Here is a 53,719-nt window from a genome sequence, read left to right on the forward strand (position 1 = left end):
GCAGGTCTCCTGGTTTTCGTTGTCGCCCCTCCCCCCCCCCCCCCCCCCCCCCCCCCCCCCCCCCCCCCCCCCCCCCCCCCCCCCCCCCCCCCGCCGCCGAAGCTACGATCCTTACGCCCAGTCGTCGCAGGCGTACCAGTCGCCGTTTGAGTAGCCGATACAGGCTTGCGCCTGTAGGTTCCGGGTGGGATACCGTGATCGTTGAATATTGTCGTAGACGCCGCCGTTGCCGTCGGTGCAGTCGACGGTGTTCACACGCTCGTGCCAATGGCCGGCCCATCCACCACCGCTGTTGATCTCGTAGCGGATCCGTGTGATTGCGCACCAACCGTCGCGGGCAATGTCCCGTGCGTACCCGCGGACCTCGACGCTGCCGCTGTTGTTCCAGGAGATGACCACCTGCGAGTCCACATGACCCGGATAAACGGGATAGGCTATCCGGCTGCTCGGATAGTTCGACCAGCCGCTGACGACGTACCAGTCGTCGGTGCTGTGCGCCTGCGCCGGCACGCCGAGGCCCAATACCAGGGCGAAGCCCGCGACGATCGCGAGCACCACCCGTCCCGTGCACTGGATCGGCCGATCGGGCCGCCTGCGTGGCCTCCCCGCCGGAATACCTGCTCGAACTCCCATTGATTCACGCCTTTCTTTGAAGGCCTTCCGAGGCAATTCGCCGCGCTTCGATCTATTGACGTAGACCAACCTATTCCGCCACCGTGCACGTTCCGTTGAGGATGCGTGCAGGCCGGGTTGAGGTCGACGCGGGCGGGCCCGGCGATCAGGTGTGCCGGAGCCGGTCGCGGATCTGTTCCGCCGCCGGGTGGTCCAGCGCGTCGAGGATCTCCAGGGCGTGCTTCCAGGCGTCGCGGGCCGCCTCGCGGTTGTCCGCGCGCTGATGGAGTTCGCCGAGTGCGATCCAGATCCGGGCCTGGTAGTAGCGGTCGCCGAGGCTCTGGTAAAGCTCGATTGCGTGTCGGTAGCACCGCACGGCCTGCTGCTGCCGCCCGAGGTGCTGGTGGGCTGCGCCGAGGCTTCCCCAGGTGCTGGCCTGGCCCCGCCGGTCCCCGATGCGCCGCTGGATCGCCAGGGCCCGCTCGCAGTCGTCAACCGCCTCGCGATGCTGCCCGAGGTGGTCGCGGTACCAGCCGATCGCGGCGATCGCCATCGCCGCCGCGCTCGGATCGCCGACCACCTCGATTAGTTCCAGCCCCCGCTGGGCGACGTCCAGCGCCGCCTGGTAACGGCCCTGCAGTTCGAGCACCGCCCCGAGGCTGTGACAGGTGTACGCCTGCTGCCGCAGGTCACCGGCCTGCTCGTAACGATCCAGCGCGGTCCGGAGCTGCGTCTCGGCGTCGGCGGTACGACGCAGTTGGGCGTAGGCGCGGCCGAGGTCACGGTGGGTGTGCGCCTGGGCAATCGGATCGGGCAGCTGGCTCGCGGCCCGGAGCGCGACGCGCTGTACGCGGGCCCAGTCGTGCCAGTGCCCCTGCCGGTCGAAGAACTCGGTAAGGGTCCAGGCCAATTGCCAAGCGTGGGCGTGGGCTCCCGTACTGGCGGCCAACTCCACCATCGCGATCAGCCCGGCGTGTTCGGCGCGGAACCACAACAGGGCCCGTTCCTCGTTGACGGCCTGCTCCCGGACGGCACCCGGCTCGGCTGGCGGGAGCGCGATCGGTTCCTGCAGCGGTCGTAACAGCCGCGCGGCGGCGTACGCGGTGTGCAGGTAGTGGTCGAATAACCGGTGCAGCGAGGCAGCTCGGTCGTCGTCGGTTTCCGACCCGAGAAGTTCGACGGCGTACGCGCGAAGCAGGTCGTGGCAGGTGTATCGGCCCGGGACGTGCTCGAACACCAGGTGCGCCCGGGACAGTTCGGCCAACAGCGGTCGTACCTCCCGTACCGGTACGCCGAGCAGGCTGGCTGCCGCCGGCGCCGCGAAGTCAGGGCCCAGGTGGAGCCCGAGTAGCCGGAACAGCCGTCCGGCCCTGCGGCCGATCGAGGCGTACGACCAGGAGAACAGGGCGCGTAGGTCGTGTCCTTCGTCGCAGGCGAAGGCGTCGAGTGGGCCGTCGGCGCTACGCAGCTCGTCGGTGACGGCCGCTAGGGCTACCTGGGGGTGGGCCGCCGCGCGGGCGGCCACCAGGGCGAGCGCCATCGGCAGCCCGACGCATCGCCGGACGATGTCGTCCACGGCGTCCGGCTCGGCGGCCACCCGGCTTGCTCCGAGGCGACCGGCGAGCAGCTCGCGGGCGTCCCGGTCGGCCAACAGGCCGAGTGGCAGCGCGTGCGCGCCCTCGGCGGTGATCAGGCCCGACAGCCGGTTGCGGCTGGTCACCAGCACCAGGCACCCCGCCGCGCCCGGCAGCAGTGGCCGGACCTGCTCTGTGTCGCGGGCGTTGTCCAGCAGAACCAGCACCCGCCGTCCAGCGAGCGCACTGCGATACAGGGCGGACTGACCCGCCAGGTCGGCCGGTATCCGGTCCGGCGGCACGGCGAGGGCGTGCAGGATTCCCCGGAGGGCGTCGGCGGGATCTAGCTTCGCCTCGGCGTCGAAGCCCCGCAGATTCAGGTAGAGCTGCCCGTCGGGGAACCGGTCGGCGACCCGGCGGGCCCAATGCACGGCGAGGCTCGTCTTGCCGATCCCGGCGGTGCCGGACAGGACGCAGACGGTGACCGCCTGGGGCGGAGTGCCGGCCGCCGACAGTGCGGCGTCCAGTTGAGCGAGTTCCTCGCCACGCCCGCTGAAGCCGCGTACCCCGAGCGGCAGTTGGGCCGGCACCCTGACCGGTGGTGGCGGGGGTGGCGGGTCCGTGTCCCCGCTGGGTGCCGAGGGCCGCCCGCCGGGCTGTTCGGTGCTGACCGGCAGCGCCCGACGCAGAATCGTCCGGTGCAGGTCCTGTAGGGCAGGTGAGTCGAGTCCACGCTGCCGGAGCAGGCCGATGCCGTCCCGGCAGACCGTGGCTGCCTCGTTGACCCGCTGCTCCCGGTAGAGCGCCGTTGCGAGCAGCCGGCGTACGGCCTCGTCGTACGGGTCCGCCGTGATCGCGCTAGTCAACTCGCCGATCACCTCCGCATGCCGGCCCAGCGCGGTGAGCGCCTCCGCATAGGTGCGGCGGGCGGCCCGCCGCAATCCGTCGAGCCGGGCCACCTCGGCGAGCGCGAACGGCCGGTCGGACACGTCGGCGTAGGCGGGGCCTTGCCACAGAGCCAGGGCCGTATCGATCGTCGCAACGGCAGCTGCCGCCTCGCCAGCGAGGACCAACTCGCGGGCGGTCCGGTAACTGTCCTCGAAGCGATGTGCGTCGACGCACTCCGGCGGCATCCGAAGCTGATAACCGGCTCCGCCGCCGGTACCTGTGGTAACCAGCACCGAGCTGCCGCTTTCGTCCGGCGGTGCCAGCGCGCGACGGAGGTTCGAGATGTGGCTGCGCAGCGTCGCCGGGGCCCCAGCAGGGGCGGACGGGCCCCAGAGCCGATCCACCAACCGGTCCGCCGACACCGCGCGGCCCTGCTCGATCAGCAGGATCGACATCAGCACGGTCTGCCGTGGACTGAGCCGGATCGGGCAGTCGGCCCGCTCGGCCCGCAGCGGTCCGAGTACGCGGACATCCAGCTCTCCCGTCACCCGCGCCCTCCATTACACGAACGGCCCCGCCGCGTGATGAAGCTTTCCACCATCCCGGGCCACTCCAATAAGAATAGATGGCCGTTGATGCCCATGCCTGCTCCCGCAGCTTCGCGACCAACGCCCGGACGTGTCGTGATCAGACTCCCGCCGAGGGGACGGTGCCAAGACGTAAGGCAGGTCCACCGAACCCGCCATCAGCGCGGCAACGACCGGCCGTGGCCTCTACATTCAGATCGGGGCCTACCCCAGGGCCCCGGTAAAGTCGTCCGGCGATTCCGACACCTGCACGGTCGCCGACTGACAGCCCACTAGTACTCCAGCCGCGTTTGGTGAATTGAGCGATCTCGCAGCTCAGTACCGGTTCTAGCTCAGCGGGCGAAGATGAAGCTACCAGATGAGCGTCAATGTTCCCGGCGGGGAGGTTGGGTGCTGTCGCACGGCGTGTCTGCTGCCTCTGTTCGGTGATCAGTCATCTTCTCTGCTTGTGTTGAGCGACGAGAAAGCCGGTTGGCCGTCGGGTCTGGATGACCTGGTGGGACGGTTCGCGCACCGGTTCGGGCGGGCTGAGCCTCGGCGGCAGGCCCGCAATTACCTGCTCGGACTGCTGTCGCCCCCTGGCGGACAAGAACGGCTGGACCCTCGCGGAGGCCGCTGGGGACAAGACCCCGGACCGGATGCAACGGTTGCTGAACAAGGCCGAGTGGGATGCGGACGCAGTCCGCGACGACCTGCGTGGCTATGTCAGCGACCGGTTGGGTGCCTCGGACGGTGTGCTGATCATCGATGAGACGGGGTTTCTGAAGAAGGGTGTGAAGTCGGCCGGGGTGCAACGCCAGTACTCGGGCACCGCCGGACGGACCGAGAACTGCCAGCTCGGGGTGTTCCTGGCCTACGCCACCACCCATGGCCGCACGCTGGTCGGCCGAGAGCTGTACCTGCCACGCGGCTGGTGCGACGACGAGGCCCGCCGCGAAGAGGCAGCGATCGGCACGTCGGTCGGGTTCGCCACGAAACCCGCCCTCGGGCTGCGGATGATCGGCCGCGCCCTCGACGCGGGCATGCCCGCCCGGTGGGTGACCGCCGACGAGGCGTACGGGCAGGACTCGAAGTTCCGCCGCTGGCTGCAGGAACGCAGGGTCGGTTACGTCCTGGCCGTGCCGCGCAGCCAGAGGGTTCCCACCGACACGGGCAGTGCCCGCGCGGACTTCCTCGCCGCCCAGGCCCTGGCCCTGACGTGGAAGCGACGCAGCTGCGGCGACGGCGTCAAAGGCCCACGCCTGTACGACTGGGCGGTCGCGTCCCTGCCCGACACCGGCACCGCCGATCACGGGTTCACCCGATGGCTACTGATCCGCCGCAGCATCACCAGACCAGACGACCTGGCGTACTACCTGTGCCACGGCCCGGCCGGCACCGGGGACGAGGAACTGATCCGGTCGCGGGAACCCGATGGGCGATCGAGGAATGCTTCCAGACCGCGAAGAACGAAGTCGGACTCGACCACCACCAGGTCCGTCGTTACGACGCCTGGTACCGGCACATAACGTTGGTTATGGTGGCGCACGCCTACCTCGCCGTCACCACCGCCCGCGCCGAAAAGGGGGCTCCGAAGCCATGCGGGACGGCCTTATCCCACTCACCCTCGACGAGGTCCGCCGACTCCTGGCACACCTGATCACCCGGACCCGACCACTCGACCACATCCATCGATGGTCACGATGGCGTCGCCGCCACCAATACCGGGCCAAAGTGAGCCACTACCAGCGAAGACTCCAAATCCAACAGGTACGGCTGGAGTACTAAGAGGGTGTGTGAGATCGCTGTCGGACGGTGTGTCCGTCGGGACGGCGGGGCTGAGTCGGTGATCAGGCTGGAACGCACCCCTCGTTACCCATCAGACCTGACCGACGCGCAGTGGACCATCATCGAGCCGATGTTGCCGCTGCCCAAGTGGCTCGGCCGGCCGGTCCAGGCGTTGAACACCCGCCGAAGACAAGACCAGCCGGCTGCGGACAACGAGGTGAGACACGACACGATGCGACACCGCCCAGGACGAGGCGACACGTACGTTTCCACGGTCAAACGACGGTCAAACGCTCAAGAGCCGGTCCCCTGGAATCCAGGAAACCGGCTCTGACCTGCTGAAATACTGTCGGGACGGCCGGATTCGAACCGACGACCCCTTGACCCCCAGGACCTTTCGCTACACGTTCCCGCACGTCAGGCACGCTATACCCACGATCAAGCCGTGCACCTAACAGCGCTTTGTTCACCATCGGGTACTACGTGCGGTCCCTATGTGGTCCCCAGAGTTGGACACGCTTCAGGAACTTTTTTGCCAGACTGGCTTAGCAACTCGCCCATCTGGCCTCGTCCGTACATCTACAGCGGGGAGCCACAATCCGGGCAGTTTCCGCGGACTTGCTGAGAGAACGGTATGCCGTTCTGGCGAGTCCGGGCCATGGCGCTCTTCACTTCAAGGACATGGGGTGGAAATTCTTCTTCCCGAAGGATTCGCGACGTACCGTCCTCTTCAATAACCGCATAGTCGAAATCGACTCCATCAGCCCAAGTTATTTCCATAAAGCGAGCTTCCGTTGTGTGGTGGACACACCGACACAGATCTCTAACTGCCGCCGCGACACCTAGGATTCTGGCACTACGCGAGCGCGCCGTGAGAACAACATCTTCCCGCTCGATTACAATCTTGAACACTTCTCCAGGCTCAATCCGCGCCGAACTATTAATCCTACCGGCACCGACGACGTACTCATCTAAGTGCTCTGAGATATTGCGTAGATCTGTTACGTGAGAGGTGTTTTGCCGAAATGTTTGCAGAGCCGCCATCATATGGGGATTATTACCTAGTCGCCTCTGTAGATCCCGAGCAATTCTCTCCATTCTTCGTGCGCAATTTATTATCGCGAGCGCGTCAATTCGCGCCACAAACTGAACTTGTTGACGCTTGTTCCACGCTTTCGGTCCGGTGGCCTTATTAAAGTCCTTCAAATCTGTCAATAGCCGACGCTCATGCACCGAGAGTTCCGTCAGTAGGGCCTCCATCGAGGCTTCGCCTCTTATCCGCTGAGACCCCTCACGTGATGCTCGGGTCGGAAGGAAGACGATCTCGCCGGGCTCACTTACAATTTTCTGATCGCGAAGCTGATTGCCCGCATCGACAGCAATCGCCATCAAATCCGAGTCCCGAGGTGCGATATCCATCACGATTTGGATGGCAATCTTGGCGAGATCATCCGTCAATGCAGTCAGAAAGCCGCTATTGCCATCAATGGTGATGTCGCAGAAGAATCTGCCGTCCTCAGCCCGGCGCTCGACCGAGGTGGCAGCCTCGCACCACCTTGCGTAGGCAGTGAACTCGCGGATCCATGACAATACTGTGCGACTCGGCGGAGCCGCTGTTTCAAACTGGACTGTCCGCCAACCCATACATGCCCCCCCGCTCAACACAACTTGCAGCTATTGGCCCAACTCCGCCTCGGTCGCAGTTTGTTTCACCCCTACCAAATTTGCCTCCCGAAGGCAGATTCAATACTGGTCCGCATCTTGTCCCAAAAATCCAAACCATGAGTGTCAGGCGGCAAATAGTCTTTACGAATCGCATTCGCACTAGAGACAAGGTCATGAAGGGCCATGTAGTAAGCGGCCGACACCGCGTATCTGATCGCCGTAGCGGACCCAAGCAAGGGGGAGTACGCAAACGTCCCGCGGTCGGTCCACTGGAATGGTGCACGAAACCACCCATCCCCCTCTTCGCCGATCAGATACTGCGCCGCCTTATCAACCTGAGACATGTTGTTCGTCCCATAGAAAGCAATTAGCGTTGGATGAGCAAGGCGCAGGTTCCACAACTTTCGCTGGGCCCATCCAAGATAGGTAACGTAGTCATTCTCCAGCAGACCAAGGGAGTTGCCGCTGAACTTGAACTGCTCCGCCGGACTAAAGTATGGAGTATTCCCGAAAAAGACACCTTGGTAGTCGATCGGGTTAGGTAACCCCGTCAATTGACTTAGTCGCTCAATGTACGAAGCGTACTCGACATCAGACAACAAGGAGTCAATGGGACCAAGCTCTTTTACAGCAAGGCAGGCGCGCGCAAACCGAAATGGCGGATAGATATCCGACCAGGAAAGTCGACCCAAGTGGCTTGGACTAACGAACGGGGGTACTGCGGGATTAAGCGCGAAGTCACAAAGCGCCGCCACGGTAAGCAGGGACCCCACGAAGTCCCTATGCCCAAACCCAGTGATCGCCTCATACATACGTAGCGGTGCGCCATAACTCGTCTTCAGTGCCGCGACAGCCTCCCCGCGCAGATACCCACCCATTGGAGACGCTGAAGTCCCGCCAAACCGATCAAGTCCCCAGGCAAGGAATTGATCTATAGTTGCCGCACACTCGAATAGCAGTCGGGTAGTCAGCCTCTCGCCACTGCCCTGCACGTAGATCATTTGTCTTGGATTCTTCAATTCAATTCGCGTCACAGATTCCGTGCCGTCGAATAATTTATGACCCCAGAAAGTAACATCAGTGAACGCCGAGCCGACAGCCTCAGTTGTGGGCCACTCCAATCTCTCAATGCCCTCCGAGTCAAGCAGCATCCTGTGACCAACCCGCAAATCCAGCCAGAACTGCCGAACAAGCTGAAAAGAATCCGAAGCCGAGGGATGCATTCTCTCCAGGTCAAAAATTGTTTTTCCAGACCGCCTAGCCGAAATGATATCGGCGGCTTCACTTCGAGCAAGCCCGGGCAGGTGGTCGATAACCAAACGCTCTGACGCATATTTCATGAGCGTTAGGCAAATTCCCACTGTTGAACCATGGAACCGCACCCAGTGGCTATTTTCATGGGTGTAGGTCATGTGATACTGGTAAGTATCACTTCCTGGAATGAAGAGTAAGTAGGTCGAGAGATCCATACGACCCTGGCCATGGCAGCCCCCCAGAATGCCATTGTTGTTAAGATCCATGATTCACTGTGCATCGGCGTCGTCATGCTGCTCTTTCTGAACCTTGAGTCGCTTCCACCCCTTAATCCGTTCATAAACGACCTTGACGGCTGCCGCAGTCGCAGTCACCGAGACTCCCGCAGCAACTTGAATGAAGAATTCCGCCATAGGCGAAGCGCCGAGTTCGCCGTTGTCGAACAGACCAGGCCGCGTCTCAGATATCGCACCGACAACAAACCCGGCAGCCTCCAATTCATTGACAATCTCCTGGCGGAAATCCTGAAGGTCCAAAATTGGGCCTTCAATCACCATGACCTGAGACAATTCACACTCCCTAAGATTAATTGCCCAAAGGGCATTGCACGAAACTGAACGCGCGGCACTTTACATCGTTGCCGATACCATTTGGTACGGGACGCGTTGCCTCTTGGCACCGACGAACGGCATACGCATACTCCACTCTGAACTCGTGGCACCACGACGCAGTGTAGCTACGCAAGCACGCGCTTCAAAGCTGTCCTTCCCCCTCCATGTCGGTCCGTTGCCCTAGAGTGCGGCCATGGCTTCGCGAACCTACGGCGAGATACCTGGCTTCCCACCCGGCTCAGCTTTCGCTAGCCGAGCCGACTTGGCAGCAGCCAAGCTCCATCGGCCCACCCAGGGCGGTATTTGCGGCGGGACGGACGGAGCCGAGTCCATCGTAGTTTCCGGTGGCTATGTGGACGATGTGGACCATGGCGGCGAAATCGTATACACCGGACAGGGCGGCAACGATCCTTCGACTAAGCGACAAATAGCGGACCAGGAACTCACGCGCGGCAATGCCGGACTGGCCCGCAGCAGGCTCGACGGGAACCCGGTACGTGTCGTGCGAGGCTCGGGCGGTGCCCCCGCCTACTCCCCTACAACCGGCTACCGCTACGACGGTTTGTTTCGCGTAGTCGATCACTGGCACGACACTGGCAAGGATGGCTTCCGAATTTGGCGCTTCCGGCTAGTTACGCTCGAAAGCAGCGATCCCCCGCCACCCCTAGCGCAGGATGCCCCAAGCAAGCCAGCCATGCGCGCGCAGAGCGTGATCCAGCGCATCGTCAGAAGTACCGCGGTGGCGGTTCGCGTTAAGCGACTCCACGGGTACCGCTGTCAGATATGTGACATCCAGCTTCCAACACCGGCCGGCCCCTATGCCGAAGCCGCACACATCAGGGGCCTGGGGGAACCTCACGGCGGGCCCGACGTGGACGGCAATGTGCTATGCCTCTGCCCCAACCACCACGTGCTGTTCGACACCGGCTCTATCTACATTGACTCCGCCGGGATTGTATGGCAGACCGATACAAGCGACCAGGTCGGCACGCTTCGCGTCGTCCCGGGACACAGCGTCGACTGGGCACAGGTGTCGTACCACCGAGAGCACTACAAGCCATAGCTCGAAGTCCCATTCAGAGCCTTCATACTCTGACTTCCGGGCTAGTTATGCGAATTTGTACGCCATGCCATCATGGCCCGCGCCCGGGCCTCGATTATCGCTGCCCGCACTAACCGCTCCGCTCCCGCATTGTGAGCTGGTTGGGCGGTGCTCTGGGAGGGCCATTTCCGGTAGAGTAAGCCCGGCACTCCAATAAAGTACCCGGCTTTCACGACGCTTGCGGCGATCAGCAGCCCAGTATCTTCGGACGCCGGCAGGGCCATCCAGCCCCCGAGCGCGATGATTAGGTCACGTCGGATACACATCGTCCCTGGCACTACTGACGGCTGGTAATCGTGCTTTAACCAGTAGTCGAACAGTGCCCCTACCGGTATCACACCCTCGGGCGGATCAGCCTGTTCCCAACTAACCACCGTTCCGTCGACCAGCAAATCGAGGGCGCTAGACGTCGTCCACCCAATCTCATCGTGGTTCGTTAGGACGTCGAGGTCTCTCAACAACGTCCCATGCCTGAGTAAATCGTCAGCATCGAGAGATTTGATGAGGCTACCGACACTACGAGTAAGAGCGATGTTGCGAGCCATGGCCGGGCCACCGCGCCGCCCCGTGCCGAAACTAATGCGGGAATCATTGGGCAGCAGGTCAGCAACGTTCCCGCTCTCGCCATCCTCCTGAACGACCCACTCCCACTCCCACCCATCGGGCATCTCTTGCTGATTCAGAGAGTCGTAGGCATCGGCCAAGAACGACGCATTGGGCGGGTAAACAGGGGTGATGACGGAGACAACCTTGTTGCTCACGCCGACCACCTGTCAAGCTTGATCGTGTAGGTGAGCTGAGTACGGTCGCCAGCCAGAACCATGTCAACCACCTCCACCACACGGTCGGTGGTGTCGATAGAGATCTTCCTCACGGCGAACACTGAGACTCCCGTGTCGATCCCGAGATCTTCAGCTTCGTTCGCGGACGGCGGACGTGCAATCACCTCTTCTTTGATCCGGGCCAGTTCGATCCCAAGCGTTGCAAGCTGAGCCTGCGTACCGCCCGGCCAGGGCTCGTTGGACACGTCCAGGAGCTTCGGGTTCGCCGCCACCACGTCGTGTAGGACGAAGGACCGACCTAGGCCAATGGGCGCATCCTCGCTCCGGGGACGTGTGCGGTAGACCCGCTCAAGAAGCTTGGTCCCGACAGGTACGCCAAACGCTTCGGCCAAGTCTTCGTCGGCCTCACACAGCGTGTACTCGGCGCGGAAGTCGAGATCCTCCATCTCAAGGCCGGTGTCGCGCTCTGCCGAGCCGGTCCCGTATCGCTTCTCCGTTGGCAGCAAGACGCGGTTCTTCTCCCACTGGTGACGGTCCGAGTCTCGCATGATCCGTTGGCGTGGGTGGCGCACGAACGTCCCACGCCCGTGCTGCTTCTCGATCAAGCCTTCTGCGGCCAGCAGGTCGAGCGCCCGGCGCATCGTCACGAGGCTTACCCCGTACTCGTCCTTGAGGACCGTCTCGGGCTGGAGTTGGTCGCCCGGCTGCATCACGCCAGATTTCACCTTCCGCCGCAGGTCAGCAGCGATCCTGTCGTACTTGGTTGCCATGTCCTCGCCCTCAGTCGTCGTGAACCTCTTGAGCTTAAGTCCTCTAGAGGTCTTGACATCGTGCCTTTGGTCACTACTCTCTAGGCCATAAGTCCTCTAGAGGACCAGAGGACGATAGGTCTAGTGATAGGGGGTGCCCCGTGGGGCACATGTCAAATGCCCTGGGCAGCAGCGAACCAAGCCTCACGGAGCTGGCTGAGATCGAACGTGAGTTGCCGCTGATCGAGGCTGAGGTGGCGTTGCTGGACGCCGAAATCACCGTGTTGTCGGCGGAGCCGTTGCCGACCGAGTTGGACTGGCGCCGGGTACGACGGGCCGTACGGCGGGTGGAGCGTGAAGCGGCGGCGCTCTACAGCGGGTCGACGCCGGCAGTGTTTCTCGTTCGGCGTGCGGCGTAGGTGGCTGACAATGAGCCGGATTCGTGCTGCGTTCTACGACCCGGAAGGCGCCCGGTGGGGTCTGCCTACCTGGTGGTGGAGAGGTGCCCCCGCCGGCTACGCCACCGTGCGTCAGTTGCGTGCCCGTGGCTTACGGCCCGGTGGGCAGCCGGTCGCCGCACAAATTCTCTGGTCCGGTGTCGGCGGTACCCGCACCGCCTATCTCTACCGGGTGAATCTGGCTAAGCCGAAGCGGACCGCTACCCCTGGTCAGCGGGCCGCGATCGACCGGGCGTTGACGGCCCGACGTACCTGTCCTACCTGCCGCGTTGTGCGCCCCTACTACATCCCGCGCTCCCTCGGGGAGTGCCTTGACTGTGTTGGAGGTTCCCTGTCATGACCAGCCAGCGTCCGAGCACCGGGGCAGAAATCGCCGCTGCTTTGCGGGCCGTCGCGGACAAGGTCGCCGCCCTGGGCGACACTTCGCTGACGGACATGTACGTGACCGTCTCGGTTCAGCCGTTCGGTGGGGAAGAGGCGGAGGTCGCCGCAATCAATCTGCTCGGCGGTGCGCTCTACGGCACGCCGGGTGCGACCAAGGAGCTGTCGGGTGGGGTGTACCACCACGGCGTGTACGGGCGGATCGCCGGTATCTCTGTGAAGGCGTTCACGGGGGTCACGTCGCCGGCTGAGCGAGAGTTGCGGGCTGAGATCGCCCGGCTTCGCGCTGAGGTTGCCGGGGCGGTGGCCCGGTGACGACTCCGACGATGAACAGTGCCTATCCGCGGCAGGTGGCGGAGTTGCTGCCGGCCGCGCGGGACCTGGCCGCGCGACTGGACACGATGCCGTCGCAGAACCGGATCAAGCGTGAGCTTCGGGTGGGTCCGGATAAGGCGAAGGCGTTGCTGGAGGCGTTGAGGAACGACCCTGCCGCACCGGTCATCATGCCCACCACGGACCCGGTCGACGGCGCCGAGAACACCACCCCGGTCCCGGACACGACCCCGGACTCGACGCAGAGCATCCCCCCGGTGGAGCCCGTCACGACCGCTGCTGGAGCGAAGGAATTGATGCAGGCCATCCCGCTCGAATCACCGGTCACCAACATCACGGCCGAACCCGCTTCGGCGCGGTGGTGGCGCCGCCAGCGGCGTGGTGCGACCGCTCGCACGGCCGTTCCGGAGGCACCGGAGCAGGCTAAGCGGGACGGAGACCCGGATTCCGAAATCGGCGCCCCCGCCGCCCCAGTGCGGAAGCCGGTGCGGTCATGGGTGCTGCTGTTCCTCGCGGCCCCGGCCTTCGTCGCTATCTGGTCTGGGTGGGTCGGACTCGGGGAACTCACCGGGTTCGGTGTAGTTCACCCGCTGCCCGGCATCTGGGACTCGTTCTCCCTGAACACCGCGATCACGCTTCCGATCGGAGTGGAGGCGTACGCCGCGTACGCGTTGCGGGCCTGGCTGTCCCCGCACGTCCCGCCCCGCGCCCGGCGGTTCGCGAAGTGGTCCGCGATCGGGTCACTCGTGCTCGGCGCGCTCGGCCAGGTGGCTTACCACCTGATGGAAGCCGCCGGCATCACCTCCGCACCATGGCAGATCACCACCCTGGTCGCCTGCCTGCCGGTGGTGGTGTTCGGCCTCGGCGCTGCCCTCGCTCACCTGCTCCACGCCGACGATACCCACACCAACTGATCCTCAGCAGGAAGGAACGTCTCTGATGCTGCGCAACTACACCCGCTGGAGGCAAGGCGAGTCCGGCCGGCTTCACGCGGACATTCTCGGCGCGAAGGTCGACATCGACGTGGACACCACCTCGAACGCGGTCTTGCTCGGTGGCGTGGAACTGAGCCCGGATGAGGCTCGGATGCTCGGCGTCCGGCTGATCGACGCGGCGGTTTTCGCCGATGGTGACCGGGCGGTTCGGAAGCTCCCGTCCGACACCTGATTTCGCCCGGCGGCACGGCCCCTGGCCTCGACAACCGTGCCGTGCCGCCGGTCACTACTCCCGAAGGAGAGCACCTCTGATGATGTCAGAACACCTCCGACTCACCGACGCTCTGACCACCACCCGTGCGGAACTGACGCGGGTCGACAGCAAAGCGTCGACGCTACTCGCGGTCGCTGGTGCCGCGTTGACGGTCGGACTGGCCGTCCTGAGCCGCGCTGACCTGCCGATCCTGGCGCAAGTCACCGGCTGGTTGACTCTTGCTTTGATCGGTGTGGCTCTTGCCTGCCTCGCGCTGGCGGTTCGCCCGACCCTGCGCGGCACGCACGGTCTGGTGCGCTACGCCGCGTTGGCGCCGGGTGACCTGCTCACCGAGGTCACCACCGAATCCGACCTCACCACCGCCGTCGCGAAGGCGCGGGAACTGGTGTGGCTGTCGCGTGCCGCACTCGCCAAGTACCGGCGGGTCCGTGTCGCTGTGGATGTGTTGCTGGCCGGTCTGGCTACAGCCGCGGTCACCGCTGCTCTCACCGTCGCCCTCTGAGCTGGAAAGGAGCCTCGCTGATGCGAGTTGTCGAAGCCCTGATCGCGGGTCTGATCGTCGCCGCGGTGGTACTCGTCGTCGCGGTGCGGGTCGACGCCGACCCGGTGCTGTTGCCCGCGTTCGCGTTCCTGATCACGTTCTTCGCCGTCGTCATCCGGCCGACCCGTCACCATCGCCGTTCGTACTCGACCCGCCACCGTTCCTGATTTCGGAAGGACATTCCTGACATGGCTGCTCGTCTTCCTGACCCGGAGTTCCCCGACAACATCGCCATCCGGAACTGGTGCAACGAGGTCCGTAAGCAGATCCACACCGAGTCGATGATGATCGGCATGGCCGCGGTCGAGTTGCAGGCCGCACTGGGCCAGGTCTCCGGCCGACCGGGCCTGCTCGGCGTTGACTCCAAGGTCCGCGCCCGCATCGTCGCCTCCCACATCGACCACGCTGCGGAAGCGCAGAAGCAGGCCGCTGCCGCGATCGTCCGGGCGTACATGAGCTTCAGGAAGCATTTCGGCGACGAGATCGACGCCGCTAGCGGCCGAAAGCCCCGCAAGCCCACGTTCGTGTTCAAGCCGGAATGAGGTCCCCCATGCGACGCAGCACCAAGGCTCCGGCCCACTTCGACCTGACCGGCCCAATGACCTCGCGCTATGGTGCCGCCCACCTGCTGCCCTACCTGCCGCCGTGGGGCATCAGCGTGGCAACCCTCCCGGCGGCAGCTGCGGCACACCACTGGTGGGGCACCGACCCGTCCGTAGCCCCGTGGGCGACCGCCGGTCTCACCCTCGCTGGGGCCGGACTGACCGGCATGGCATGGGCTGCCGGACGGGCACGCGGACCACTGACCCGTTTCCACGCCACCCTGACCACCGCCGCGGCGTGCGGGTGGTTCACCGCCGCCGAAGTCGTCGGCGTGTTCACCCGCCCCATCATCGACCTCTGGCTCATCGGCGCACCCACCCTGGCCATCGCGTGGAACATCCGTCGCCTGCTCCGCGGCAACGGCGACGACACCAACAGCGGATGGGGTGACCTCGGGGAAAAGGTGAAGCTCGCCGGTTCCCGCATCACCACCGCCCGCGTCGACGGCCCCCGCGTCGTCGGCACACTGCAACTGGATCCGGGTGAGCAGACCCTGACCGACGCGCAGGGTGCGGTGGGCAGGATCGCGTCGGCATTGCAGGTCCCAGCCAACGGGGTCCGGATCACTCCCGACCCGGACCGAGCCGACCGGGCAGAGATCAGCGTGACGACCAGGGACATGCTCCGTGCGCCGATCGCCTGGCCCGGCCTGGTCTCCCCTGGTGGGTCGATCGCCGAGCCGATCGAACTCGGCGTCTACGAAGACGGCCAACCCCTCACCCTGCACCTCACCGGCGACGAGAAGGCCGGGCGGGTATCGCAGCACATACTGGTCTGCGGGACGAACGGGTCCGGGAAGACCGCCGGCGGGCAGATCATCGCCGCCGAAGTCGCCTCCAGGGTCGACGCCGACCTGTACTACATCGACACCGTGAAGGGCGCCCAGTCGTCCGGGCCGATCGCCCCCGGCGTCGACAAACTCATCACCGACACCGCCGAGGCGAAGACCCTCGTTCGGTCGCTGCCGGGGCTGATCCAGTCCCGGACGAACTGGCTCGGCCAGCGCGGGCACGACCAGTGGAAGCCCGGTTGCGGTCTGCGGTACCTGGTCGTGATCGTGGAAGAGTTCGCCGCAGTATTCGCGAACTCGACCACGTTCGTCCGGGTCGCCCAGCAGGCACGCTCCGCCGGCATCAGCCTGGTCGTGTCCCTGCAACGCCCCACCTACCAAAACCTGCCCGTGGACGTGCGTCAGCAACTCAACACCGTCCTGTGCTTCGGGCTCCGCGAGGGCGACGAGACCTATGCCCTTTCCTCGGCCACCCTCGAAGCCGGGGCCGACCCCGGACGGTGGGGCAACAGCCGCCCCGGATACCTCTACGCCGAACTACCCGGCGTGGACGAACGCCGCTGGCCGGTCCCCGCCCGCACCTACCGCGCCACCCCCACCCAACTCACCAACGCCGTCACCAGCCGACCCGCACCAGCCGCCCGCCCGGCGCCCGGAACGGTCGCGTCGGCGGGTGTGCCGGTGCTGGAGGAGGTACCGCCGCCGCGGGTGTTCGTCGCCTCCACCGCCGGGGAGCTTGACCAAATGGACCTTGACGACTTTGACGACGACGACGTTCCCACCCTCCCCGGCAGCCCGGAGCCGGACCTCGGCAGCGACATCGACCCGTCACGAGACATCCCCGACGACGAAGACGGCGTACTCGACCTGACCCCGCCAGAACCGGCAGGGCGGAAGCTGAGCACCGCTGAGGCGCGAGAGCAACTCACCGCCTACCTCCGGCGGCTCGCCGACGCCGGACACACCACCATCACCCCCGCGCAGCTCGTGGAGTTCCGGATCGCCGCCGGCCGCACCCCCGGATGGCTCACCGGAGAGCTACAACGCCGAGTCACGGAGGGCGAGTTGGGCACCCACCCCGGACGCGGCGTCTACGCCCTCCCCGCCCTCGTACCCGCCTAACCACCCCGCGCGGGCGGTCACACAGCGTACGCAGGTGGCCGCCCGCGCCCATTCCGCGTAATTGAATTCAGTTCAGGCGCACACCGCGCCTGAGTCGCCCTCTACGCGCAGACACGCGCAGGCGCCAACCTGAATTCAGACCCCCATTGAATTCAGATCCCGACAACGGGAGCCACCTCCGCACACCCAAGATCAACTACTCAGCGTAACCAAACTCTTGACCGACTTCGGAGGACTCTGATGCGAACCACACTCGCCGCGACCGCCCTCGGAATCGCCGCCGTCGCCGGCTACCTCACCGCCCGCCACACCTTCCGCAACCAACTGGCCGACGCGGACCACCGCGCCACCCACGACCTGCTCACGGGTGCTTACAACCGGCGCGGGCTGACCGACGCTGCCGACCGGTCCATCGCCACCGCCCACACCGCCCGGCGCCCCATCGTCGTCGCCCTGGTCGACCTGGTCGGCTTCAAGGCCATCAACGACAACCACACCCACGACGCAGGCGACCACATCCTCACCGTCATCGCCGGCCGCCTCGGTGGCATCGCCGGACCCGCCGGCATCGCCGCTCGCCTCGGTGGAGACGAATTCGCCCTGCTCACCACCGGCCCGGCACCTCGCTACGGCGACGCACCCGCATGGCTGACCGGCTGGCTTCCCCACATCCACGCCCGGCTCACCACCCCGGTGACTTATCAGGGCAACAGCCTCGCGGTCGGCGCAACGATCGGCGCCACCCTCGCCGACCCCGGCCAGGGCATCAGCGCGTGGCTCACCGCGGCTGACAGAGCGATGTACGAGGCACGCGCCAAGCGCACCACCACCGCCATCGCCACCACCCCACCTCCGGCGACCCACCGCGACCACACCCGGCCGCGTGACCTCGCCCGACCCACGAGCCACCTCGCCATCACTACGAGCGCTTTCGCCGCCTGATGGCCCGCCCCCGGTGTCAGCACTGGATCGGGACCGAGGCCCGTTACTGCCACTTCCCGCACCGCGTGCGGCTGTTCCTGCCCGGTCACCGCTGCCCCTTGCATACCCCGGCAGCGCTGGCCGGGCGCCCGGAAGCTCCCCGCCCCTCTCCGCTGATCCGATCGGAGGACACCATGTCTGCCCTACTCACCGCCGCACTCGGCCACGCCGAACGCGGATGGCACGTCTTCCCGCTCCGCCCCGACGACAAGCGACCCGCATTCCCCGACCACCCCGAAGACCGATGCACTCGTAACGACCCGCGATGCCGCCGAACGGGTGAGCACGTTGGGTGGGAACCGCGGGCGACCACCGATCCCGACCGCATCCGCCGGGCCTGGACCCACGCCCCGTACAACATCGGCATTGCTTGCGGCCCTTCTGGGCTCATCGTGGTCGACCTGGACATGCCCAAACCGGGCCAGGTACCACCGGCGGAGTACGACCTGTCCGGCAACGGCCTCAGCGTGTTCGCCACTCTGGTCCACCAGCACGGCCAGCGCATCGAGACCACCTACACCGTCGCCACCGGCCGCGGTGGCACCCACCTCTACTACCAGCACCCGGCTACCGGGCAGCAGCTACGGAGCACAGCCGGGACGCTTGGTTGGCTGGTCGACACCCGCGCACATGGCGGCTATGTCGTCGCCACCGGCAGCACCGTCAACGGCAACCCGTACACGGTCGACTTGGACACCGAGCCCGCACCGCTCCCCGAATGGCTCTCCAACCTGCTCGCACCCGCACCGCTACCTGTGCAGGAGCCCGTGAGTGTGACGCTGCCCGGTGGGCGAACCGGTGCCTACGTGCAGGCCGCGGTCGACCGGGAAACGGCCCGCGTGACCAATGCGCCGGAAGGGCAGCGGAATCACAGCCTCTACATCGCGGCTGTCGCTCTCGGGCAACTCGTCGCCGGAGGATCGCTCACCGAGGCTGACGCCACAAGCGTGCTGGAACAGGCGGGGACGGCTGCTGGTCTCGGCCAGTTCGAAGTCATCCGGACGATGCGGTCCGGTCTCGCCGCCGGACGGAATCGGCCCCGGCAGGTAGCGGCATGAGTCGCGCGCACCCGCAGCTGCGGATCGAGCCCGTGTCACTGCGCGATGCTCGTGCGTTCGTGGCACAACACCACCGCCACAACCCCGCCCCGATTGGACACAAGTTCTCCCTCGGGCTGCTGGACACCTCCGGCCTGCGTCGAGGTGTGGCGATCGTTGGACGGCCGGTGGCTCGGATGCTCGATGACGGACAGAGCTTAGAAGTCACCCGCGTCTGTACCGATGGCACCGCGAACGCCTGCTCAGCCCTACTCGGCGCCGCCTGGCGCGCCACCCGCGAACTCGGCTACCACCGGCTCATCACCTACACCCAAGCCGCTGAAACCGGTGCCAGTCTTCGCGGAGCGGGCTGGAAACAAGCCGCGGAGATTCGGCCCCGTAGCGGCTGGTCCAGTACCGGCCGTCCGCGGCAGGACAAGCACCCTCTGCGCGTTCGCCGCCTGCGGTGGGAAGTCACCACCGCCAGCTACAACCCACCCGAGTTACGTCACACCGCCCCACCCAACCGTGACGAAACCCCAACGCTCATTGCCTGCTGCTACTGCGCCGCCGCCGTGCCGCGGGCCGCGACCGGCAGGCCGCCCCGCTACTGCTCCCGCGCGTGCCGACAGGCCGCCTACCGCACCCGCGCCAACTCGCGACCCAACACGCGCAACGGAGAGGCCGCATGAACACCGCGCCCCACCTCCAACTGGTCAGCCCGCCTGCCAACCACGCCGAACGGCCGGACGCGACCGGGCCACTCTGGGATGTTCCAGTGCCCTTGAACGGGCCAACCACTGTGCCGCCACCATTCCCGGTCGACGTGTTCCCGACCTGGCTGGAGGACATGGTCACCGGGGTTGCCCGGTTCACCCAGACCGACCCGGCCATGGCCGGCACCCTCGCCGTCGCCGTGCTGTCCGCCTGCGCTGGAGGCCGCCTGGAGGTGGAGCCCATCGGCGGGTGGCGCGAGCCGGTCAACGTGTTCGCCGCCGTCATCGCCGGCCCCGGCGAACGCAAATCCCCGGTGCACCGGGCAATGACTCTGCCCCTGTTCACCGCACAGACCACCCTCAGCGACGCGATGCGACCCAGAATCGCCGAAGCGGCAGCTCTGAGAGACATCGCCGACCGGCAAGCCGAGCAGGCCAAAGCCATCGCGGCGAAAGCCACCGACCCCGACAAACGCGACCAGGCCGCCGCCGACGCGGTCACCGCCGCGATCACCGCCGAAGCCATCACCGTGCCGACCCTGCCCCGCCTGATCGTGGACGACGCCACCCCCGAAGCCCTCATCGGACTCATGGCCGCCAACGGCGGTCGAATGGCCATCATCAGCGACGAAGGAGGAATCTTCGATACCCTCGCCGGCCGCTACTCCGGCATCCCCAACCTCGACCCCTACCTCAAAGGCCACGCCGGACAACCCATGTCCAACGAACGCCAAACCCGCGAAGGCGTCTCCGTCGACAAGCCCGCCCTGACCGTCTGCGTCATGGCCCAACCATCCGTCCTACGCAAATTCGGCGGAAACACCGATCTCGCCGGCCGCGGCCTACCCGCCCGATTCCTGTTCGCCCTACCCCGCTCCCTCGCCGGCTACCGCCTAGTCGAAACCGAACCCGTCGCCGAACACATCACCACGACCTACAGCCAACACGTACACGACCTGGCCGCCACCCTCGCCGAATGGGAAGACCCCGCCGTCGTCACCCTCACCCCCGAAGCCACCCGCGTCCGACTCGCAGCTGCGACGGAGGTAGAGGCACAGCTACGCCCCGGCGGCACCCTCTACGACTTCCGGGAATGGGGCAACAAGCTCTCCGGCGCGACCCTCCGACTCGCCGGCCTGCTCCACGTCGCCCACCACCCCACCGACGCCTGGCGCCGACCCATCCACGCCGACCGCATGACCGACGCTGTACGACTCGCCGAATTCTTCGCCGCCCACTACCGCACCGCCATTACCACCATCAGCAGCGACGCCAGCATCGAAACCGCCCGCTATGTTCTCGGCGTCCTCACCACCAAACAGATGACCACCTTCACCCGCCGAGAACTCCACCGCCGGGTATCCCGGCAGCTACCCAGAGCCGAGCAGGTCACCACCGTCCTCACCGAACTGACCGCCCTCGGATGGGTCCGCTCCGGCGTCGATGGCCGATACGAACTACACCCCCGCGCGATAGACCAACCCGGAAGCGTTGACACGTTGACAACTGCCACCCCGAGCGACGTTTCCACAGGTCACAGTACCCGCACACCTGTCAACACCGCCCGTTGACACCCGTTGACAGGCGTCGACAGCGCCAGCCAGGTGTCAACGCTGTCAACGCCTGTCAACGGGCCCCGTTGACACCCAAAACCCCGACCCGACCTGCACAAAGGCTCCCAGGAACCACCGCTGTCAACGCGTCAACGCTTCCGGGCTGCTCATCAGTCCGGCTACATAGCCCCAAAGAGACCGGCTACACCCCTGCCGACCCGAAAGGCGCCCATCGTGCGACTCGTGCCCCGAACCGGCAACGCCGCAACACCTCTCCCGCAAGAAGACGAAGCGCTCATCCTCTTGGCGAAACCCTTCCTGTCGACCGAGGAACTCGCCGAGCTGCTCGACGTGGACCCGTCCACCATCCGCCGCTGGCGCACAGCGCCACCGGTCCAGGGACCACCCTTCATCCAGATCTCAGAGCGAGTCGTGAAGTACGCGACCGCGGACGTACACCGGTGGCTGTCTGCGCGTCGAGTGAATCCGGAGGCAGCGTGATGGCAAGTCCCCAGCAACCGCCAATCGGTGTGGCGCTCTCGCCCGATGTGGAACACCGCCCGGATCGGACGCTGGCGTACCGGGCACGCGTCCGGTGGACCGATCCGGTCACCAACAAACGCCGGTCCAAGTCGACATCCACGGAAACGCCCGAGGAGGCACAGCAGTGGATCGACGGCATGATGAACGCTGCCCGCAGCGGGCTCGACCCGCTTGCGGCAACCATGCGCCTCACGGACTACGGCGAGAGCATCATGACGTTGGCGCTGCGCGGCCTGGAGCGCAAAACACTCGACCCGTACCTTGCCGGATGGCGAAAGCGGGTCATACCGACACTGGGACACATCCCCGTCCGAATGATTTCCAACGGCTCGGTCGACCGGGCCGTACATGGCTGGATCGCGGACGGCTGTAGTCGGTCCACAGTGAAGAACACCATCGCCGTGCTCGTACGGGTCATGGAGCAGGCCGTACGCGACGGCATCCGGGACCGAAACCCGGCCATCGTTACCGGGTGGCAGCACGAATTCAAGCTGGCAGAAGATGAGTTGGACGACCCACGTTCGCTCGCACTCGCGGACTGGGAAGCGCTCACCACGCTTGCCGCCGCTCTCGTGGCCGCATCGGCAAACGAGTACACCGGGTGGTCCGACGTAGTTCTCTTCGCCGCCTGCACCGCAGCCCGCATCGGTGAGGTATCCGGGGTCCGCGCCGAGGACATCGACCGGGAAACGTGGATGTGGACGGTACGCCGACAGACCACCGCCGGACCGGGTGGGCTGATCGACAAGGGGACCAAGGGAAAGCGGGCTCGACTCGTGCCGCTGATCGAAGAGATACAGCCGATCGTAGCCCGGCGCCTGGATGCCGCTACCAAGCCGGACTCACGGCTGTTCGTCGGCCCGCGCGGCGGACGAATCAGCACTGCGGTACTGCGGGACGCGACGCACTGGGATGACGTGGTGGTCCACCTGGGCTACGAACACCTACGCCGGCACGATTTACGGCACACAGGGCTGACGTGGATGGCTGACGCTGGCGTACCTGTGCACGTGCTCCAGCGGATCGCAGGACACGGCCAGCTCACCACAACCCAGCGGTACCTACACCCCGACCGGCGAGCATTCAGGGACGCAGGTACGGCGCTGAGCGCCCATTTGAAAGCCCGTAGTACGCACAAGGATGTCATCCTGCACGCGATCTGAACTTCCCGGTGGCAATGCCGTAGCCGCTGATGCAACCTTCATCGGCGGCTACGGCATCTAGCCGACCTATCTCTCGACCTTCGCTTGCTCGATCCAACGAGCAAGGACACTGAACGCTGCCAGATAGTGAAGAGCCTCCTCTTCAGGCGGCTCAGCTAGCTCACCATACTCGTGCGCAAGTACGTTCCGGATAGCTTTGAAACACCCCTGCCCGAAGGAGAGCGCTCCTGTTTGGAGGCTCTTATAGGTGTCGCTTCCATCATCGCCGATCAGGCGGAGGCGCGGCGCTCCTGGCTTCGGAGGTTCGAGGCTGAAGCACTCACTTATGAGCTTCGTTTCCGAAATATCTTTCCGTCCGACCTTTGCCTGGAGGGCGGCGTTAACGCTACGAGAGGCCGCTACGACCGCCTCACCAAAATGTTGGCTACGCCATAGACTCTTCGACGCCTCCCATACATCACGATGCATCGTTGAGGCCGAGAGCGATGGGCCAGAGTCCCCAAGATTCTCCTCAAGCTCCTCCTTGCGTCTCAACAGAACAAGAAGCTGCAAGGCGATTCGGGCAAGAGGATCGTACTCATGCCCATAGCTTGCCCCCTTGCGCAGGTGGCTCCGCCAGTCGCTCCAGGCACGGTCCGCTATCTGCTCGACGATCGGCATTCGTCCGATGACATCATCGCGCTTCGCCTTGATGGCCGGATGCCGGTACGCCTGATCCCCAGCCCGCTCGTACGCCTGCCGGTGCTCCGTGCATCGCGCGACGAACTCTTCCAGTTCGTTGATCGCCCACGAGGTCTTCATAGCCATATGGCTCCCGGTGCTCCCTTCGCCCAGGTGGTCTCCGGCACGCTCTTGGTCCCCGAGTGGTCCCCAGCTTCGCGACCTCCAGATCGCTCTTACCGAGCGTGCCTCCTATGCGTGAGAGGCCGCCCAGCAGGGCATATGCCCTACCGAACGGCCTCTCACCACACTGTCGGGACGGCCGGATTCGAACCGACGACCCCTTGACCCCCAGTCAAGTGCGCTACCAAACTGCGCCACGTCCCGTTGCTGCCGCTTAATTCTCGGTGCGACAGCCGCTACAGCGTAGCGCAGCCTGATCGGTTACCGCGCACGGCCCCTCACCGCCCTGCCGTCTGGTACGACCCACCCCACACCTCCTACACCTTCCTAGGAAGATAGGTGGTTTGCTGGGGCTGGGGTGAGTCGCCGGTACGGAGTGACGCGCTCGATTTACCGGCGCGTGGCGGCGTACGGGATCAGCCGTGGGCCTTGCCTCGGCCACCCGGGCCGAGCTTCTTGCGCGGCCGGACCGACACCTCGACCGGGCTGCCCTCGAAGCCGAACTCCTCGCGCAGCTTGCGCTCGACGAACCGCTGGTATCCGGCGTCCAACGGGCCGGTCGTGAACAGCACGAACCGCGGCGGCTTGGTCCCCGCCTGGGTGGCGAAGAGCACCCGTGGTGCCCGCCCGCCCCGCACCGGGTGCGGGGTGGCCTGCACCAGCGCGGTCAGCCACTGGTTGAGCTGGCCGGTCGGCACCCGCGTCTCCCAGCTCGCCAGTGCGGTCCGTAGCGCCGGCGCGAGCCGGTCCACGGCACGTCCGGTCTTCGCCGAGACGTTGACCCGGATCGCCCACGGGATGCGTCGCAGCTCCCGCTCGATCTCCTTGTCCAGGTAGTACCGTCGGTCGGCGTCGACCAGGTCCCACTTGTTGAACGCGATCACCACCGCCCGCCCGGACTCGGTGACCATCGCCAGCACCCGCTGGTCCTGCTCGCTGATCGGCTCGGCGGAGTCCAGCAGGACAACGGCGACCTCGGCCGCCTCGATCGCCCCGGCGGTACGGAGACTGGCGTAGTACTCGGTGCCGCTGGCCTTGCCCACCCGCTTGCGCAGGCCGGCGGTGTCGACCAGTTGCCAGGTCTCGCCACCGATCTCGACCAGGCTGTCCACCGGGTCGACGGTGGTGCCGGCCACCGAGTCGACCACCGCGCGGTCTTCCTTGGCAAGTCGGTTGAGCAGGCTGGACTTGCCCACGTTCGGCCGGCCCACCAACGCGACCCGGCGCGGGCCACGGGGGGCGTTCTCGTTGATCGGCGGCGGGTCCGGCAACGCCTCGAGGATCGCGTCGAGCAGGTCACCGGCGCCCCGGCCGTGCAGCGCCGACACCGGGAACGGTTCGCCGAGGCCGAGCGACCAGAGCGAGGTCGCCTCGATCTCGGTGGCGGCGTTGTCCACCTTGTTGGCGATCAGGATCACCGGCTTCGCGCTGCGGCGGAGCATGCGCACCGCCGCCTCGTCGACGTCGGTGGCACCGACCACCGCGTCGACCACGAACAGCACCACGTCGGCCGTCGCGACCGCGATCTCCGCCTGGGCGGCGATGGCCGCGGCGCGGTCCCGCGCGTCCGGTTCCCAGCCGCCGGTGTCGACCACGGTGAACTGCCGGCCGGACCACTGGGCGTCGTACGGCACCCGGTCGCGGGTCACGCCCGGTACGTCCTCCACGACCGCCTGCCGACGGCCGATGATCCGGTTGACCAGGGTGGACTTGCCGACGTTGGGACGCCCCACGACCGCTACCACCGGTACCGGCCCGGTCTCCTCGACCTCGAGATCGGGCTCTCGCAGCTCGATCCAGCCATCGTCCGGGCTCATGCCACTGCCTCGTTCCGCTCGTTCACACTGTTGAAGTGCCGCTCGTTGACACTGTTGGACACGGCCCAGGGCCGGTTGATCAGGGCGCTCACGCGTCCACCTTGCCGTCGAGCAGGTCACGCAGCCTGGTGACGACCTCGTCGATGTTCATCTCGGTGGTGTCGAGCACCACCGCGTCGCCTGCCTGCCGGAGTGGATCGGCCGTCCGGGTGGAGTCGAGCCGGTCCCGACGGGCCAGGTCGGCCGCGGTGGCGGTGACATCGGTGGCGTGTTCGGCGCTGCGGCGCTGTGCTCGGGCGTCGGCGGACGCGGTGAGGTAGACCTTCAGGTCGGCGTCGGGTGCGACCACCGAACCGATGTCCCGACCCTCGACGACGATCCGCTCGGCGGCCGAGATGATGCCGCGCTGCATGGCCACCAGCAGCTCGCGGACGGCGGGTACGGCGGACACGGCGGACACGGCCGCGGTCACCGCCGGGCCACGGATCTCCCGGTCGATGGCGATCCCGTCGGCGCTCACCCAGGGTGCGTCGGGCTCGACGCCGATCCCCAGATCGACCTCACGGGCGATCTTGATTACGGCCTCGGCGTCGTTCGGATCCACCTCGGCGCGCAGCACCGCCCAGGTGATGGCCCGGTACATCGCGCCGGTGTCGAGGTAACGGGCGTCGAGCGCGCTCGCCAGCCGCCGGGAAACGGTGGACTTGCCTGAACCGGACGGGCCGTCCACGGCGACCACACATCGCCCGGTCCGCACCTTTTCCGCCACCGTTCCTCCTTCGCCAGTTTGGGGACGTACACGCCATCGTGCCGGCCGCTCCAGCCGGCCAGCCGCGCGGATTTCCGTCCACTCGTCGTCGTCCATCATGCCCCGTCGGTCGGACCGCCCCGCGTGCGCCTCAGGAGGCGCGACGCAGAGCACGCCGGGGAACCCGACGCGACTCCCCCGCCGCGCATCAACGATCTTTCTCGCCCCGGTCGCCGTGGGTCGCCGGGCCGCAACGACCGCCGTGGTCGGTCTTCCCCCACAACCGATCCGTACGGATCAGCCACTGTTGCGCCCCGAACCGGAGTCCCGGACGGAATCAGCCCCATCGTGACGACGGGACCGTACGGATGGAGAGCTTCGGACCGTACCCGGGGGAGGCCGATCGTCCCGGGCGGCGCGGCACCGGCGCGATCGGGGCCCGGTGGGCGCCGCTGCCGTGGTCAGGCGTCGACGTCGACCGCCTTGAACAGCGCGGCCACCTCGGCATTGGTCAGCCGACGGGTACGCCCGGCGCGCAGGTCCCCCAGCCGGATCGGCCCGATCTCGGTCCGGATCAGCCGTGACACCGGGTGCCCCACCTCGTCGAGCAACCGGCGCACGATGTGCTTTCGCCCCTCGTGCAGGCTGATCTCGATCTGGGCGGTTTTTCCGAGCGTGTCGATCAACTTGAACGAGTCGACCCGCGCCGGGCCGTCCTCCAGTTCCACGCCGGCCTGGAGTCGCCGGCCGACGGACCGGGGCAGGGGCCCGGCCACCTCACACAGGTAGGTCTTCGACACCCCGTACGAGGGGTGCATCAGCCGGTGGGCGAGGGTGCCGTCGTTGGTGAGCAGGAGCAGGCCCTCGCTGTCGGCGTCGAGCCGCCCGACGTGGTAGACGCGTTCCTCCACCCGGTCCAGGAAGTCGGCGAGCGCCGTGCGCCCCTTCTCGTCGGCCATGGTCGAGACCACCCCACGGGGCTTGTTCATCGCCAGGTAGACCAGCCGGGTGTCGGTCACCAGCCGCTGGCCGTCGACGTGGATCACCGCCGTGGCGGGGTCGACCTTGTCACCGAGCTGGGCGACCTTCCCGTCGACGGTGACCCGGCGGCGGAAGATCAGGTCTTCGCAGGCCCGGCGGGAGCCGACTCCCGCCGCGGCGAGCACCTTCTGGAGCCGCTCGGCGCCCTCCCGCGCGTCCGGTTCCCCCCGTTGGGCACCGCCGCCGCTCGATGGACCGGTCGCCCTCACTGCGGCGCGGGTCACACGGGTACGGCTGTCATCGCGGGGCATCGGCTATCTCTTCCAGATCGTCGGGGAGGAACGGGGCCAGCGGGGGAAGCTCGTTGGCCGTGTTCAGCCCGAGCTTCTCCAGGAACAGAGTCGTCGTACGGTAGAGGAAGGCACCGCTGTCCGGTTCGCTGCCGCACTCCTCGACCAGGCCACGCGCGACCAGGGTACGGATCACCCCGTCGCAGTTGACACCGCGGATGGCCGAGATCCGTGACCGGGTGACCGGTTGCTTGTAGGCCACCACCGCCAGGGTCTCCAGCGCAGCCTGGGTGAGTCGTACCGCCTGCCCGTTGAGTACGAACCGCTCGACGTACGTGGCGTATTCCGGACGGGTGTAGAGCCGCCAACCGCCGGCCGCCCGCCGAAGGTCGAACCCGTGTCCGGCCTCGGTGTAGTCGGCGGACAACTGTTCGAGCATAGCGGCGACCCGATCGGTCGGCTGCTCCAGTACCTGGGCGAGCACAATCTCGGTGACCGGTTCGTCGACCACCAACAGGATGGCTTCCAGGGCCGGTCGCAGTTCGTCGTCGTCACCCAGCGCCGAAGCCTCCGGTACGCCCTGCGCCGCCACACTCGCCGTCACCTCGGGCGCGGGCGAGTCCACGGGACCGGGCGCGGCCCCCGGTGACAACTCGTCGGCAGGATCGGAGCGGACCGAAGTGGTGTCGACCTCGTCCGGCGCGTCCTCGACATCGTCGACCGGATCGACGCCGGCCGCCACGGATCCGGCCGGGTCGGCGGTCCCGCCCGCCGGGTCGACCGGACCGGCCAGCGGCTCGGCCGATCCAACCGGCTCGGCAGCCGCCCCCGCCTCGTCAACCGGGTCGGCGGCTACCTCCACGGACTCGACCCGGGCCTCCGTCGGTTCGGCGGAGGCGACCCCGGCCTCCCCCGGTTCGGCGGACTCGACCCGGACCTCCGCCGGTTCGTGGGCACCGGAGTCGGGCGGATTCGCGGCCCCGCCGGACGGCACCGCCTGACGGGCCCATGGTGGCACCCAGGCGGCGGCCTGGTCGGCCAGGGAGTCCGGGGCGTCCCGACGCTCGTCGCTCGTCATAACGGTGTGTCCTCCTCCGCCGTCGGGGTGCTGCTTTCCGCCCCGCGCGGCTGCGCCGTACCCGGTCGCGGTGCCTCGGCGGCTTCCGCCAACCGCGCCGCCGCTACCGCCGTCGACCCGGTGCGGTCCTCGACGGCGGCAACCACCACCGCTTCCTCCACCGAATCGTCCGACGCCGCTGAATCGTCCGGAGCCGACGAATCCTCCGGAGCCGACGAATCGTTCGGAGCCGACGAATCGTTCGGAGCCGACCGCTCCGGTGATCCGGAGTACTCGTCGATCTCAAGTTCGGCGCCGCCGTCGGCGGGGCCGGTCCACCGTACGGTCAGCTCACCCAGGGCCTGCACCTGGGTGAATCCGACCAGGCCCTCCCGGTACAGCTCCAACAGGGCCAGGAAACGGGCCACCACCTCAAGCGTCGTCTCGCAGTCGGCGCAGAGCAGCCCGAACGTCGCGGTGCCCATCCGGCGCAGCCGGTCGCGCAGGATCGCGGCGTGCTCCCGGACGCTGACCCGTACCTCGTGGATGTGCGCGACGGAGACCACCGGCACCGGTTTCGGGGTCATCACCCTGATGGCGATCTTCAGCAGCCGCTGGGGGCCGATGCCGAGCACCAGGTCGGGCAGTGCCTGGGCGTACCGGTCCTCCAGGCTGACCGCCCGTGGGTAGCGGCGGGACCCGACCGCCTCCAGGCCGGCGATGTGACTCGCCGCCTCCTTGAACGCCTTGTACTGGAGCAACCGGGCGAAGAGCAGGTCACGCGCCTCCAGCAGGGCGAGGTCCTCCTCGTCCTCGACCTCGGCGGCGGGCAGCAGCCGGGCCGCCTTGAGGTCGAGCAGGGTCGCGGCGATGAGCAGGAACTCGCTGGCCTCGTCGAGGTCCCAGTCGTCGCCCATGGCTCGGATGTACGCGATGAACTCGTCGGTGACCTGGTGCAGGGCGACCTCGGTCACGTCCAGCTTGTGCTTGCCGATGAGCTGCAACAGCAGGTCGAACGGGCCGGTGAAGTTCGCCAGCCGTACGGTGAATCCGGTTGTCGGCTCCTCGCCCGGCGCGGCGGGCTCCGGCTGCCGCACGAGCCCGGGCTGGTCGACCGGGTCCGACTGCTCGGCGGGTGGGATGACCGGGTCCGGCTGCGTGGCGGCATCGGTCGCATCGACCGGTGGCGGCTCGGCGGGCTGGACGGTCACCCGACGACCGTAGTCTACGGGTTGGGTGGGCAATGGCCGGCTACCGCTCGGCCTGCTGCGCGATCACCTCGCGGGCCAGTTGCCGGTAGTTGCGCGCCCCCGACGAGGCCGGGTCCAGCGTGGTGATCGGGGCACCGGCGACGGTGGACTCGGGGAACTTCACGGTCTTGGTGATCACCGTCTGGTAGACCTTGTCGCCGAACGCCTCCACCACACGTTGCAGCACCTGCCGGCAGTGCGTGGTACGGCTGTCGTACATGGTGGCGAGGATGCCTTCCAGCTCCAGGTCGAAGTTGAGCCGTTCGCGCACCTTGTCGATGGTGTCGAGCAGCAGGGCCACCCCGCGCAGGCTGAAGAACTCGCACTCCAGCGGGATGAGGACCCCGTGGGCCACGGTCAGCGCGTTGATCGCGAGCAGGCCCAACGACGGCTGGCAGTCGATCAGGATGTAGTCGTATTCCTTGCGGACCGTGCGCAGCACCCGGGCCAGGGCCATCTCCCGGGCGACCTCGTTGACGAGCTGGATCTCGGCCGCGGAGAGGTCGATGTTCGCCGGCAGCAGGTGCAGGCCGGCCACGTCGGTCTTGATCAGGACGTCCTCGGCGGTGACGTCGTCCTGCATCAGCAGGTTGTAGACCGACAGGTCGAGGTTGTGCGGGTTGACGCCCAGCCCGACCGAGAGCGCGCCCTGCGGGTCGAAGTCGACCAGCAGGACCTTGCGGCCGTACTCGGCCAGCGCGGCGCCCAGGTTGATGGTCGTGGTGGTCTTGCCCACACCACCCTTCTGGTTGGCCAGCGCCAGGATCCGGGCCGGCCCGTGCCGGTCGGTCGGCATCGGCTCCGGGATGGGCTTGCGCATGGTGTACGCGGTCGGGTCCGCGGGGGCGAGGTCGTTGCCGAAGTCCAGGGCGGACTGCTGTTCACGGAGTGTGGAGGTCCACGCCTCGGCCCGGTCACCGTTGCCAGCCATGTGCTTGTCCGCCCCCTTACCGACGACTGCGCGTCGGAGCCGTTTGGCGTCCTGCGCGGCGCCGCTACGAACCTCGATTGCCGCCCCAGGAGGCCCGCGCCGATCCCGACTGTACGCCACGTCCCGTCGCCCCTGCGGGCACCGTGCCGGCGTGTCGACGCTGCGGGATGCCAGGGGTAGATCCGCCGGTCAGGCTCGGGCCCGCGGGTGCGCAGTAGCGTACACCTCACGCAGCCGCTCCACAGTCACCAACGTGTACACCTGGGTCGTGGTCACCGAGGCGTGGCCGAGCAGTTCCTGCACCACCCGTACGTCGGCGCCGCCGTCGAGCAGGTGGGTGGCGTACGAGTGCCGCAGGGTGTGCGGGGAGACCGCGTGCGGCCCGTCGACCGGCAGGCCGGCGCGCTGCGCCGCCCGGCGCAGGATGCTCCAGGCACTCTGCCGCGACAGCGCCCCGCCACGGGCGTTGAGGAAGACCGCGGGGGTGCCCCGGCCGGCGGCGACCAGCAGCGGCCGGGCCCGGACCAGGTAGGCGCGCAGCGCTTCGGTGGCGTAGCCGCCGATCGGCACGGTCCGGGTGCGTCCGCCCTTGCCGTGCAGCACCGCGGTCCCCTCCACCAGGGTTTCGTCCGAACCGGCCGTCGCGACGTCGGGGCGGTCGAGGCCGAGGTCCAGGTCGTCGACCGCCGCGCCGACCGCCTCGGAGATCCGGGCGCCGGTGCCGTAGAGAAATTCCAGCAGGGCCCGGTCCCGCAACGCCAGCGGTCCGTCGGCGCCGCCCGTAGCGTCGGCCGCCGAGGTCTCCAGCAGCCGGATCACCTCGGTCACGTCCAGGGCGCGGGGTAACCGGCGGGTCGGCACGGCCGGGCGCACGTCCCGGCTGGCGTCCTCGCCGACCAGCCCCTCCCGCAGCGCGAACCGGTGCAGGCCCCGGACGGCACTGGCCGCGCGGGCGGCCGAGGCCGCCGCGAGCGGCGGGTGCCGGTCGTCGCCGTCGCGCAGCCGGGCGACGTAGCCGGTGATGTCGGCCGGTGCGACCGAGGCGAGGTCGACCACCCCGCCGCCGGCGAGTTCGACCAGGTAGCGGTTCAGGTCCCGGCGGTACGCCGAGAGCGTGTTCGTCGACAGCCCACGTTCGACGGTGAGGTGGTCGAGGTAGCCGCGTACGGCACGACGCAGGGCCGGAGAGGGTTCCGCTGCCCCTTCTCCGGTCTCCTGCGCTCGTCCGGTCAGGCTGCGTTCCCTTCGCGGTGTGGGCGGGGTCGGCCGGCTCAGGCCAGCACGTCCGCCAGGGCGACACTGGCCATGCCGTGCGCCTCGGCGACCGGGCCGTAGGTGACCTGGCCGTCGTGGGTGTTGAGGCCCAGGGCCAGGGCTGGGTCCCGACGCAGCGCCTCGCGCCAGCCGTGGTTGGCCAGTTCCAGGGCGTACGGCAGGGTGACGTTGGTCAGCGCGTAGGTGCTGGTGTGCGGGACCGCGCCGGGCATGTTCGCCACGCAGTAGAACAGCGAGTTGTGCACCGGGTAGACCGGGTTGTCGTGGGTGGTCGGCCGGGAGTCCTCGAAGCAGCCGCCCTGGTCGATCGAGATGTCCACGAGCACGCTGCCGGGCTTCATCCGGGAGACCAGTTCGTTGGAGATCAGTGTCGGGGCCTTCGCGCCCGGCACCAGCACCGCGCCGATGACCAGGTCCGCGTCGAGCACGGCCCGCTCGATCTCGTACGCGTTCGACGCCACGGTCTGCAGGTGGCCCCGGTAGATGGCGTCGGCCTGGCGCAGCCGGTTGACGTTGCGGTCCAGCAGCAGCACCTCGGCCTGTAGGCCGAGCGCGATCGCGGCGGCGTTCATGCCGGACACACCGGCGCCGATCACCACGGTCTTGGCCGCGTAGACGCCGGAGACGCCACCCATCAGCACCCCGCGCCCGCCACCGGAGCGCATCAGGTGGTACGCGCCGACCTGCGGGGCGAGCCGGCCGGCGACCTCGGACATCGGGGCGAGCAGGGGCAGCGCCCGGTCGGCGGTCTCCACCGTCTCGTACGCGATGCCGGTGACGCCCCGGTCGAGCAGCGCGTCGGTGGTCTCCTTCGACGCCGCCAGGTGCAGGTAGGTGAAGAGCACCTGCCCCGGACGCATCCGGTGGTACTCCTGCGCGATCGGCTCCTTGACCTTGAGGACCAGTTCGGCGGTGCCCCAGACCTCGTCCGCGCTGCCCAGGATCGTCGCGCCGGCCGCGGTGAACTCGTCGTCGGTGATCGACGAGCCGATCCCGGCTCCGGCCTCGACGTACACCTCGTGGCCGCCGCGGATGAACTCGTGCACCCCCGCCGGGGTGATCGCCACGCGGTACTCGTGGTTCTTGACCTCGCGTGGGATTCCGACCTTCACGATGAGACACCTTCCTTCCGGGGTCGACGTCCCCCGGCCGTTCGGCGCGCGCCGGCTCCGTTGCCGTCGCGGTCCGCCAGTACCGCCGGCGGCAGTCTAGGACGGCCGGGCGGGTCGGGCAGCCGCCAGTGTGACAGCCAGTGACGGTGGATCTTGACGATGTGTCAGCCGTACCGACGCCGGCACGCCCACCACATCGACGCGGACACCGGAAAGCCGGTCCCCGCCATCTCGTCCAACGACGGCGGGAACCGGCTTACTCCAGATCAAGCATTCGGATCACGCGTCCGGATCACGCGTCCGCAACGGGCTCCGGGTGGGGCTTGCCGGACCGGGGTCCTGACCGGGCGGTCAGCCGGGTAGTGGGGCGTCGGCCGGGCGCAACGGGGCCCAGCCGGCGTCGCGGGCCCGAGCCGCGGCGAGCACACCGGCGACGCAGGCCGCGTTGGTGATCTCGCCGGCCAGCACCATCGCGACGGCCCGGTCGAGGTCGACCCGGACCGCCCGCATGTCCGCCTCCTCGTTGTGGCGTTCGTGCCGCCGCTCCGCCGGCACCTCGGCGAGCTGCCGGGCCAGGAAGATCCGGATCAGCTCGGTCGAGGCACCCGGTGAGGTGTGCAGGTCGACCAGGAGGTCGATCTGGCCGGCGGCGAGGTCGACCTCCTCGGCCAGCTCGCGCAGGGCCGCCGCCGGCAGCGCCTCCCCCGCCACGTCGACCAGGCCGGCGGGCAACTCCCAGAGCCGCCGGCCGACGGGGTGCCGGTACTGCTGGATCAGCACCACCCGGTCCTCGTCGTCGAGCGCGACCACCCCGACCGCGCCCACGTGCCGTACGTAGTCACGGGCGGCCACCTCGCCGCCGGGCATGGTGACCTCGTCGGTGACGACGGAGAAGATCGGCCCGGTGAAGCGTTCGGTACGGGACCGCACCTCGTAGTGGTGCTCGCCGGCCGTCGGGGCGGTCACGAGGTCGACCGTGCCTTCGCCGAGCGCCCCGTGCCGTTCTGGGCGGCGCGCGGAGCCTGCGTCGCCGGCTCGCCGGTCTCCCCGGCGACCGTGGCCGGCTCGGCCACCGCGACGACGGCCGGTCCGCCCAACTCCACCGGGAGCTGGTCGGCGGCGGAGTACGCGACGACCGCACCGACGAACGCGGCGAACAGCGGATGCGGCCGGGTCGGCCGGCTCTTCAGCTCCGGATGCGCCTGGGTCGCCACGAAGAACGGGTGCAGCGTCCGGTCGAGTTCGACGAACTCGACCAGCCGGCCGTCCGGCGAGGTGCCGGAGATCTGCAGACCGGCCCTGGTGAGCGCGTCCCGGTAGGCGTTGTTCACCTCGTACCGGTGCCGGTGCCGCTCGCTGACCTCGGTGTCGCCGTACGCCTGGGCCACGATCGACCCCTCGGCGAGCCGGGCCGGGTACGCGCCCAGCCGCATGGTGCCGCCCAGGTCCCCCTTGCCGGCGACGATGTCCTCCTGGTCGGCCATGGTGGCGATCACCGGGTGGCGGGCCTGCTCGTCGAACTCCAACGAGTTCGCCCCCTCCAACCCGCCGAGGTGGCGGGCCACCTCGATGGTCATGCACTGCAGGCCGAGGCAGAGCCCGAGGATCGGGATCCCGTTCTCGCGGGCGTACCGGGAGGCGCCGATCTTGCCCTCGATGCCGCGTACGCCGAAGCCGCCGGGAATGACGATCCCGTCCACGCCGGCCAGTGCCGCGGCGGCACCGGACGGGCTGACGCACTCGTCACTGGGCACCCAGCGCAGCTCCACCCGCGCCCGGTGACCGAATCCGGCGGCCCGGATCGCCTCGCTCACCGACAGGTACGCGTCCGGCAGGTCGACGTACTTGCCGACCAGGGCGACCTTGACGGTGTGGTGCGGGTGGTGCACCCGCTCCAGCAGGTCGTCCCAGCCGTGCCAGGCCACGTCCCGGAAGGAGAGCCCGAGCCGGCGGACGACGTACGCGTCGAGGCCCTCGTTGTGCAGCACCTTCGGGATGTCGTAGATGCTCGGCGCGTCCGGGGCGGCGATGACCGCCTCCCGGTCGACGTCGCAGTAGAGCGACAGCTTGTGCTTGAGCGTGTCCGGGATCTCCCGGTCCGAGCGGCAGACGATGGCGTCCGGCTGGATGCCGATGTTGCGCAGCGCCGCCACCGAGTGCTGGGTCGGCTTGGTCTTCAGCTCGCCCGACGGCGCCAGGTACGGCACCAGCGAGACGTGCAGGTAGAAGCAGTTGTCCCGACCGATGTCGTGGCGTACCTGACGGATCGCCTCCAGGAACGGCAGCGACTCGATGTCGCCGACCGTGCCGCCGACCTCGGTGATCACCACGTCCGGCGTACGGCCGTCCTCGTCGGCGTCGGCCATCGACCGGATCCGGGCCTTGATCTCGTTGGTGATGTGCGGGATCACCTGGACGGTGTCGCCGAGGTACTCCCCGCGCCGCTCCTTGGCGATCACCGCCGAGTAGATCTGCCCGGTGGTGACGTTCGCCTTGCCGGACAGCGCCCGGTCGAGGAACCGCTCGTAGTGGCCGACGTCGAGATCCGTCTCGGCACCGTCGTCGGTGACGAACACCTCACCGTGCTGGAACGGGTTCATCGTGCCCGGGTCGACGTTGAGGTACGGGTCCAGCTTCTGCATCACCACCCGCAGACCGCGCGCGGTGAGCAGATTGCCGAGGCTGGAGGCGGTCAGGCCCTTGCCGAGCGAGGAGGCGACGCCCCCGGTGACGAAAATGTGCTTGGTCGTCCGTGCTGATGGGGCCAACGCCTGCTCCCGTGGTCGTCCGTTGCGGTCGTGCAGACCGTCGTGTTGATCAGGAAAATGATCACGCGATCCACGGGATTCCACGGTAACACCATTGCGGCCGGGTCCGCCGGTCGCACCCACCCACCGCCGCGACCGGGACCAATCCGCCCGGAGCGGACCGGCGTGCCTAGGACCGGCTCGCCTCGGCCGAGCCCGGCGGCAGGACGTCGGCGGCGCCCGTCGGCGGTGTCCGGGGCGCCTGGGCCGTGGCCTTTCCGGCCGGGGCCGGCGGTGGCGGCTCGACCGGGGTCCGACCGAACTCGGCCGACCCGTCGAACGTCGGCTGGGTACGGTCGGCCGCGTGGTCGAGCACCCGCAGCGCGGCCAGCGCCGCCAGCGGTACGGCCAGCGCGGCGGCGGCCCCGGCGACGTTCAGTGCCGAACCGCCGAGCAGCCCGCCGATCAGCGCGGCGACGGCGATCCCGGCCATCCCGGCGCGGATCGCCGGATAGATCCCGAACAGGCGCTTGAGCCCGCCCCAGGGCCGCAGCAGGGCGAACCACACCAGCACCGCCCCGACCAGCGCGAGTACGGTCAACGGGCTGCCGAACAGCGCGTCCAGGTTCGCCGTGCCGGAGCGGTGCACGGTCAGGCCGCTCGTACCGTCCGCGACCGCACCCAGGAACCGGCCCAGGCTCCCCTGCTGGCCGTCCGGCCGGCGCATGTCGAGTACGGCGAAACCGATCGTCACCGCGAGCCCGGCCAGGGTCGCCCAGGCCAGCCGGCCCAGGGTCAGCCAGCCGCCGGTGCTCATCGCCGCGGCGATGCAGACCCCGGCGGTGAGCGCGACCGCGCCGACCGAGTCCGCACCGAGGTACGGGCTGCCGATCACGACCAACCCGATCCCGCCGACCAGCACCACGATCGCCGGCCGCCAGCTGCGGCGTACCTGCTGCGCCAGGCAACCGGCGGTGAGCAGGATGCCGGCGACGAACACCCCGAGCCCGACGGTGCCGAGCCCGGCGTACCGGCCGCCGGCCAGGGCGGAGTAGCCGGCCACCCCGTTGAGCTGCAACCGGGCGCCGGTCACCACGTCCACCCCGACGACCAGCGCGGCCAACCCGGCGACGCTGCCCATCGGACCCAGCGTGCGCCCGTAGATCCCGGCCAGCCGGACCGCGGCGGTGCCGATCCCGAGGACCACGACCGTGACCAGCCCGAAGTACAGGCCGCCGTGGTCCGCCCGCCACCAGGGCACCGCGTCGGCGACCAGCGCCGCCGGGATCGCCAGCGCGGCGGCGATGAGCAGCACCTCGACCACCGCGACGACCCGGCGGGAGACCGGGGTGGGACCGACCGGACCGGCCCGGCGACGGGCCCGCCGCAGCAGCGGCAGCACCGCGATGGCGAGCAGGGTCTGGAAGCCGGCCAGCAGGGCGAAGAACCAGCTCGCCACCCGCCGCTGCGCGCCGGCCTCCCGGTCCGCGTCGGCCGGTCGGGCGATCGCCGTGGCCAGGTCCGACGGGCGACCGGGTGAGGTGGTCGCCGCCTGGCCGAGGAAGAGCCGCTCCGGCATCGGCCGGCCGACGGCCGCCAACGCCGTCGGCGCCAGGTCGATGAGCTGCACGTAGCCGTCCCGGCCGGTGCCGGAGGAGGTGAGCCAGCCGCCGGACCAGCCGGGGCCGTCGGCGACCGCGACGTGCAGCCGGGACGTCTGGTCGGTGTCGGAGATGCCCGCCACCAGGACCAGCGAGCGGGCGGGTCGGGCCGCCAGCACCCGGGCCAGCGCGGTGTCGGCGCGGCGGGCGGCGGCGGCGCGTACGACCGGGTCGTCGCCGGTGACGGCACCCAGGTCGACGATGCTGAGCACGCACGAGGCGAGCAGTTCGGCGGGGTTCGCCGGCAGCGTCGGGGCGTACCGGTCGACCCGGCCGAACGGACGGGCGGCGGCGACCGCGGCGCCGGGACCGACCGCGACGGTGCACCGGACCGACTCGGCCAACGCGCCGGGGATCGCCCCCCAGGGTTGCCGTTCCTTGTTGTAACGCACGGCGGCCTGCTGACCGGGCAGGTTGGCGCCGATGCCGTCCGGCTGCTCGACGGTCACCTGCGGCGCCGTACAGTCGCCGGTGACCGGCGTGCCGTCCCAGGCGGCGTAGTTGCCGGCGCCGAGGGTCAGCCAGCCGTCCACCGGGCAGGTCGGCTGCCGCCCGGACCGCACCGACAGCGAGCCGATCGATCCCCGCTCGGCCATCCGCCACAGGGTCGGCGTGGTCTGCGGGCTGACGTCCTCCCAGCGCAGTCCCGCCACCCCGGCCACCACCACGTAGTCGGCGGTGCGCTGCGGGGCGCCACCGGCCGGCCGGACCACCAGCGCCGCCACGGCCGACACGACGACGACCACGGTCAGCAGCACCGGCACGAGTCGACGCAGCATCAGCCGCGCCCGTGGTCGCCGGCGGCCGACGTGTCCGACGGCCTCGCCGAGGCGGGTGCCAGTTCGGCGTAGAGGGCGGCGACCTCGGCGACGGTCTGCTCCTCGGTGGGCCAGGTCGCGGCCCGGGTCCTCCCCCGCCGGCTCAGGTCGGCCCGGCGTCCGTCGTCGGCGAGCAGGTCGCGCACGGCCCGGTCGAGGGCGTCGATGTCACCGGCGGGCACCAGTACGGCCGCGTCCCCGACCAGTTCGGGGATGCCGCCGACGGAGGTCGCCACCAGCGGTACGCCGTTGTGCAGCGCCTCCTGGGTGAACAGTTGCCGCGCCTCCCAGTCACTGGTCACCAGGGCGAGATCGGCCCCGGCCAGCAGGTCGGCGACGTCGGTACGGTGCCCGAGCAGGGTGATCGGGGCGCGCACCTCGGAGATGTGGGCGGCCAGCGGGAGGTAGGACGGGCCACTGCCGGCGATCAGCACCACCGGGGGTGGGTCGAGGTCACGCCACCGCGCTGCGGCCTCCGCCAGTACGTCGTACCGCTTCTGCGGGTGCAGCCGACCGACCGACAGCAGCAGCGGTTGGTCGGCCGCCACCCCGAACTCGGCCCGTACGGCCGCCCGGCTGCGGGCCGGGGCCGGCAGGGTCGGCGCGGCGACCGGGGCCAGCCGGGCGTCCGGGGCGCCAAGCGCGGCGGCCCGCTCGACCAGGTCGGCGGAGGCGCCGAGGGCGACCCGGGCCCGCCGGGCGACGATCCGTTCCACCCAGCGGGAGACACGTCCGCGCAGCCCACCGGCGAGGACCGCGTTGTGCCAGGTGACCACGAGCGGCGGGGTCGGCCGGGCGAGCACCGCGACCAGGCCGGCGCGCAGGCCGTGGGCGTGCACCACGTCGACCGGGCCGGCGAGCACCCGGCGCAGTGCGGCGACCGCGCGGGCGTCGGCCGGGGTCGGGTTGGCGGGGATCTCGACCGGGACGAACCGGGCCCCGGTGGCGGTGAAGGCGAACTGCGCCTCGGTCGCTGCGGGCCCGCAGACGATGACCGTGGCACCGCCCGCGACCAGTCCACGGGCGAGCGAGGTGACGTGCTGGCCGACGCCTCCGGTGCTGGAGGCGAGGACCAGGACCACGCAACCGCCCCAGCCCGCGTCGGCCGCCCCGGAACGCTCGCTCCTCGCGCTCACCCCGACACCGTCTCCTTTGCGTCTCCCCGGCCGGGCCGGGGGCCGTTGGGGCCGTCACCGGATCGTCGGCGGCGGGCCAGCCGGCCCAGCCGGCGTCCCACCGAACCGATCATCGGTCGTACGTCGTGCCGGTCCAGCGGGTAGGCCACGGCGACGAACACCACCCCCACGACAACTCCGGACAGCATGCCCTGCAGCAGCGCGTCCACCTTCGCCGGGGTGCCGGCGAACAGTCCGGGCAGCCATCGGAGCACCGCGATACCGGCCAGGGTCGCGGCGGCACCGGCGGCGAGGCCGACCAGGCCCGACCGGGCCAGCCCGTCCAGCATCGACCGACCGGCCCGGCGGGCCACCACCACGACCAGCAGGGCACCGAGGACGAGCATGCCGACGGAGTTGGCGGAGGTGACCGCGACCAGCCGGTCGGCGTCCGGCAGGAGCCAGGACAGCAGCACCGCGGCGACCGGTACGACCAACCAGCCGGCGGCGGTGCCGGCCGCCGCCGCCCGGTTGTCGCCTCGGGCGTACAGGGCGCGGGACAGGACGGCGAAGACGCCGTAGCCGAGCAGGCCCGGCCCGAATCCGGCGATCGCGGCGGCGGAGGAGGTGCCGAAGTCGAAGAACCGGGCGACCGGTTCGGCGGTGGCGACCAGTGCTGCCGCGCCGAGGCAGCTCAGCAGCAGCACCCCGCGGGTGGTCGGGGCGAGGGTACGCCGGAACGTCTCCTCATCCCGCTCGGCGTACGCGGCGACCAGGGTCGGGTACGCCGCCACCGCCAGCGGCACCGCCAGCACCGCCCAGGGCAGCAGGTACATGGTCTGGGCGAGGTTGAGCACCACCGGGTTGTCGACCTGTGCGTCGGCGGCGAGCCGGAGCATGACCAGCAGGGCGATCTGCTGTCCGGTGACGGTCACCGCCCCGGCGAGGGCGAGCCCGCCGATCCGGCGCCGGTTCTCGGCGCTGAAGCCGTAGCCGGGTCGCGGCCGCAGGCGCAGCCGGCTCACCGGGATGATCAGGCAGCCGGAGAGGACGACGACGCCGAGGGTGGTGCCGACCGACAGGATGAGCTGCCCGCTCACGTCCACCTCGGCGATCGAGCCGTGCCGGCCCTCGACGCCGCCGAAGAGCAGGTAGACGCCGATCACGGTGAGGCTGGACAGCAGCGGGGCGAGCACCGGCCAGGCGAACCGCCGGTGCGCCTGGAGCACACCGGTGAGCACGATGCCGATCCCGTACAGCGGCAGTTGTGGGGCGAAGACCTGGAGCATCCGGGCCCCGGCGACGCGTTGCTCCGGAGTCGGGTCGCCGATGATCAGCGACACGATCGGCCCGGCGAAGACCGCCACCAGCACCGCGAGCGGCACCAGCAGGGTCACCGTCCAGGTCAGCAGCGCCCCGGTGGTCTGCGCGACCGCGCGCCGGTCACCGGCCGCGACCGCGCCGGCCAGCAGCGGTACGACGAGGCTGGCCAGCGCCCCACCGGCGACGATCTCGAAGACGATGTTCGGCACGGTGTTCGCGACGACGTAGACGCCGCCGAGGTCCGTCCTGCCGACCACCCAGGTGAAGATTCCGGTACGACCGAAGCCCGCCAGCCGGCTGGCCACGGTGAGTACGGCGATGAGCGCGGCGGCCCCGGCGACCCGGCCGGCGCCGGCGAGGGGTGCCGGTGCCGCCACGTCAGGAGGGTCGCCGGCCCAGGGCGTCCAGCTCGCGCAGCCCTCGGGTGTTCTGGATCACCTGGGTGAAGCTGACCTTCTCGCTGGCGGCGGTCAGCGCGACCAGGGCGGCCAGGATGCCGGCCCGCCCCACCGGCCCGGTACGGGCGGCCAGTGCCACCCCGAGCAGGGCGCCCAGGGCGTTGGCCCCGCTGTCGCCGAGCATGATCTCCTCGTTCAGGTCGGCCGGCAGCAGTCCGGCGGCGGCGCCGACCGCACCGGCGGCGAGCCCACCGGTCGGGCCGGGCAGCAGCGGGGTGCCGAGCAGGAGCCCGGACTTGAGGGCCCGGCCGGGGCGCAGGTCGAGCAGGTTGAGCAGGTTCGCCGTGCCGGCGATCACCCCGGCGCCGAGCAGCACGTCGGCGGCGACACCGAACCGGCCGCGTCGGGACCGCCGGGCCCGTACGGTCGGGTCGGCGGCGAGCAGGGCGGCGGCGGCCAGGCCGGCGGCGCCGACACCGGCGACCTTGACCAGGCCGCTGGTGACCCGCCCCTCGCGCAGGGCGCCGACGTGTCCGGCGAAGCCCTTGGCGGCTTTCTGTTCGGGCCGGTTGCCGACGACGTCGTCGTAGAGCCCGACGGCGCCGGAGCCGAGACCGGCGACCAGGGCGGCGGCCGCGGCCGGGGCACTGGGCGCTCCCACTGCGGCGGCCGTGGACGCGGCGGCGGCGAGCGCCGGCCCACCGGCGAGGGTGACCGTGCGGCCACGGAAGTTGGTCCGTTCCAGGGTCGGTGCCACCGGTAGGCCGGTGACGCCGCGCAGGGCGATCCGGGCGGCCAACGCCGCACCGCCGGCCACCCAGCGGCGGCCGGCCCTCCGCTGGCCGCTCACTTGGGCAGTTGGGGCAGGAGGGAGGTGGCGCCGGCGCCGAGGCCGTACTGGCCGGACTTCTTGCTGACGATCTGCTCGATCGCCGCCAGCGCGGTGACCACCTGTCCCTGGAGGGTGTTGGCGTGGTCGACGGTGGAGATCGTCTTGGCGAGTGCCGGGTCGTCGCGGACGGCCGCGACGACGTTTCCGGCGCTGGTGCCGCTGCCGGCGACGATCAGCGGGACCGTTTTGTCGAACTGTTCGGTCATGGTCACCACGGCCTGGTCCTTCTGTGCGGAGTCGCGGTCGACGTACGGCTGCCCGCTGACCAGCACGACCGCCTCGGCCGGCCCGGTGACCTTGTCACCGACGGTCAGGTACCCGGCGTTGCTGTACGCGTCGAGCACGGCCCGACGGTCGGCGTCGGTGACCGTGATCCCGTCGGGGCGGTCGAGCACGGCACCGGCGAGGAAGGCGCTGGAGGTCTCGACGCCGTTGCTGTTGCCTGGCAGGCCGTTGGCCGGCACCGTGGGCTTGGCGGAGCGTTCGGCGAGCCCGAGCAGGTCGACGCTGTTGTCGGGGTTGACGAACTTGTCCTGGAGGTCGATCCGGCCGGTGATGGTGGCTCCGGTCTGCCGGAGCATCTCGATCACCCCGTCGACGTGTTTCTCCCCGCTGGGCAGGGTGAGGATGAGCAGCCGGCGGTCGGTGAGGGTGCCGCCGAGCAGGCGCGGCGCCGACTCTCGGGCGAAGTCCTCCTCCCGGGTGACCTCCTCCTGGAGGCTGCCGACGGTCTCCCGCAACTGCTGGTTGTCCTTGCGCAGCTCGTTGACGTTGGCGCTGAGCGAGTCGGCGACCGGACCGTTGAGTGCCGCCGTACCGACCACCAGTCCGATCGCCAGGGCGAGGAACACCGCGGTGAGGGAGACCACGTGGTACCGAAAATTGATCACGCTTACAGCCCCTTGATCGTGGACGGCCTAGAACAGCTGCCCGAGCTGGAAGACCAGATTGTCCCACCACTCGGAGACCACCCCGAGATAGGCCTTGCCGACGGTCGAGACCGCCACCGCGGAGGCCATCGCGGCCACCGCGGAGAGGACCAGCAGCAGCAGCGACGAGCCGGAGATGTTCTGCCGGTAGAGCCGGCTCACCCCCTTGGCATCGACCATCTTGCCACCGACCTTGAGCCGGGTGAGGAACGTCGAGGCCATGCCGCCCCGGCCCTTGTCCAGGAACTCGACCAGGGTGGCGTGGGTGCCGACCGCGACGATCAGCGAGGCGCCCTTGCCGTCGGCGAGCAGCATCGCGAGGTCCTCGCTGGTGGCGGCGGCCGGGAAGGTGGTCGCGGCGACCCCGAGCTGCTGCACCCGGGCCAGGCCGGGTGCGCGCCCGTCCGGGTACGCGTGCACGATGACCTCGGCGCCGCAGCGCAGTACGTCGTCGGTCACCGAGTCCATGTCACCGATGATCATGTCCGGCGTGTATCCGGCCTCGACCAGCGCGTCCGCGCCCCCGTCGACGCCGATCAGCACCGGCTTGAACTCCCGGATGTACGGCCGCAGCACGTCGAGGTCGGCCTTGTAGTCGTAGCCGCGTACGACGATCAGGCAGTGCCGACCCCGCATGGAGGTCTCGATGTCGGGCAGCCCGACCCCGTCGAGCAGCAGGTCGCGTTCCTGCTTGAGGTAGTCCATGGTGTTCGCGGCGAAGGCCTCCAACTGCACGGAGAGTCCCTCCCGCGCGTCGGCCATCGCCTTGGCGACGGTTTCCGGGTCCTGCCGGCCACCGTGCGCGATCGGCTCGTCGCCGATGAACACGGTGTTGCCGTCGATCCGGACCGTGTCGCCCTCCCGGACCAGTTGGAAGACGTCCTCCCCCAGGTCGTCGAGGAGCGGGATGCCGGCCTTGACCAGCACCTCGGGGCCGAGGTTGGGGTAGCGGCCGGAGACCGACGGCTTCGCGTTGAGCACGGCGGCGACACCGACCGCGACCAGCGAGTCGGCCGCGACCCGGTCAAGGTCGACGTGGTCGATCACCGCGATCTCGCCTGGGCGCAGACGACCGACCAGGCGCTTGGTCCGGCGATCGAGGCGGGCGGTGCCCACGACGATGCCGGGTTCCGCGCTCCGGGTTCGGCGCAAGATGGGTAGACGCATCGGGACCATCCTGGCATGCGCGAGCACGACTTATTGGTCGCGACATGCTTGAGCAGGGCCGCAAGCAGGTCGTTAGCTCCGGGAAGCACACCCGTTGCCGAAACGATGTGCCAGATGTCACATATTTCCCCGCTACGGGCGGCGGTCCCTGGCCGCCACGGCCAACAGTTCCTCGGCGTGGGCGATACCCAGATCCGAGTCCGGCAAACCCGCGAGCATCCGGGCCAGCTCCCGGGCCCGGTCGGTGTCCTCCACCACGCGGACCCCACTGGTCGTCACCGCGCCGCCGGTGTCCTTCTGGACCACCAGATGCCGGTCGGCGAACGCCGCGACCTGCGGCAGGTGGGTCACCACCAGCACCTGGTGGCTGCGCGCCAACCGGGCCAGCCGACGCCCGATCTCCACCGCCGCCTGCCCGCCGACGCCCGCGTCGACCTCGTCGAAGACCAGCGTGGGCGGTCCACCGGAGCCGGCGAACACCACCTCGATCGCCAGCATGACCCGGGACAGCTCACCGCCGGAGGCTCCGCGCTGCAACGGCAGCGAGGGCGCTCCCGGATGGGCCAGCAGCCGCAGTTCGACCTCGTCGGCGCCGTCCGGCCCGACACCGACCTCGACCCCGTTGACCGTCAGCGCCGGTTCCGTGCGCCCGACCGGCCGGGGCAGCACCGCCACCTCGATCCGGGCGTGCGGCATGGCCAGGCCGGCCAGCTCGACACTGACCTGCTCGGCGAAGCGGACCGCCGCCTCGCGCCGGGCCGCCGACAGCCGGGCGGCCAGCTCGGCCACCTCACCGGCCAGGCGCAGCCGCTCCCGGTCCAACTCCTCCAGCAGGTCGTCCGAGCTGTCCAACTCGGACAGGCGGGTGCGGGCCCGTTCCGCCCAGGCGACCACCCCGTCGACGTCGTCGGCGTACTTGCGGGTCAGCCCGCGCAGCGCGGCCCGCCGCTCGTAGATCACTTCCAGTCGGGCCGGGTCGGCGTCCAGGCTGGCGAGGTAACCGGACAGCTCGGCGGAGACGTCCCCGACCAGGGTCGCCACCTCGGCCAGCCGGCCGGCCAGCTCCCCGAGCGTACGGTCGACGCCGGCCTGTGCCTCCAGCGTGCGGCGGGCGGTGCCCAACAGCGCGGTCACGTCCGGGGTCTCGTCCGCCGGCTCGGTGCCACCGGCGACGCACTGGTGCGCGAGCTGGGCGGCGGTCCGCAGCCCCTCGGCGTGCTCCAGCCGCTGCGCCTCGGCCTTGAGGTCGTCGTCCTCGCCGACCTGCGGGTCCACCCGGGTGATCTCGTCCAACCCGAGCCGGAGCAGGTCCGCCTCCTGGTTGCGCTCGCGGGCGTTGCGCCGCCGGTCGGCCAGGTCGTCGGCGACCCGGCGCCACTGGGTGTAGGTCTCCCGCAGGGCGTCGAGCAGCTTCTCGTGCTCGGGGCCGCCGAACCGGTCCAGTGAGGCGCGCTGTTCGGCCGGTCGGAGCAGGCGCAGCTGGTCGGACTGCCCGTGTACGGCCACCACCTGCTCGCCGATCTCGGTCAGCATCGCCACCGGCATGCTCCGACCGCCGACGTGGGCCCGCGACCGCCCCTCGACAGTGACCGTACGACTGAGCAGGACCGCCCCGTCGTCGTCCGGTTCACCACCGGCGTCGATGATCCGGGTGTGCACTGCGGTCGCGGTCGGCTCGGTCAGCCGCAGCCGCCCCTCGACCAGCGCCCGTCCGGGGTCGGCCCGGACCCGCCCCGCGTCGGCCCGGCCGCCGAACAGCAGCCCGAGACCGGTCACCACCATCGTCTTGCCCGCGCCCGTCTCGCCCGTGATGACATTCATGCCACTGGTCAGTGGCAGTGTGGTGTCCTCGATGACGCCCAACCCGGTGATGCGAAGCTCTTCCAGCACAGCACCCGACAGTAGTGGCGGGGCCCGACACTTGACCACCCGACGGGCGGCATCGACCCGCGCGGTCGCCGACGGGACCGGGTCCGAGCGCGACGAAACGTCGGCGCGTCGCGCGCCGACACCCGGCGGCGACCCGATCGGGCAGCGCTGTGTCAGGTCAGCACGCCACTGCGTGACCCCCACGGCCGGACGAAGTCCGGAAGATGACAAGTGCCTGTTTCATCAGGCTGTTGAGAACACGCCCCGAGGTTGGTGGAAACCGGAGCGGTCGGCTCCGTCAGCGGCGACCGCCGCGCCAACCCTGCACCGGCAGGCCGAACTTGGCGACCAGCCGGTCGGTGAACGGCCGTGGCCGCAGCCGGACGATCCGTACCGGCAGGACGCCGCGCTGCACCGTCACCCGCGCCCCCGGCGGCAGGTCGTAGACCCGCCGTCCGTCGCAGCAGAGCACGGCCAGGGTGGTGAACGGGTCCACAGTGATCACGAAGGTGGACGTCGGCGCGGTCACCAGCGGCCGGCTGAACAGCGCGTGTGCGCTGATCGGCACCAGCAGCAGCGCCTCCACCTCCGGCCACACCACCGGTCCACCGGCCGAGAAGGCGTACGCGGTCGAGCCGGTCGGGGTGGCACAGACCACCCCGTCGCAGCCGTACCGAGACAGCGGTCGACCGTCGACGTCGACCAGCAGTTCCAGCATCTGGGCCCGCTCGCCCTTCTCCACACTCGCCTCGTTGAGCGCCCAGGACTCGATCGTCGGGCCGCCCTCGAACTCGGCCCGTACGTCCAGGGTGAGCCGCTCGTCCACTGTGTAGTCCCGGCTGACCACGTCCCGGACGGCCAGGTCGAGGTCGTGGATCTCCGCCTCGGCCAGGAAGCCCACCTTGCCGAGGTTGATCCCGAGCAGCGGCGCCTTGGCCGGTCGGGCCAGGTCGGCGGCGCGCAGGAAGGTCCCGTCACCGCCGAGCGCGAAGACGATCTCGGCGCCCTCGGCGGCGGTCGCACCGCTCACCGGCACCACACCGGGCAGGTCGAGGTCGTCCGCCTCCTCGGCGATCACCCGTACCTCGAAGCCGGCGGCGATGAGGTCGGCGGCGACCGTACGGGCGTGCTCCGTGCTGCGCCGCCGTCCGGTGTGCGTGACGAGCAGTGCCGTACGGCTCATCGGACCTCCTCCTGGGGCGCCTGCCCGTCGCCGGCCAGCCCGGCCGTCACCACCGCGCGTACCCGCTGTTCGTCGGCGGGTGGTGCACCCCGGCGCAGCCAGACGAAGAACTCCACATTGCCACTCGGCCCCGGCAACGGGCTCACCGCCACGCCAGCCAGGCCGAGGCCGAGCTCGGCGGCGGTGGTGGCGACGTGGAAGACGGCCTCGGCGCGCAGCTCCGGATCCCGCACCACCCCTCCCGGACCGACCCGGGTCCGGCCGACCTCGAACTGCGGCTTCACCATCAGCGCCAGGTCGCCGTCGGGGCTGGTGCAGCCGGCCAGTGCGGGCAGCACCAGCCGCAGTGAGATGAACGACAGGTCGGCCACGGTGAGGTCGACCGGACCATCGATGATCTCGGGCGTCAGGGTACGGACGTTGGTGCGCTCGAACAGCCGTACCCGCTCGTCACTCCGCAGCGACCAGGCGATCTGCCCGTAGCCGACGTCGACCGCGACCACCTCGGCCGCGCCGTTGCGCAGCAGCACGTCGGTGAATCCGCCGGTGGAGGCGCCCGCGTCCAGGCAACGTCGACCGGTCACCGCCAGCCCCTCCGGTCCGAACGCGGCCAGCGCGCCGGCGAGCTTGTGACCGCCCCTGGAGACGTACTCCTGGGTTGGATCGTCACCGATCACCCGGACCGCGTCCGCGGGGTCGACCATGGCCGCCACCTTGCGGGCGGCCATCCCCCGGACCTGGACCCGTCCGGCCTCGACGAGCGAGGCGGCCTGCTCGCGGGAACGGGCCAGACCGCGGCGGACGAGTTCGGCATCAAGCCGGGTGCGACGTGCCATGCGAGGGCTCTCCGGTGGGAAGGGGGTCTCCGTCAGGCCTGGTCAATGGTGGCCAGGGTTTCCTGAAGCGTATGGTGCGCGGCTTCGTACTGGGCGATCTGGTCGGCCGGGGGCAGGTCGGCGGCGTTCGCGATGGCCTGGAGGGCCGCGTCGACCGCCGGGTGCCCGGAGCCGTCGGCGGGACCCGGCCCACCCCGGTCGGCCGGGCCGGCGACCGGGGGCGGTGCCGGCCGGAAGGCCCCGGGTACGCCGGGACGCGGCGGTCCGGGTACGGGGCCGGCGCTCACGACGCAGCCGAGCCGCTGGCCGGCGGCAGCTTCTCCGCCGTGACCTTCTTCGCCGGCTTCGGCAGCCGCTTCGCCGCGATCTTCTTGGCGGTCGCCGGCGGGGGCTGTTCGGCCGCGGCCTTCTTCGCCAGGCTCGCGGCCTTGTTCGCGACCGCCGTCTTCGCCACGGCCTTCTTGGCCACCGCTTTCTTCGCCACCGCCTGCTTCGCCAGGGGTGCGGGGGCGCTCTCGGGCGCCGCCGGAGCCGCGCCGCCGGGCGCTGCCGCGCTCGGGGCTGCTGCCGCCGTCCGCGCCGCGCGCAGGTCCCGTTCCAGCTCGGTGACCCGTTCGTTCAGGCTCGCGACCTCGTCCGCCGTCGCCAGTCCGACCGCACCGAGCGCGCGCTCCACCTCGAACCGGACAAGTTTGGTCATCGCCTCCCGGTTGGCGAGCCCGGTCGACCTCAGTTCCTCGGCCAGGGCCTGCAACTGGGCGGCGGTGGCACCACCCTGGCCGACCAGCTTCCGGGCGACCGTCTGGGCCCGCTTCCTGGACGACTCGGTCACGCCCATGGCCAGTTCCAGGTAGGCCCGCCACGCGTCCTGCATACCCGAATCCTTTCGCTGTCGGACTATCGGCTCTCACGCTACCGGGCGCTGGTCACCCCCTGGTGCGGTACGGTGCCGGGGAACGTGCGTGGCGTGCGACAGGGAGGCTGAACATTGGCCAGCGTTGACGAGTGCCGACAGGCGTTGCACGACCTGGCAGCGCGGATGGATGCGAACGCGGCCCAGGTCCGGGACCACGCGAACCTGGAGCGGACCCTGGCCTGCCGAGTCAGCGACCTGGACTACGCCTTCCACGGCCGGATCAGCGACGGACGGCTGCTGGACCTGGCCGACGGCGACGATCCGGACGCGAAGATCGCCCTGACCACCACCAGCGAGGACCTGGTCGCCCTGGTCGCGGGGCAGCTCGACATCCCGAAGGCGCTCGCGGCCCGCCGGGTGTCGGTCGACGCCAACCCGTTCGACCTACTCAAACTCCGCAAACTGCTCTAGGCAGTGCGATACACCTCGCGGCCGGTATCGACCGCGAGGTGCATCGGAGCATCGCCACGTCCTCGGCCGCTCGGCGCCCCGCCGGGGTCAGCCGGTCAGGCCGAGTTCACCGAGCGCGGCACCGGCGGCGTCCGAGCCGGATCGGACCGAGGCGGTCGGGTGGCCGGCCCAGGCACCGGCGCAGAGCAGCCGCAACGCGTCCAGGGCACGACCGGATCCGGTGAGCGTGGGCACCCCGTCGAGGGTGACCTCCCAGCCGTCGCCGGTGACGGCGGCCGGGTTCCCCTGCGGGGTCGGCAGGTCGTCCAGCCGGACCACCCCGTCGGCGTCGAACAACCCCCGCAGGTCGTGGGCCACGTACGTCGGCCGCGCCGATGGTGGCGCGACGAGCAGGTCGGCGGCCTTGCTGACACCGGTCAGCACGAGCAGGCTGTCCATGCCGGCCCGACCGGCCCCTTCGATGTCGGTGTCCAGCCGGTCCCCCACGGTCAGCGGGCGGTGCGCCCCGTGCTGACGCGCGGCAGTACCGAACAGAGCGGATTCCGGCTTACCTACGACAAGATCCGGTTCCCGGTCCAGCGCCGTACGGAGCACCGCCACCAACGAGCCGTTGCCGGGAAGCGGACCCCGGGGACTCGGCAGGGTGCGGTCGGTGTTGGTGGCGATCCAGAGCGCACCGGCCCGGATCGCCACCGCCGCCTCGGCCAGTTGAGCCCAACCGACCTGTGGGCCGTAGCCCTGGACCACCGCAGCCGGCGACTCGTCGGCCCGCTCGACCGGCACCAGCCCGACGGCACGAACCTCGGCCCGCAGCGCCTCGGCGCCGACCACGAGCACGGGTGCACCCGCCGGGAGACGATCGGCGAGCGCCGCCGCCGACGCGACCGCGGAGGTGAGCACCTCGCCGGGCTGGGCGTTGACGCCCAGCCCGACAAGCAACTCGGCCACCTCCGCCGGACGACGGGACGCGTTGTTGGTCGCGTACGCCAACGGCTTGCCCTCGCCGTGCAACCGGGCCACCGCCTCGACCGCACCCGGAATCGGCCGGTCGATCAGGTAGATCACGCCGTCCAGGTCGAAGATGACCAGATCGTACGCATCGACCAGCCGTTCGCCCTGGACGACGCTCATGACGCGGCCGGTCCCGTACGCTCCGCCGACTTGTCCTCGTCGTCGTCACGCCGTGCCGACGCGCCCGACTCCGAATCGGTCTCGGTCTCGGTCACCGCCCCGCCCTCAACCCCGTCATCGTCATCGCTGTCGTCGTCGTCTTCGTCATCGTCGTCGTCATCGCTGTCGTCGTCTTCGTCGTCGTCATCGCTGTCGTCGTCGTCATCGCTGTCGTCGTCGTCATCGCTGTCGTCGTCGTCATCGTCGTCATCGCTGTCGTCGTCGTCATCGGCTTCGGCGTGTGCGGGGTCCTCGTCAGTCTCGTCCTCGTCGTCGACCTCTTCGTCGCCTTCCAGGACAACGCCGTCAAGTTCGAGCAAACGCTCGGCGGCGTCGGTCTCCGCGTCCTCGTCCGCGTCGGCCGCACGGGCAAACCACTCACGCGCTTCCTCACGTCGTCCGACGGCGAGCAGCGCATCGGCGTACGCGTACCGCAACCGCGCCGCCCAGGGCTCGTCAACGGCACCGGTGAGCTCGCGGACCTGCAGCATCGCCACCGCCGCATCGCCCTGTCCCAGGTCACCCCGAGCACCAGCGGCCACGATCAGCAGCTCGATCGCCTGTGCCGGGTCCATCGACTCGCGATCAGCCCCACGGAACAGGTCGATGGCCCGCTCCGGCCGCCCCAGAGCCCGCTCGCAGTCGGCGAGTACGGGCAGGTGGGTCTGCTGCCCACTCATCCGGTGGTACGTGCGCAGCTCCGCGATCGCGGTCTGCCACTCCCCCGCGTGGTACGCGGCGAGGCCCACTGCCTCTCGTACCGCAGAGATACGCGACGCGAGTCGCCGAGCAGCGAGGGCGTGCGCCAGCGCAAGTGCCGGCTCCTCGTCGATCAGTTGCCCGGTGGCCACCAGGTGTCGAGCCACGGTGTCCGCTACCGCCTTGGTCAGCGACAGCAGTTCCGCCCGTACGCTGTTGTCCAGGTCGGTCGCGACGATGTCGTCAGGCAGTGCCGGTGCGTCGCCGCCGCCGGGCTGGTCGCCATCCCGCGACGTGCCCCGGTCGAACCGGTTTGGACCACTCTCGCCACGGCCCCGGTCGCCGCCTTCGCGGCCACGGTAGCCACCGTCCCCAGCCGGACCCGACGATCCCCGCCGGTCATCCTGACGCGGCCGGTCGTCCCTGGCCGGACGCGGCCCATTCTGGTCCCGACGGAAACCGCCACGGGAGTCGCCGCCGGCAGCACCATCGCGCGGCGGACCGGAGCGGTAGCCACCGTCACGGGAGCCACCGCCATCACGCGGGCCGCTACGGAAACCACCGTCGCGGGAACCACCACGGGAGTCCCGGTCACCACCGAAACCACCCTCACGCGGCGGACCAGACCGGTAGCCACCCTCACGCGGGGGCCCCGACCGGAAACCACCCTCACGGGGACCGGAGCGGTAGCCGCCGTCACGGGAACCGCCGGCACTGTCACGGGGGCCGCTACGGAAACCACCGTCGCGGGAACCACCACGCGAATCGCGGTCGCCACCGAAACCACCCTCACGCGGCGGACCAGACCGGTAGCCACCCTCACGCGGCCCGGATCGGAAACCACCGTCACGGGAACCACCACCATCACGCGGACCGCTACGGAAACCACCGTCACGGGAACCACCACGCGAATCGCGGTCGCCACCGAAACCACCCTCACGCGGCGGACCGGAGCGGTAGCCACCGTCACGGGAGCCACCGCCATCACGCGGGCCGCTACGGAAGCCACCGTCGCGGGAACCGCCACGGGAGTCCCGGTCACCGCCGAAACCACCCTCACGCGGCGGACCAGACCGGTAGCCACCCTCACGGAAACCGCCACCATCACGCGGGCCGCCGCGGAAGCCACCCTCACGGGAGCCACCGGCGCCATCGCGAGATCCACCTCGGAAGCCACCCTCACGGGAACCACCACGGGAGTCCCGGTCACCACCGAAACCACCCTCACGCGGCGGACCAGACCGGTAGCCACCCTCACGCGGGGGGCCGGAACGGAAACCACCGTCACGGGAACCGCCACCATCACGGGGGCCAGAACGGAAACCACCCTCACGAGAGCCACCGCCGGCACCGTCTCGCGGGCCGCCACGGTAGCCGCCCTCACGCGGGGGGCCGGAACGGAAACCACCGCCGCCGGAACCGCCACCATCACGCGGGCCGCCACGGAAACCACCCTCACGGGAACCACCACGGGAGTCCCGGTCACCACCGAAACCACCCTCACGCGGCGGACCAGACCGGTAGCCACCGCCGCCGGAACCGCCACCATCACGCGGACCGCTACGGAAACCACCCTCACGGGAACCACCACGCGAATCGCGGTCGCCACCGAAACCACCCTCACGCGGCGGACCAGACCGGAAGCCGCCCTCACGCGGGGGGCCGGAACGGAAACCACCGCCGCCGGAACCGCCACCATCACGCGGGCCGCCACGGTAGCCACCCTCACGGGAGCCACCGGCGCCATCGCGAGATCCACCTCGGAAGCCACCCTCACGGGAACCACCACGGGAGTCCCGGTCACCACCGAAACCACCCTCACGCGGCGGACCAGACCGGAAACCACCGTCGCTACGGCCGCTACCACCTCGGTAGCCGCCGGCGCCTGCGCCTCCTGATCCGGAGCCGCCACGTTGTCCGCCACCGGCGGAGCCGCCACGCTCACCTGACCCACCACGGGAGTCCCGATCGCCCCGGTAGGGCGGGCGGTCATCCCGGCGCGGGGATCCGCCGCGACCACCGTCGCGGTAGGGGCGATCGTCGTTTCGGCGCTGACGGTCGTCGCCCTGCGGTCCTGAACTCACGGGTACATCCTTCCTCATGGCACTCATGCCGGAACAACGCAGTCAAGGGCCGACCCGGATGGGGCGGCCCTCGACTGGAAGATTGTCCGGCGGCGTCCTACTCTCCCACACCCTCCCGAGTGCAGTACCATCGGCGCTGGAGGGCTTAGCTTCCGGGTTCGGAATGTAACCGGGCG

General features: G+C 69.4%; 49 protein-coding genes, 1 tRNA gene, 1 rRNA gene and 1 pseudogene. 18 read left to right on the forward strand and 34 right to left on the reverse strand.

Features of this window, described 5'->3' with window-relative positions; translation table 11 throughout:
• Positions 1-111 precede the first annotated feature (111 nt).
• Positions 112-555, reverse strand: a complete 444-nt coding sequence (locus ACZ6QQ_RS26710; RefSeq protein WP_465879980.1) for a hypothetical protein — start codon at positions 553-555, stop codon at positions 112-114.
• 223 nt (positions 556-778) lie between these two features.
• On the reverse strand, positions 779-3,622 hold the full coding sequence (locus ACZ6QQ_RS26715) for an AfsR/SARP family transcriptional regulator (RefSeq protein WP_465879981.1): 2,844 nt from the start codon (positions 3,620-3,622) through the stop codon (positions 779-781).
• A 490-nt stretch (positions 3,623-4,112) separates the two neighbouring features.
• On the opposite strand from ACZ6QQ_RS26715, the pseudogene ACZ6QQ_RS26720 reads away from it, so the two are divergent.
• A pseudogene (locus ACZ6QQ_RS26720) lies at positions 4,113-5,240 on the forward strand (IS701 family transposase); the annotation flags it as partial.
• 767 nt (positions 5,241-6,007) lie between these two features.
• Here the strand turns inward: ACZ6QQ_RS26720 and ACZ6QQ_RS26725 are convergent.
• The 3 genes from ACZ6QQ_RS26725 to ACZ6QQ_RS26735 form a co-directional block, all read right to left on the reverse strand.
• Positions 6,008-7,018, reverse strand: coding sequence for a hypothetical protein (locus ACZ6QQ_RS26725; protein WP_465879982.1), 1,011 nt, complete (start codon positions 7,016-7,018; stop codon positions 6,008-6,010).
• 125 nt (positions 7,019-7,143) lie between these two features.
• Entirely contained in the window at positions 7,144-8,613 is a 1,470-nt protein-coding gene (locus ACZ6QQ_RS26730) for a hypothetical protein (protein WP_465879984.1), read from the reverse strand.
• A gap of 3 nt (positions 8,614-8,616) precedes the next feature.
• Positions 8,617-8,916 carry a hypothetical protein gene (locus tag ACZ6QQ_RS26735; protein WP_465879985.1) on the reverse strand — a complete coding sequence of 100 codons (300 nt, stop codon included), beginning with the start codon at positions 8,914-8,916 and terminating at the stop codon, positions 8,617-8,619.
• Positions 8,917-9,151: 235 nt separating this feature from the next.
• Between ACZ6QQ_RS26735 and ACZ6QQ_RS26740 the strand changes: the two genes are divergently transcribed.
• Positions 9,152-10,021 (forward strand): YDG/SRA domain-containing protein, encoded by an 870-nt coding sequence (locus tag ACZ6QQ_RS26740; protein ID WP_465879986.1) that lies wholly within the window; start codon positions 9,152-9,154, stop codon positions 10,019-10,021.
• A 41-nt stretch (positions 10,022-10,062) separates the two neighbouring features.
• Here the strand turns inward: ACZ6QQ_RS26740 and ACZ6QQ_RS26745 are convergent, their stop codons facing one another.
• Together ACZ6QQ_RS26745 and ACZ6QQ_RS26750 are read right to left on the reverse strand one after the other, a co-directional pair.
• The gene (locus ACZ6QQ_RS26745; protein WP_465879988.1) at positions 10,063-10,821 is read right to left on the reverse strand and encodes a glycosyltransferase family 2 protein; all 759 of its coding nucleotides are present in this window, start codon (positions 10,819-10,821) and stop codon (positions 10,063-10,065) included.
• Positions 10,818-11,612 carry a GntR family transcriptional regulator gene (locus ACZ6QQ_RS26750; protein WP_465879989.1) on the reverse strand — a complete coding sequence of 265 codons (795 nt, stop codon included), beginning with the start codon at positions 11,610-11,612 and terminating at the stop codon, positions 10,818-10,820. Before ACZ6QQ_RS26750 ends, ACZ6QQ_RS26745 begins: the two co-directional genes overlap by 4 nt.
• 149 nt (positions 11,613-11,761) lie before the next feature.
• On the opposite strand from ACZ6QQ_RS26750, the gene ACZ6QQ_RS26755 reads away from it, so the two are divergent.
• From ACZ6QQ_RS26755 to ACZ6QQ_RS26825, 15 genes are all read left to right on the forward strand, one after another.
• Positions 11,762-12,010 (forward strand): DUF6284 family protein, encoded by a 249-nt coding sequence (locus ACZ6QQ_RS26755; RefSeq protein WP_465879990.1) that lies wholly within the window; start codon positions 11,762-11,764, stop codon positions 12,008-12,010.
• Positions 12,011-12,020: 10 nt separating this feature from the next.
• A complete protein-coding gene (locus ACZ6QQ_RS26760; protein WP_465879991.1) occupies positions 12,021-12,389 on the forward strand; it encodes an RRQRL motif-containing zinc-binding protein in 369 nt (122 codons plus the stop codon).
• Positions 12,386-12,745 carry a hypothetical protein gene (locus tag ACZ6QQ_RS26765; protein ID WP_465879992.1) on the forward strand — a complete coding sequence of 120 codons (360 nt, stop codon included), beginning with the start codon at positions 12,386-12,388 and terminating at the stop codon, positions 12,743-12,745. The genes ACZ6QQ_RS26760 and ACZ6QQ_RS26765 overlap by 4 nt, the downstream gene beginning before the upstream one ends.
• 11 nt (positions 12,746-12,756) lie before the next feature.
• A complete protein-coding gene (locus tag ACZ6QQ_RS26770) occupies positions 12,757-13,677 on the forward strand; it encodes an ABC transporter permease (protein WP_465880051.1) in 921 nt (306 codons plus the stop codon).
• A gap of 25 nt (positions 13,678-13,702) precedes the next feature.
• A complete protein-coding gene (locus ACZ6QQ_RS26775; protein WP_465879993.1) occupies positions 13,703-13,930 on the forward strand; it encodes a hypothetical protein in 228 nt (75 codons plus the stop codon).
• 79 nt (positions 13,931-14,009) lie between these two features.
• Positions 14,010-14,474 carry a Pycsar system effector family protein gene (locus tag ACZ6QQ_RS26780; RefSeq protein WP_465879994.1) on the forward strand — a complete coding sequence of 155 codons (465 nt, stop codon included), beginning with the start codon at positions 14,010-14,012 and terminating at the stop codon, positions 14,472-14,474.
• Positions 14,475-14,494: 20 nt separating this feature from the next.
• Positions 14,495-14,680, forward strand: coding sequence for a hypothetical protein (locus tag ACZ6QQ_RS26785; protein WP_465879995.1), 186 nt, complete (start codon positions 14,495-14,497; stop codon positions 14,678-14,680).
• Between the two features lie 21 nt (positions 14,681-14,701).
• Positions 14,702-15,055 (forward strand): hypothetical protein, encoded by a 354-nt coding sequence (locus ACZ6QQ_RS26790; protein WP_465879996.1) that lies wholly within the window; start codon positions 14,702-14,704, stop codon positions 15,053-15,055.
• Positions 15,056-15,063: 8 nt separating this feature from the next.
• Complete coding sequence (locus ACZ6QQ_RS26795) at positions 15,064-17,028, forward strand: hypothetical protein (protein ID WP_465879998.1); 1,965 nt, start codon at positions 15,064-15,066, stop codon at positions 17,026-17,028.
• Between the two features lie 240 nt (positions 17,029-17,268).
• Positions 17,269-17,970: a GGDEF domain-containing protein gene (locus tag ACZ6QQ_RS26800; RefSeq protein ID WP_465880000.1), complete on the forward strand. Its 702-nt coding sequence runs from the start codon at positions 17,269-17,271 to the stop codon at positions 17,968-17,970.
• 173 nt (positions 17,971-18,143) lie between these two features.
• A complete protein-coding gene (locus tag ACZ6QQ_RS26805) occupies positions 18,144-19,067 on the forward strand; it encodes a bifunctional DNA primase/polymerase (protein ID WP_465880053.1) in 924 nt (307 codons plus the stop codon).
• On the forward strand, positions 19,064-19,738 hold the full coding sequence (locus ACZ6QQ_RS26810; protein ID WP_465880002.1) for an XF1762 family protein: 675 nt from the start codon (positions 19,064-19,066) through the stop codon (positions 19,736-19,738). The genes ACZ6QQ_RS26805 and ACZ6QQ_RS26810 overlap by 4 nt, the downstream gene beginning before the upstream one ends.
• Positions 19,735-21,333 (forward strand): YfjI family protein, encoded by a 1,599-nt coding sequence (locus tag ACZ6QQ_RS26815; RefSeq protein WP_465880004.1) that lies wholly within the window; start codon positions 19,735-19,737, stop codon positions 21,331-21,333. The genes ACZ6QQ_RS26810 and ACZ6QQ_RS26815 overlap by 4 nt, the downstream gene beginning before the upstream one ends.
• A gap of 279 nt (positions 21,334-21,612) precedes the next feature.
• A complete protein-coding gene (locus ACZ6QQ_RS26820; protein ID WP_465880054.1) occupies positions 21,613-21,816 on the forward strand; it encodes a helix-turn-helix transcriptional regulator in 204 nt (67 codons plus the stop codon).
• The gene (locus ACZ6QQ_RS26825) at positions 21,816-23,021 is read left to right on the forward strand and encodes a tyrosine-type recombinase/integrase (RefSeq protein ID WP_465880005.1); all 1,206 of its coding nucleotides are present in this window, start codon (positions 21,816-21,818) and stop codon (positions 23,019-23,021) included. Before ACZ6QQ_RS26820 ends, ACZ6QQ_RS26825 begins: the two co-directional genes overlap by 1 nt.
• A gap of 66 nt (positions 23,022-23,087) precedes the next feature.
• Here the strand turns inward: ACZ6QQ_RS26825 and ACZ6QQ_RS26830 are convergent, their stop codons facing one another.
• The 23 genes from ACZ6QQ_RS26830 to ACZ6QQ_RS26940 form a co-directional block, all read right to left on the reverse strand.
• Positions 23,088-23,828, reverse strand: coding sequence for a TIGR02391 family protein (locus ACZ6QQ_RS26830; RefSeq protein ID WP_465880007.1), 741 nt, complete (start codon positions 23,826-23,828; stop codon positions 23,088-23,090).
• Between the two features lie 166 nt (positions 23,829-23,994).
• Positions 23,995-24,068, reverse strand: a tRNA-Pro gene (locus ACZ6QQ_RS26835).
• Positions 24,069-24,280: 212 nt separating this feature from the next.
• Positions 24,281-25,681 carry a ribosome biogenesis GTPase Der gene (gene der / locus ACZ6QQ_RS26840; RefSeq protein WP_465880008.1) on the reverse strand — a complete coding sequence of 467 codons (1,401 nt, stop codon included), beginning with the start codon at positions 25,679-25,681 and terminating at the stop codon, positions 24,281-24,283.
• Positions 25,682-25,769: 88 nt separating this feature from the next.
• Positions 25,770-26,450, reverse strand: a complete 681-nt coding sequence (gene cmk, locus ACZ6QQ_RS26845; protein WP_465880009.1) for a (d)CMP kinase — start codon at positions 26,448-26,450, stop codon at positions 25,770-25,772.
• 440 nt (positions 26,451-26,890) lie between these two features.
• Entirely contained in the window at positions 26,891-27,721 is an 831-nt protein-coding gene (locus tag ACZ6QQ_RS26850) for a pseudouridine synthase (RefSeq protein WP_465880011.1), read from the reverse strand.
• Positions 27,708-28,778 carry an SMC-Scp complex subunit ScpB gene (gene scpB, locus ACZ6QQ_RS26855; RefSeq protein WP_465880012.1) on the reverse strand — a complete coding sequence of 357 codons (1,071 nt, stop codon included), beginning with the start codon at positions 28,776-28,778 and terminating at the stop codon, positions 27,708-27,710. The genes ACZ6QQ_RS26850 and scpB overlap by 14 nt, the downstream gene beginning before the upstream one ends.
• On the reverse strand, positions 28,775-29,854 hold the full coding sequence (locus tag ACZ6QQ_RS26860; RefSeq protein ID WP_465880056.1) for a segregation and condensation protein A: 1,080 nt from the start codon (positions 29,852-29,854) through the stop codon (positions 28,775-28,777). Before ACZ6QQ_RS26860 ends, scpB begins: the two co-directional genes overlap by 4 nt.
• Before the next feature lie 154 nt (positions 29,855-30,008).
• Positions 30,009-30,938, reverse strand: coding sequence for a ParA family protein (locus tag ACZ6QQ_RS26865; protein WP_363599711.1), 930 nt, complete (start codon positions 30,936-30,938; stop codon positions 30,009-30,011).
• Between the two features lie 189 nt (positions 30,939-31,127).
• The gene (locus ACZ6QQ_RS26870; RefSeq protein ID WP_465880058.1) at positions 31,128-32,171 is read right to left on the reverse strand and encodes a site-specific tyrosine recombinase XerD; all 1,044 of its coding nucleotides are present in this window, start codon (positions 32,169-32,171) and stop codon (positions 31,128-31,130) included.
• Between the two features lie 38 nt (positions 32,172-32,209).
• On the reverse strand, positions 32,210-33,325 hold the full coding sequence (gene ald, locus ACZ6QQ_RS26875) for an alanine dehydrogenase (RefSeq protein WP_465880014.1): 1,116 nt from the start codon (positions 33,323-33,325) through the stop codon (positions 32,210-32,212).
• Positions 33,326-33,676: 351 nt separating this feature from the next.
• Complete coding sequence (locus ACZ6QQ_RS26880) at positions 33,677-34,291, reverse strand: NUDIX domain-containing protein (protein WP_465880015.1); 615 nt, start codon at positions 34,289-34,291, stop codon at positions 33,677-33,679.
• Positions 34,288-36,093, reverse strand: a complete 1,806-nt coding sequence (locus ACZ6QQ_RS26885; protein WP_465880016.1) for a CTP synthase — start codon at positions 36,091-36,093, stop codon at positions 34,288-34,290. The genes ACZ6QQ_RS26880 and ACZ6QQ_RS26885 overlap by 4 nt, the downstream gene beginning before the upstream one ends.
• Before the next feature lie 169 nt (positions 36,094-36,262).
• Positions 36,263-38,512, reverse strand: coding sequence for a hypothetical protein (locus tag ACZ6QQ_RS26890; RefSeq protein ID WP_465880018.1), 2,250 nt, complete (start codon positions 38,510-38,512; stop codon positions 36,263-36,265).
• A complete protein-coding gene (locus ACZ6QQ_RS26895) occupies positions 38,512-39,687 on the reverse strand; it encodes a glycosyltransferase family 4 protein (protein WP_465880020.1) in 1,176 nt (391 codons plus the stop codon). Before ACZ6QQ_RS26895 ends, ACZ6QQ_RS26890 begins: the two co-directional genes overlap by 1 nt.
• Complete coding sequence (gene murJ, locus ACZ6QQ_RS26900) at positions 39,684-41,366, reverse strand: murein biosynthesis integral membrane protein MurJ (RefSeq protein ID WP_465880022.1); 1,683 nt, start codon at positions 41,364-41,366, stop codon at positions 39,684-39,686. Before murJ ends, ACZ6QQ_RS26895 begins: the two co-directional genes overlap by 4 nt.
• 1 nt (position 41,367) lies before the next feature.
• On the reverse strand, positions 41,368-42,237 hold the full coding sequence (locus tag ACZ6QQ_RS26905) for a hypothetical protein (RefSeq protein WP_465880024.1): 870 nt from the start codon (positions 42,235-42,237) through the stop codon (positions 41,368-41,370).
• Positions 42,234-43,169 (reverse strand): copper transporter, encoded by a 936-nt coding sequence (locus ACZ6QQ_RS26910; protein ID WP_465880026.1) that lies wholly within the window; start codon positions 43,167-43,169, stop codon positions 42,234-42,236. The genes ACZ6QQ_RS26905 and ACZ6QQ_RS26910 overlap by 4 nt, the downstream gene beginning before the upstream one ends.
• A 27-nt stretch (positions 43,170-43,196) precedes the next feature.
• Positions 43,197-44,375: a putative cytokinetic ring protein SteA gene (steA, locus tag ACZ6QQ_RS26915; RefSeq protein WP_465880027.1), complete on the reverse strand. Its 1,179-nt coding sequence runs from the start codon at positions 44,373-44,375 to the stop codon at positions 43,197-43,199.
• Positions 44,376-44,507: 132 nt separating this feature from the next.
• Positions 44,508-46,265, reverse strand: a complete 1,758-nt coding sequence (gene recN / locus ACZ6QQ_RS26920; RefSeq protein ID WP_465880028.1) for a DNA repair protein RecN — start codon at positions 46,263-46,265, stop codon at positions 44,508-44,510.
• 277 nt (positions 46,266-46,542) lie between these two features.
• Complete coding sequence (locus ACZ6QQ_RS26925) at positions 46,543-47,427, reverse strand: NAD kinase (RefSeq protein ID WP_465880030.1); 885 nt, start codon at positions 47,425-47,427, stop codon at positions 46,543-46,545.
• Positions 47,424-48,263, reverse strand: coding sequence for a TlyA family RNA methyltransferase (locus ACZ6QQ_RS26930; protein WP_465880031.1), 840 nt, complete (start codon positions 48,261-48,263; stop codon positions 47,424-47,426). Before ACZ6QQ_RS26930 ends, ACZ6QQ_RS26925 begins: the two co-directional genes overlap by 4 nt.
• A 32-nt stretch (positions 48,264-48,295) precedes the next feature.
• The gene (locus ACZ6QQ_RS26935) at positions 48,296-48,550 is read right to left on the reverse strand and encodes a hypothetical protein (RefSeq protein ID WP_465880033.1); all 255 of its coding nucleotides are present in this window, start codon (positions 48,548-48,550) and stop codon (positions 48,296-48,298) included.
• Positions 48,547-49,137 (reverse strand): phasin family protein, encoded by a 591-nt coding sequence (locus ACZ6QQ_RS26940; protein WP_465880035.1) that lies wholly within the window; start codon positions 49,135-49,137, stop codon positions 48,547-48,549. Before ACZ6QQ_RS26940 ends, ACZ6QQ_RS26935 begins: the two co-directional genes overlap by 4 nt.
• Before the next feature lie 114 nt (positions 49,138-49,251).
• Here ACZ6QQ_RS26940 and ACZ6QQ_RS26945 point away from each other — a divergent pair, with 114 nt between their 5' ends.
• The gene (locus ACZ6QQ_RS26945) at positions 49,252-49,590 is read left to right on the forward strand and encodes an alkyl sulfatase C-terminal domain-containing protein (RefSeq protein ID WP_465880036.1); all 339 of its coding nucleotides are present in this window, start codon (positions 49,252-49,254) and stop codon (positions 49,588-49,590) included.
• 87 nt (positions 49,591-49,677) lie between these two features.
• On the opposite strand, the gene ACZ6QQ_RS26950 is transcribed toward ACZ6QQ_RS26945, so the two are convergent.
• From ACZ6QQ_RS26950 to rrf, 4 genes are all read right to left on the reverse strand, one after another.
• Complete coding sequence (locus ACZ6QQ_RS26950; protein ID WP_465880037.1) at positions 49,678-50,721, reverse strand: HAD-IIA family hydrolase; 1,044 nt, start codon at positions 50,719-50,721, stop codon at positions 49,678-49,680.
• Positions 50,718-51,626, reverse strand: a complete 909-nt coding sequence (locus tag ACZ6QQ_RS26955; protein ID WP_465880038.1) for a Replicase polyprotein 1ab — start codon at positions 51,624-51,626, stop codon at positions 50,718-50,720. The genes ACZ6QQ_RS26950 and ACZ6QQ_RS26955 overlap by 4 nt, the downstream gene beginning before the upstream one ends.
• Positions 51,627-51,646: 20 nt before the next feature.
• Positions 51,647-53,404 (reverse strand): hypothetical protein, encoded by a 1,758-nt coding sequence (locus ACZ6QQ_RS26960; protein ID WP_465880040.1) that lies wholly within the window; start codon positions 53,402-53,404, stop codon positions 51,647-51,649.
• Between the two features lie 223 nt (positions 53,405-53,627).
• Positions 53,628-53,719 (reverse strand): 5S ribosomal RNA (gene rrf / locus ACZ6QQ_RS26965); the annotation flags it as partial.

It is taken from the genome of Micromonospora sp. NPDC049529, from assembly GCF_055586685.1.

Coding starts and splice junctions, on each gene's coding strand:
- ACZ6QQ_RS26790 (WP_465879996.1), top strand. CDS start 14,702: ATGGCTGCTCGTCTTCCTGACCCGGAGTTCCCCGACAACATCGCCATC.
- scpB (WP_465880012.1), bottom strand. CDS start 28,778: ATGACGAGCGACGAGCGTCGGGACGCCCCGGACTCCCTGGCCGACCAG.
- ACZ6QQ_RS26930 (WP_465880031.1), bottom strand. CDS start 48,263: ATGGCACGTCGCACCCGGCTTGATGCCGAACTCGTCCGCCGCGGTCTG.
- ACZ6QQ_RS26780 (WP_465879994.1), top strand. CDS start 14,010: ATGATGTCAGAACACCTCCGACTCACCGACGCTCTGACCACCACCCGT.
- ACZ6QQ_RS26800 (WP_465880000.1), top strand. CDS start 17,269: ATGCGAACCACACTCGCCGCGACCGCCCTCGGAATCGCCGCCGTCGCC.
- ACZ6QQ_RS26830 (WP_465880007.1), bottom strand. CDS start 23,828: ATGGCTATGAAGACCTCGTGGGCGATCAACGAACTGGAAGAGTTCGTC.
- ACZ6QQ_RS26950 (WP_465880037.1), bottom strand. CDS start 50,721: ATGAGCGTCGTCCAGGGCGAACGGCTGGTCGATGCGTACGATCTGGTC.
- ACZ6QQ_RS26785 (WP_465879995.1), top strand. CDS start 14,495: ATGCGAGTTGTCGAAGCCCTGATCGCGGGTCTGATCGTCGCCGCGGTG.
- ACZ6QQ_RS26775 (WP_465879993.1), top strand. CDS start 13,703: ATGCTGCGCAACTACACCCGCTGGAGGCAAGGCGAGTCCGGCCGGCTT.
- der (WP_465880008.1), bottom strand. CDS start 25,681: ATGAGCCCGGACGATGGCTGGATCGAGCTGCGAGAGCCCGATCTCGAG.
- ACZ6QQ_RS26770 (WP_465880051.1), top strand. CDS start 12,757: ATGAACAGTGCCTATCCGCGGCAGGTGGCGGAGTTGCTGCCGGCCGCG.
- steA (WP_465880027.1), bottom strand. CDS start 44,375: ATGCGTCTACCCATCTTGCGCCGAACCCGGAGCGCGGAACCCGGCATC.
- ACZ6QQ_RS26750 (WP_465879989.1), bottom strand. CDS start 11,612: ATGGCAACCAAGTACGACAGGATCGCTGCTGACCTGCGGCGGAAGGTG.
- ACZ6QQ_RS26795 (WP_465879998.1), top strand. CDS start 15,064: ATGCGACGCAGCACCAAGGCTCCGGCCCACTTCGACCTGACCGGCCCA.
- ACZ6QQ_RS26755 (WP_465879990.1), top strand. CDS start 11,762: ATGTCAAATGCCCTGGGCAGCAGCGAACCAAGCCTCACGGAGCTGGCT.
- ACZ6QQ_RS26730 (WP_465879984.1), bottom strand. CDS start 8,613: ATGGATCTTAACAACAATGGCATTCTGGGGGGCTGCCATGGCCAGGGT.
- ACZ6QQ_RS26925 (WP_465880030.1), bottom strand. CDS start 47,427: ATGAGCCGTACGGCACTGCTCGTCACGCACACCGGACGGCGGCGCAGC.
- ACZ6QQ_RS26815 (WP_465880004.1), top strand. CDS start 19,735: ATGAACACCGCGCCCCACCTCCAACTGGTCAGCCCGCCTGCCAACCAC.
- ACZ6QQ_RS26760 (WP_465879991.1), top strand. CDS start 12,021: ATGAGCCGGATTCGTGCTGCGTTCTACGACCCGGAAGGCGCCCGGTGG.
- ACZ6QQ_RS26825 (WP_465880005.1), top strand. CDS start 21,816: ATGGCAAGTCCCCAGCAACCGCCAATCGGTGTGGCGCTCTCGCCCGAT.
- ACZ6QQ_RS26740 (WP_465879986.1), top strand. CDS start 9,152: ATGGCTTCGCGAACCTACGGCGAGATACCTGGCTTCCCACCCGGCTCA.
- ACZ6QQ_RS26765 (WP_465879992.1), top strand. CDS start 12,386: ATGACCAGCCAGCGTCCGAGCACCGGGGCAGAAATCGCCGCTGCTTTG.
- ACZ6QQ_RS26865 (WP_363599711.1), bottom strand. CDS start 30,938: ATGGCTGGCAACGGTGACCGGGCCGAGGCGTGGACCTCCACACTCCGT.
- ACZ6QQ_RS26940 (WP_465880035.1), bottom strand. CDS start 49,137: ATGCAGGACGCGTGGCGGGCCTACCTGGAACTGGCCATGGGCGTGACC.
- ACZ6QQ_RS26805 (WP_465880053.1), top strand. CDS start 18,144: ATGTCTGCCCTACTCACCGCCGCACTCGGCCACGCCGAACGCGGATGG.
- ACZ6QQ_RS26850 (WP_465880011.1), bottom strand. CDS start 27,721: ATGCCCCGCGATGACAGCCGTACCCGTGTGACCCGCGCCGCAGTGAGG.
- ACZ6QQ_RS26810 (WP_465880002.1), top strand. CDS start 19,064: ATGAGTCGCGCGCACCCGCAGCTGCGGATCGAGCCCGTGTCACTGCGC.
- ACZ6QQ_RS26890 (WP_465880018.1), bottom strand. CDS start 38,512: ATGCTGCGTCGACTCGTGCCGGTGCTGCTGACCGTGGTCGTCGTCGTG.